This is a genomic window from Acidobacteriota bacterium, assembly GCA_030774055.1.
Classification (GTDB): domain Bacteria; phylum Acidobacteriota; class Terriglobia; order Terriglobales; family Acidobacteriaceae; genus JACPNR01.
This window is the reverse complement of record JALYLW010000001.1, coordinates 1-48968: the sequence shown is the minus strand read 5'-3', so window position 1 is coordinate 48968 and position 48968 is coordinate 1. Positions and strand designations below refer to the sequence as shown.

The window sequence follows — 48968 nt, the reverse complement described above, 5'->3', positions numbered from 1 at the left end:
GACCCGTCGATCAAACTGCCCGGCCAGAAGAGGGCACACCAAAACAAAAGCGCGGGCCGCGGCCCGCGCTTTTGTTTTGGTGTGCCCTCTTCTGGCCGGGCAGTTTGATCGACGGGTCATGCTGAGGCGACCGAGGGGCCCCGGCGTTTTCACCGGCCGGGGTTTCGGTCCCGAAGCATCTCGGTTCTCAGCGGGCGCGCAGGTGAAGCCAACTCTCCACTAGCCACTAATCACTCGCCACTTTAGACTATGGCGTCCATGCTCCAGTTCTTCCACACGCTTCGCCGCGCCATCTGGCGCGGCTTCGAGCACGATTGTTTCGCCATCGCCAAGGGCGCGGCCTACTCCGCCATCCTCACCATCTTCCCGTTCTTTCTCGTCATCGCCTCCGTGCTCGCCCTCTCCCACCGGACGGAGAGCTTCCTCGGCGAACTCTCCGAGGCCGTGGGACAGATCATGCCTCCAGACGTGCGCGCCGCGGCCCAGCACTACTTCGAGGGCGGACAGCACCATCCCACGCGCCTGATCATCTCCGCCTCGCTCATCACGCTGATGGCGGCTTCCGGCGTGATGATCTCCTGGATGGAAGGCTTTCGTAACGCCTACCGCCTGCCGCGCGAGTGGGGAGTGATCAAGGAGCGTGGCGTCGCGCTCTTCCTCGTGCTGCTCTCGTTCGGTCCCATGACGACGGCCACCATCCTGGTAGGTTTCGGCAACGCCATCCAGAACTGGATGCTGCAGCACTCCAACCAAGAGATCGGCCTCGCCATCCTGCTGCTGTGGCAGGCGGGACGCTGGATCATTTCCACGCTCACTTCGATCGCCGTGATCTCGCTGCTCTACCACTGGGGCATTCCGCGGACGCAGCCTTTCAGCCGTGTGCTGCCCGGGGCCGTCCTCGCGACCGTCGCCTGGTTCACCGCCACCCTCGGCTTCGGGTGGTATGTGACGAAATTCGCGAACTACACCGCCATCTACGGCTCGCTCGGAGCAGCCATCGCACTGCTGGTCTGGACCTACATCGTCTCCGTCGTGGTGCTGATCGGCGCGGAATTCAACGCGCTCGTCTATCCGCGTGTCGTGCTGGAAGAGCCCAAGGCCATCCTGAACCGGCGCGGCAATCCGGTCGGGGTGCGTTAGACTGTTACGTTTCCCCGGGGTCACATTCCAGTGTCACGTTCCAGTGTCACGTTCCAGTGTCAGGTTGTAGGGTCACGTTTCCGCGGTCAGATCCCCAGGTCTTGTTTCCCATGCTTGATTCCCCATGGCCAACGTAGAACAGATCGATCAGCCCGAGAGCTGGCGAGACACGGCGGAGCCGCACCATCGGCTGCGTCGCGCCAAGATCGTTTGCACCCTCGGTCCGGCCTCGAATACCGAGGCCATGATGCGCGACCTCATGCGGCTCGGCATGGATGTCGCCCGCCTCAACTTCTCCCACGGCACCCACGAGGAGCACGCCCGCGTCATCGAGCGCTTGCGGCATGTCGCCGCCAAGGAAGGCCATTCCATCTGCATCCTGCAGGACCTGCAAGGTCCGAAGATGCGTACCGGACGACTCAAGCAGCGCAGGCCCGTCATGCTCAAGGCCGGCTCGCGCATCACCCTCACTCCGCGCGACATCCTGGGCGCCGCCAGCGTGATCTCGACCACCGTCGATTCGCTGGCCCGCGACGTTCAGCCCGGCATGCCCATCCTGCTCTCCGACGGACTCATCGAGCTGCGCGTCAAGGCCATCCGCGGTGACGACGTCGAGTGCGAAGTCGTCAACGGCGGCATGCTCGGCGAGCACAAGGGCATCAACATCCCGGGTGCCGCGCTCAGCATGCCTTCCATGACCGAGAAGGACGAGAAAGACCTCGTCTTTGGATTGAAGAATGGCGTGGACGCCGTCGCCATCTCCTTCATCCGCACCGCCGGCGACGTGCTCGCAGTCAAGAAGATCGTGAGCGCGCACCATTCCGACGTGCCCGTGATCGCAAAGCTCGAGAAACCGCAGGCCATCGAACATCTCGAAGAGATCTTCGATGTCGCCGACGGCGTGATGGTCGCGCGCGGTGACCTCGGCGTCGAGATGCCGCCGGAAAAAGTCCCCGTCATCCAGAAACACATCATCCGCCGCGCCCTCGACTGGCGGAAGCCGGTCATCACCGCCACGCAGATGCTCGAGTCCATGATCGAGAATCCGCGCCCCACGCGCGCCGAGGCTTCCGACGTGGCCAACGCCATCTACGATGGTACCGACGCCGTCATGCTCTCCGGCGAGACGGCCAATGGCAAGTATCCCCGCGAAGCCGTCAGCATCATGTCGCGCATCATCATTGAGACCGAAGCGCACATGCACGAAGGTGGGGTCCGGGAGCGCCGCCACGATAGCCGCTCGCTCTCCATCTCCGAGACCATCTGCGAATCCATCGCGCACGCCGCCGAGGACCTCGACATGCGCGCCATCGCCGTCTTCACCGCCACCGGCTCGACTGCGCGCCTGATCTCGAAGTACCGTCCTAAGGCGACGATCTATGCTTTCTCGTCCATCTCCACCGTCTGCAATCGCCTGAACCTGTATTGGGGTGTGACCCCCATGCCGTGCCAGCACGCGCCCCTCACCGAGGACATGGTGCGGATGGCGGAAGATCAACTCATGCGCGTGCGCGCCGTTACTCCCGGAGATGTGATGGGCATCGTCGCCGGCACGCAGCGCTCCTCCGGTTCGACCAACTTCATGCGCCTGCACGTGGTCGGTTCAGCGGATGGCGCCACCCGCCCTGGGGGCAAAGAAAAAGAGCGCCGGCGGGCGCCGCGTTTGCGTCCCACCGGCGCTCGTAAGCGCTAGCGTCTTCTATTCCTGCTCCTAACGCTACTTCGGGGCGTTCATTTGGTCACCCCGACCTTCGACTCCTGCATCGTCGTTAGCGCGTTGAAGCCCTCGCCGCATACGTTGGCGCCGCCGCTCGAAGGGTTCAGCACGTCGCGCGACTTTGCCACCACCACCACCCAACCCGACTTCGCAGCGTAGATGCAGCGCTTCGAATCGCGCGGCTTGATGCGGGAGACCTCTTTGCAGTTCACCCGGTCCACGTACAGCTCTTCCGAGCCGATGTTGGTCACGGTGAAGCGCATGTCGGCGGAGGGATCTTTGTAGCCGGTCGAGACCTCGTCGATGGCCACCAGGTTGGTAGCGTCCGAGCACGCCGGCGAGATGATCTGCCCATGCCCGATCTGCCGTACCACGCTGGTTCCAGGAATAGGCGCCCCTGTGCCCACGCCGGCCCCTGCCGCCGACGATGGTAGCTGCTTGTTCGCCGCCGCCGTTTGCGCCGCCGTCACCGTCGCGTTCGGATCTTTCGCCGCCTGTGCCACTTGCTTTGCCACCGCTGCCTGCGCGTTCGAACTGCTGGCACTTGGCGACTCCGCCGTCGGCGTAGTCGTCGTGGCCTGTGCCTGCGGCTGGCGTCCAGTCAGCGTTGCCAGCGTGTCGTTCACGTTCACCGAGAGATTCTGTCCGCCCACATTCCCGCTGAGCACGGTCCCCGGCGTCGAACCAGCCGGCCGTGATCCGCTCGAAGCGCTGGTTGTTCCTGCCGACGCCGTCATGGTGGGCTTGGTCGCCTCGGCGGAGAAATCCGCATCGTTGATCTGCGGATCGAAATCCATCTTGGTCAGCGCCTCATCCTCGGTCCACGGATTCAGCGTCGAAGTGTTGCGGGTGAAATGGTCGAACGGCACCATGATGCCGCTCACGTTGCGGAAGTCGCTCCATTGCTCGGTCGTGTTCAGGATCACGCCCGGCTGCTTGCGCTGCACCAGGGTGTAATCGGCGGCGCTGATCCATTCGTCATACTGGCCCACGTCGTCGATGGCGAGCATGTGGTACGCCCACTTGCCGTCCACGCGCTCCTTGCCCAGCATGCGCACTCTCTCTGAGGTCGCACTCTTGGAAGGCATGACCAGGCACATCGCGATCACGCTGTCGTGGTAGGGCGTGGGCGGCCGCCGGTTCACCGTGCCGGAGTTGTCCGTCTCGATGCGCAGGGTAGATGTGTTGATCACGATCGCTCCTGTGCCCGCGCCACTTTCCGTGCGGATGCGGTCAGGCTCTTTCGCCTCGCACGCGTCGTGGTAGCTCACCGCTCCCGAGCGCGTGATCTTGCGCGTCACACGGATGGCGTTGAAGCCCTTCAGCTTCTCTTTGCCGTAGTCGCCCAGGCCTTGCGCCTCACGGTGGTTCATCAAGATCTCGCGTGTGCCGTTCGGCGTCTTCCAGCGCCGTGCGCGGTCCGCCGCGCTCGCCGCAAAGCTGCTCGTGACCATGCACACAGGAATAACGACAGCCAACAGGATGTGTAGACGTGTGAGTCTCATAAGGTTTGTGTTCGGGGGCGGAAATATACCACGCCAGCCGCAGCTTGGGGAGAGGGGGCTTGGTTCTCAATCAACACTCAATAATCAACAATCAATTCACCCAGCCGCCGCGGTCCTCGCCGTTGCCCTTCTTGGGCGGTTCGTCCGTCGGCGGGATGTAATTCCCGTGCTCATCGAACTTCACATCGCGATCATGGTCGCGCATGTAGACCTCGAACTTGCGCGCGGCGCGCTTCCGTTTCCAGCGGTAGTAAGCGTTCTTCATCCGCGCGAACGGGCCTTCGCTCTTCATCTTGCCCGGCGGGACATACGCGCGGTCGGATAGGCCGCGCCCGGCAAAGCCACGCGCGGGCGCGCGACTCCTGCCGAGGACGACTGCGAACCACAGATATCCAGCGCCCAAGCCGAGCAGGAGTACCAGGTAGAAGAGAGCGAACCGGTTCAGCAGCAGGTAAGCCGTCTCGATCCCGGCGGAGATGAACACGATGAACCGCACCGGTACGGGAATAGGGATGGGGATAGGGATGATGGTCGCGTCACGGTTGAGCAGGAAGAAAACCATCAGGATCGCGTTCGCGGCGGCTCCCGGACCCAACGCCGGCCCGCTTCCGACCACTCCCGTGAGCGAAAGCGCAAAGCCGAGCATGCCGGCAACGATCAGCGAGCTCAGGTACAACTGCACGAAGCGGCGGCTTCCAATCTGCGCTTCCACCGCTCCGCCCAGGAAATAGACACCCAGCATCGACAACACAAAGTTCAGCGGATCCACGTTCACGAAGCCATAACTAAGGAACTGCCAGACCCACCCTTGCAGCACGGTCTCGCGGCTCAGCGTCCCGAGGGCAACGATGGTGGCCGCCAGCGCGGGCGCAAAGGCGGACAGCAGCAGGATCACAACGTAGATCCCGGCGCTTACCAGGATGATGGAACGCACCGCACCCGTGAACGGCGGGAAGCCTCCCATGCCCATGCCACCGCCACCGCTCGGGTTGTAACGTCGCGTCGTCATGCTCTCTCTTTGATGCTACTTCTTTTCGGACGGTGCGGGCGTTGCTGCGGGTGGCGTCGCTTGACGCATCTTCGGCTGCGGGACGACCGGCAGGCTCCGATGCCCCTGCCTGTCCAGCGCGCGCACTCCGAAGACCACGTTGTCTTTCGAGCGCTTCAGCACCGCCATGCGCACGTCGCCCACCGCCTCCACGTTCTCCCACTCCGGCGCCGTCGTCGGACGCCACACCACTTCGTACGCCGTGGCGCGGCCGTCAGGCGAAGCGTCCCACGTGATGGTGGTGTCGTTCTCCAATTTCTCCGTGACCATGGTCACGTTCACCGGAGACGCCGGCGCACTCGCCAATTGTGCCAGCGTGGCCGCGTTCAATCGCGCCACGTTCGCCACGTAGTCGAAGTCCACGAACTTCACCAGGTCTCCGTATTCGATGCCGTTTTCCGTGCGCACGTCCTGGTGCTGATGCGTGTAATCCTCGCGATATTCCGTGAACCGCACGGCCGCGAAGCCCTGCTCGTTGAAGCTGGTGTGATCGCCGCCACGCAGGTAGCGGTCGCGGCGAAAGACCAGCTTCGGCCCGAAGTCGCCCTTCGCCATGTATTTCTTCGCCGTCTCGCGGACGTAGCGCGCCACCTGCCGCGAGCTGGAATCGCTTTCCCCGCCGATATTCCGCAGCATGCGGAGCTGTTCCTCGGTCGCGCTTACCGGCACGCCCTCGGAGAAGACCCGGACGATGCTCGCATCCTGCCCCGCCGTCTTCACCCCGCCGACAATGTCGTTGTTCAACACGGCATCGAGCTGCCAGCCTTTCTCCTTTGCCATCTTCGCAAAGTGCGCGCTGCCGTAGAGGCCCTGCTCTTCCCCCGCCACTGCCAGGAAGATGATGGTCGCCGGAAATTTGTACTTGCTGAGCACGCGCGCGCACTCCAGGCTCACCGCCGTGCCGCTGGCATCGTCGTTCGCTCCCGGAGCTGCGGACTTCCCATCCGTCGGGCTCGTCGGCATCGAGTCGTAGTGCCCGGTGACGAGATAGATGTGCTTTGCCGCCTCGGCATCGGTGCCGCGCAGGATGGCGTAGACGTTCGCCAGGTCGGTGGGCTGCGGCACGCGGCGTCCCGGCGCCTGCGTGAACTGGTCGTAGCTCACCTCGAGACATCCGCGGCAGGCGGCGGCGTAGCGCTCGAACTCACTCTTGATCCATTCCCGCGCCGCGACGATGCCTTTGCCTTGCTTGGCCAGCTCGGGATCGTTCGCCGAGAGCGTGTTGCGTGTCCCAAAGCTCACCAGCTTCTCCACCGTCGCCTTCACTCGCGCCGGCGAAACATCTTTCAGCGCGCTGACGATGTGCGGATCCAGCGCGGCGTTGGCGGCATTTTTTACCGCCGGCTTCTGAGCAACCATGGCGCCGGGCAGGGCCATCCCAACCGCGAGCCCTATAGCCAATCGAATACGTAGCATTTTGTGGGGATCCTTGCTTGTGTTCGCTGCCGGTGCTTGACGGCGGCTGCCAGAGATTCTAAATATACCGAGGGGGTCGCGCCATTCCCGTTGCACCGCTTCTGGTGCATGGCTCCGGGAGGTCGCGATATCGCCGAAAGGGGTTCCAATGGTCTTGTGTCCGGAGTGTGAAACCGATCTCGACGTCGATCCCGAAGAAGTCGACGAGGGTGAGATCGTCTCGTGTGTCGAGTGCGGCACCGACTTTGAGGTCGTCACCACCAACCCGCTCGAGCTCAAACTCGTGGGCAATGATGACGACGAAGAAGCAGCCAAAGAGGAGAGCGAAGACGGTGATGACTAGGGTCACGGATAGGCTCACGGATAGGGTCACGGATAGGGTCACGGATAATGACACGACGAATGCCTAGCCGCCGCCGCACCCGCCTCCTCGCGCTCGCGCTTCGCGGCGGGCTCTGTACAGCGCTGCTCGCGCTGTTGTTGTTGCCCGCTTCTCCCGCCGCCGCCAAGAATAGGGAAGAACCGTACGCGCTCATCTTTGGGACTGTCTGGACCGCTGACAGCCGTCCCGCCTACGGCGTCAAGGTGAAGATCCGCCGCGCCGACCAGAGCAAGCCAAAGTGGGAGGCCGTGTCCGACCACCATGGCGAGTTCGCCGTCCGTGTGCCCGCCGGCAGCGCCGACTACGTGCTCCAGGCCGATGTGAAAGGCCCAAAAAACACCCCTAAGCCCGAGACTAAGGTCCACGTGATTAATGATGAGCGGGTGGACGTAAGCTTGCATCTAACCGAGTAGAACCCCAAAGTCTCAGGAGCCCGAAGTCCAGGAGGACGTGTGAAGAAGGTGTTTCGTGTGCTCGCGCTGGCAGGCCTGGTCGTGCTCGGTACGGGCGCTCTCTCGGGGCAGATCTTCCCGCGTCCGAAGAAAGAGAACCAGCTGCGTACCCTCGAAGGCCTGATCATGGGGAAGGGCGATGCCCCGCTTCCCGGCGCCGTGGTCTATCTGAAGAACGTGAAGACGCTCGCGGTGAAGAGCCTCTACTCCGGGGACGACGGCAGTTACCGTTTCAACGCCCTCTCGCCCAACAGCGATTACGAAGTCTTCGCCGAGTACAAAGGACAGAAGAGCAGCGTCAAGACGCTCAGCTCCTTCGACTCGCGTCCCGCGGCCCGCATCAACCTCCACATCGACATCGAAAAGTAAGCATCGCATGGCGCGGCCGGCCGCGGCCTCTGACTCAAGCACAAAGCAAAAAGGCCGCCCTTGCGGACGGCCTTTCTACACTCCAAAATCCTAGTTCTGATCGTTGCTCGCGCGCTTCCAGTTGATCAAATCCCCCAGCGTCGTGCTGGCGCCCGAACCCGACGACGATGACGCGCTCTCGCGCTTGGCCGGCTGCTTGTAGGTCTCCACTTCCTGGCGGCTGGCCTCTTCGCCCACCGCGCGGATCGAGAGCCCCACCTTCTTCTCTTCCGGATTCATCTTGATGATCTTGAAGTCGTGCTCCGTGCCCGATTCCAGCTTCAGCGGCGCGCCGTGCGCGTCGGTGGCTTCGGAGTTGTGGCACAGGCCCTCCACGCCCTGCGCGATCTCGACGAACGCGCCGAAGGTGGCCGTACGCATCACTTTGCCGTGCACCACGTCGCCGACTTTGTGCGTCTGGAAGAAGGTCTCCCACACGTCGGGCTGCAGCTGCTTCATGCCCAGCGAAAGGCGCCGCTGCTCCGGCTCGATGCCCAGCACGACCGCCTTCACCTTGTCACCCTTCTTCAGCACTTCCGAAGGATGCTTGATGCGCTTGGTCCAGCTCATGTTCGAGACGTGCACCAATCCGTCGATGCCGTCCTCGATCTCGACGAACGCGCCAAAGTCGGTAAGGTTCCGCACCTTGCCCTCAACGATCGCCCCGGTCGGATACTTCTCGTGCAGCGTCTCCCAGGGATTCGTTTCCAGCTGCTTCATGCCCAGCGAGATGCGCCGGTCGGTGGGATTCACGTTCAGCACCACCGTCTCCGCCTCGTCGCCGGCCTTTACCATCTTCGAGGGATGTTTCATCCGCTTCGACCACGTCATCTCCGAGACGTGTACCAGTCCCTCGATGCCTTGCTCCAGTTCGATGAACGCGCCGTAGTCGGTCACCGAGATCACGCGGCCTTTCACGTGCGCGCCCACCGGATAGCGATGCGCGGCGTCGAGCCACGGGTCGGGGGTGAGCTGTTTGAAGCCGAGCGAGACGCGCTGCTTCTCGGTGTCGTACTTCAGGACTTTCACGTGGATCTCATCGCCTACGTTCACCAGGTCGCGCGGATGCGTGAGCCTTCCCCAGGACATGTCGGTGATGTGCAGCAGGCCGTCGATGCCGCCCAGGTCGACGAACGCGCCGTAGTCGGTCAGGTTCTTCACCGTGCCGGTGAGCACTGCGCCCTCCGCCAGGTCGGCCAGGGTCTTCTCGCGCTTGCCTTTCAGGTCTTCTTCCAGCAACTCCTTGCGCGAGACCACGATGTTGCCGCGCTTCTTGTTCAGCTTGATCACGCGGACTTCGATCTCTTGTCCCTTGAGCGCATCCAGGTTGCGCACCGGCTTCACGTCCACCTGTGAGCCGGGCAGGAACGCCTTCGCGCCCGCCACCTCCACCGAGAGCCCACCCTTCACCCGCTCGACCACGCGGCCTTTGATCGGGGACTTCTCGTTGTACGCCTTCTCGATCTCGTCCCACGCACCAAAGCGCTGCGCCTTCTCGTGCGAGAGCCGGATGCCACCTTCTTCACTCTCGCCTCCCAGGATCATCACCGGGATCTCGTCGCCCACGTTGTAGCGCACCTTGCCTGCATGGTCGGTCACCTCGGCGAGCGGCACCACGCCCTCGCTCTTCTGGCCGATGTCAACCACCACGCTCTTCTCCGTGATCTTGATCACGGTGCCTTTGGTGACGCGGTTTTCGTGGGAGGTCGCAGCGGCTGCTTCCGCTTCGGCTTCGAAGTTTTCAAGTACGGTGGCGAAGTCTTCCATGGTCTCTTTGTCTTTCCGTGCCGGGGCCGCGTGCTGCGGCCGCTCGCCGGAAGTAGGATTCGATTGCGGGCTAACGGGATGCGTTACAGGATTTGTTACGGGATTCTTGGCGGGATCGGTCACGGGATGCTGCTGCGCTTCCGCCGGCGTTGGCTGTTGCTCTTGCTGCTGCTCTTCGGTCCGAAGTGTGGTCTCGTCTGCCAACGTTTTAAACCTTCACCGGCACGCGCCGGTACGGGAAAGTCTGGCCGTCGCGGTTCTCAGGGTCGGGGCCTTCGCTCGAAACTCCCATACGCATCGATCATATTGACGCGCCGGGAAAACCCACGAGGAAAGTCAGAACGAGAGGCTGGAAAACCAGCGGCCGGATCTGCGAAGCTCATCGCTCCGAGACTCTTCGACTATAACAACCACCCTTGGGGGTGTCAAACCGCAGCCGGCATGATTTTTCTGTGCCCGGCCACCGCAGGTGACGATCCTTTCGTGCCCTGGGTGAGGGCTCACATTGTGTCGATCGTGTGACGCTTTTCGTCCCCGCTGCGAAGGATGTTACCCTTTCGCCGATGGACCGCATCTTCACTCCCTGGCGCTACGGCTACGTCTCGCAGGCGGAAAATGCGCCCGGCTGCATCCTTTGTGACCTGTCCCAGGAAAAGGACGACCGCAAGGCGCGCATCGTTCATCGCGGCAAGCATTGTTACATTGTCCTCAACGCCTTCCCTTACACCTCCGGACACGTCATGATCGTCCCCTACGCGCATCTCGACACGCTCGCGCAGCTTCCGCGGCCTGCCGCCGACGAGATGATGGCCCTCACGCAGCGCATGGAGGGTGTTCTGGGCTCGGTCTACCATCCCGAGGGCATGAACGTGGGGATGAACATCGGTAAGGCCGCCGGAGCGGGCATCGCCGGACACATCCACATGCACGTCCTGCCGCGCTGGACCGCCGACTCCAATTTCATGACCACCGTCGGCGAGACGCGCGTCCTCCCCGAAGACCTCGCCGTCACTTGGGACCGCCTGACGAAGGCCTTTGGGTCGGTTTGATTGTCATTCCGAGCGAAGCGAGGAAGCCCTATCGTGCCGATGAACTCCCCTTACGCTTGTTTCTTCTACAATCCACCCAGTGAGCGATCCCACACCAGCCGTTGATGTCGCCGAGGAAGCGCTGCCCTCCCGCAACCGTTTCCTCTCCCGTTTTGCGGGGCTCGCTGCGGCGCTTATTCTGCGTCTCATCGGCATCACGCTGCGCGTCACTATCTCGATCGAGGAAGGCGGTCCACCGAGCTTCTACGTCCCGGCAACCGTCTACAGCTTCTGGCACCGCTGCATCCTGCCCGCGGCCTGGGTCTACCGCGGGCGCGACATCGGGGTGATGACCTCGCAAAGCGAAGACGGCGAATACATCGCGCGCACCATCGAGCGCTTCGACTTCGTTCCCGTCCGCGGCTCGAGTTCGCGCGGCGGCGCGCGCGCGTTGCTCGAGATGCGCCGGCTCGTCGAGGCGGGACACACCGTCGCCTTCACCATCGACGGCCCGCGCGGCCCCAAGTACGTTGCCAAGCCCGGCCCCGTCCTGCTCGCGCGCTCCACGCAGAAGCCCATGCTCGCCTTCCACTTCGCCGTCGATCGCGCCTGGGTGCTCAACACCTGGGACGAGTTCATCATCCCCAAGCCATTCTCCCGCGTGCTGCTGCGCGTGAGCCGCTACATGTGGGTGCCCGCCACCGCAGACGAGCCCGCCATGCAGCGTCACCACCAGGAGTTGCAGGCTGCGCTCGACCGCGTCCGTACCTTCGCGGAAGAAAACTTGCGCGCGCACCCTCGCGCCTGATCATCCCACCGCCGTTTGACAGACGGTTCTCCGCCCGCTAATCTTCTTCCGCTGCCCTGCGCAGCTCGTTCTTTCGCAACTTTCCTTTGGTTCGCGCGCTCGTCCGCCTTGGCGGATGAGCAGGGAAGCGGGTGAGAATCCCGCGCTGCCGCGCAACTGTCAGGAGGACCATCCGTCCGCCACTGTCCCGCACCGCGGGATGGGAAGGCGTGCGGAGGGGCCCATGTTTTCAGAGTAGGTTTCGAAACATGGCCCACGTCCTCGTAAAGCCAGGAGACCGGCGCGAACCGCAATGACCAACCCCTTTCGCGTGCAAAGGAGGAATCATCGTGCGTTCCCGTCGCTTCGTTTTTCTCCCGCTGTTTCTTTTGACGCTGTTCGTTTTGACGCTCTCCGTCTCCGCGTCCTTCGCCGCTTCACTCACCGTAAAAGTCACTGACCCGCAGCAAGCCGCCGTCATCGGCGCGCGCGTTACTATCTACCGCGGCGCAGCGGTCGCTGCCATCCGCCAGACCGCTGCCGACGGCACTGCTACCTTCGCCGGCCTTGCCGATGGCGACTACCGTGCGGAAGTCCTCGCGCCTGGCTTTGCGCCCGCATCCCTCGCCGTCGCACTGCCGCGTGCTAACCCACTCGCCGCGCAGCTCGCCATTGCTGTGCCGGCTGAGACCGTGAACGTCACCGCCACCGGCGTGCCGCTCGCGGCGGAGAACTCCGGCTCCAAGGTCGAGACCCTCAACCCACAGCAGCTCGAGCTGCTGCAGCCCGTTGCCGCGGCCGACGCGCTTCGCTTCCTCCCCGGCGCCGTCGTCAACACCGTGGGACGCCGTGGCGGCCAAGCCTCGCTCTTCGTTCGCGGCGGCGAATCGCGCTACAACAAAGTCATCGTGGACGGCGTCGCGGTCAACGATCCCGGCGGCACCTTCGATTTCGGCGTGCTGCCCATGTACCAGGTCGACCGACTCGAGTTCTTCCGCGGTCCGCAGAGCGTGCTCTACGGCTCCGACGCGATGACCAGCGTCGTCCAGACCTGGAGTGCGGCCGGCTCTACGCACACGCCCGAGCTGCGCTTGGGGGCTGATGGCGGCACCTTCTCCACCGCGCGCGGATACGCCGCGCTTGCCGGCGCCTGGCAACGCCTCGACTACAACCTCTTCGCTGACGAGACGCATAGCGAGGGACAAGGCGTGAACGACGCCTACTCCAACTCCGAGCAGGGCGCGAACGTCGGCTTCAGGCTCAGCCCGCGCGCCATCCTGCGGCTGCGCGCGCGCCACTCCAACAATCGCAGCGGCGTGCAGGGCGCATGGGACTATAACGGCAACCAGCTCGTCGATCCAGACACCGATCAGCGCGCCCGCCAGAATAATTTCCTCGGCTCCGCCGAACTCACCGTGCAGGCGCCCGCGCGCCTCACTCACACCTTCCGCGTCTTCGAGTACTCGCACCACCGCTTCAACGAAGACAGCTTCTTCGATCCCGGCCGCCTCTTCGCCTTCGATTTCCCCTTCCAGGCGTTCGCGAACATCTATCGCGCCGGCTTCGACTACCAGGGCGAGTACCAGCCCAGCGAGAATGCCCGTGCGACCTTCGGCTACCAGTTCGAAGACGAGCATGGCGAGGTCGGCGAACTGCTCAGCAGCTCCGTCAGCCACGGACTTCGCCGTAACCATGCCGTCTACCTCGAGACCGTGTTGCTGTGGAAGCGTCTCAGCCTCGTCCCTGGATTCCGCTACGTGCACAACGAGAGTTTCGGCGACCGCGTCGTCCCGCGCGTCGCGCTCAGCTTGCTCGCGCTGCGTGGCGGCGACACCTTCAGCGGCACGCGCCTGCGCTTCGTTTATTCCGAGGGCATCAAGGCGCCGCGCTTCGAGGAATCTTTCGGACAGGGCGGCGGTTTTCCCATCCTGCCGAATCTTGCGCTCAAGCCCGAAGAGGCCACATCGTTCGAGACCGGCGTCGAGCAAGCGTTCGCCGGCGGAAAATATTCCGCCTCTGCCACCTACTTCCACAATCTCTTCCGCAACAAGATCGATTTCTCGCTCGACCCCTGCTTCTGCCAGGGACAGTACGTCAACGTGAACCGCGAACTCGCGCACGGCGCCGAGTTCGAGTTTCACGCGCGCTTCTCCGCGCACCTCGGCATGACCGCCGGCTACACCTATCTCTCGTCCCAGATCCTCGAAGCGCCCTTTGCCTTCGATCCGTTGCTCGCGCCCGGCCAGCCACTGCTGCGCCGTCCCAAGCACTCCGGCTCGTTGCTGGTCGCGTATTCCGGCAAGCGTTGGGGTGCGGACCTGGCCGGAACCTTCATCGGTCCGCGCCGCGATTCCGATTTCCTCGGCTTCGGCATAGACCACGCTGCCGGTTATGCTCGTTTAGACTTTGGTGGCTGGTACGCCATCGATCGCCACGTCACCGCGTACGCCAACGTGGAGAACGCGACCAACCGGCGCTATCAGGAAGTGGTGGGATATCCCGCGCTCAAGGCGAACTTCCGTGCGGGACTGCGTTTCGTTATCGGCGGTGAGTGATGAGGCGGGCAGAAGCGAGGAAGAGCGCGAAGGCGCTGTAGACCAGGCGTTTCGATTCGCGGAAGGCGTCGCCAAAGCCGCGTAGCGGACGTGCCGGCACGCGGTGGCCGTTGCCGTTGATGTGGCCGTTCTGGTGTCCATTCTTTGCCGGCGCCATCGGCGCCGTCGAAGTCACGCCGGCATACTTCTGGCGCGCCAGCAGCAGCTTCGATACTTCGGCATCGTCGAGCAGTTGCGGCGTGCCCAGCGTCTGGCACACCACGCTGATCTTGGCGAAGTGCTCCACCGTCTCCATCTTCATGTACGCCTTTTCGAGCTCCTCGGCGTACGCGACCACGCCGTGGTTGGCCATGAGGATGGCGTCGTAACCCGGCACCAGCGGCTCGAGCGCCTCCGCCAACTCCGGCGTGCCTGGCGTGGCGTACTTCGCCAGCGGGACGCACCCGAGCGCGACCACGATCTCCGAGACCAGGGGCTGGTCGAGCGCCTGGCCGCAGGCCGCGAATCCCGTCGCCGTTGGCGGGTGCGCGTGCACCACCGCGTGGATGTCCGGACGCAAACGATAGATCAGCAGATGCATCCCGATCTCGCTGGTCACGCCGCGCTTTCCCGAGACTTGGCGGCCATTCGGATCGACCACCGCCATGTCGTCGGCTTCCATCATGCTCTTGCACATGCCCGTGGGCGTCACCAGGATGTTGCCGTCGCTCAGGCGTACCGACAGATTGCCGTCCGTCGCGGCCACGAAGCCGCGCTCGTGCAGCATCTTGCCGAAGCGGCAGATCTCCTCGCGCGTTTGGCGTTCGTTTTTCAGGTGGTCGTCTCCGGACGCTATTCTGCGCCGTCCATCCTACCCCAGCTTCCCCTCGCCGACAATCAACCTTGAGCCGTTTTGCTCAACCGGGAACCGGGTGTGTCATCCTGAGCCGCTGCAGGACGAAAGCATCTCACCGCCTAGGCTCCGCCCGCCTCCCGGCCCAACGCAGCGAACCGCTGCCGCGCCCTATAATCGCCGGGTCCATGCTGGTCCGCGATTTCGACTATCGCCTTCCCGAAGAGCTGATCGCGCAGGCGCCGCTCGCCGACCGCGCCGCTTCGCGCTTGCTCCACCTCGACCGCGTCTCGGGTACCGTTGCCGACCGCATGTTCCGCGAGCTTCCCGCGCTGCTCCGTCCGGACGACCTGCTCGTCTTCAACGACACCCGCGTCTTTCCCGCGCGCCTCTTTGGCAGGCGCTCCGGAACGCGCTCGCAACCGATCTCAACCAGCAATCCCGCCGCGAAGGCTTTTCTGCAAGGGCGCATCGAGGTTCTCCTCACCAAGCCGGTCGCGGACGCCTCGAGAAATGAGGAACCAGAGACTGGAAACCTGATCTGGCAAGCACTGGTCCGCCCCGGCCGCAAGATCGGCGTTGGCGAAAGGCTCTCCTTCGGGAGTACGTATAAAGACGGTACGTATAAAGACGGCACGCATAAAGACGGTACGCATAAAGACGACCTTCACGCCGAAGTCATCGCGCGCGGCGACTTCGGCGAACGCACCTTGCGCTTCGATCCCGTGCCTGACTTCTTCGCTGCCCTCGAGCGCATCGGACACATCCCGCTGCCGCCCTACATCGCGCGCGCCGACTCCGCCGCCGATCGCGAGCGCTACCAGACCGTCTACGCCAAAATAGAAGACCGCGGCTCCGTCGCCGCCCCCACCGCCGGCCTGCACTTTACGCCCCAGATCCTCGACCAGCTCCGCGTGGACGGCATCGAGACTGCGAACGTCACGCTGCACGTCGGCCTGGGGACGTTCCAGCCCATCCACGCCGAGCGCGTCGAAGACCACAAACTGCACACCGAGTCGTATTCCATCTCGCCCGCGGCCGCCGACCGCATCAACGCCGCGCTCGCCGTCAAACGCCGCATCGTCGCCGTTGGCACCACCACCGTGCGCACGCTCGAATCCGTTGCCGCTCAAAACGTCGCCGCAGCGAAAGATGGCAAGATTGTTTCCGGCTCGGGCGAAGCGGACATCTTTATCTATCCCGGGTACTCCCGCATCCGAAGCCCCGAGTTCCGCGTCGTCGGCGCGCTGCTCACCAACTTCCATCTCCCGCAGTCCACGCTGCTCATGCTCGTCGCCGCCTTCGCCGGACGTGAGCACACCCTCGCCGCTTATCAGCACGCCGTCCGCGAAAAATATCGCTTCTACTCCTACGGCGACTGCATGTTGATCGAATAGGAATATTGCGGAGTCGTCATCCTTCGCGCGCGGGTCTTGCGCGCGGAGGATCTATGCATTCCGCTTGCGCAACCACTCCGTCACGCTAGGCAATTGCACCGCGCTCCGTTACTGTGTTCCGTCCATGCCCGCATCGCGTCCACGCAGCCACTGGCACGCCGTCACCGCCGGCTTCCTCGGCTGGACGCTCGACGCCTTCGATTTCTTCGTCGTCGTCTTCCTCGTAGACACCCTCGCGCGCGAGTTCAGCGTCACCAAATCCGCCATCATCGCCACCATCGGCGCCACGCTGGTGATGCGTCCCGTCGGCGCGCTGCTCTTCGGGCTCCTCGCCGACCGTTATGGACGCCGTGCTCCCCTCATGGGCAACGTCATCCTGTTCTCGCTGCTCGCGCTGCTCTGCGGCTTCTCCACCAACTACACGACGTTCCTCGTGCTGCGCTCGCTCTATGGCATCGCCATGGGCGGCGAGTGGGGCGTAGGCGCGTCGCTCGCCATGGAAGCCGCACCGCCACGCTGGCGCGGAGTGTTGAGCGGCATCCTCCAATCCGGCTACTCCATCGGATACCTTCTCGCCGCCGTCGCCGCGCGCCTCATCCTGCCGAACTTTTCCGCAGACAGCGGCTGGCGCTGGATGTTCTGGATCGGCGGTATCCCCGCGTTGCTCGCGCTTTACATCCGCATGAAGGTCCCCGAGTCCGAAGCGTGGAAGCAGCATAAGCAGCCCAGCTTCGTCGCTGTGCTGCAGACCGCAGCGCGCCACTGGAAGCTCTTCGCGTACCTCTGCCTGCTCATGACGCTCTTCATGTTCCTCTCTCACGGCACGCAGGATCTGTATCCCGACTTCCTGCGCAGCGTCATGAGTGTGCGCCCGGCCACGGTCGCGTACCTCGCCATCTTCTATAACGTGGGCGCGGTCCTCGGCGCCATCGCCTTCGGCCAGCTCTCGGAAAGTTTTGGACGCCGCTATTCCATCGTCAGCGCGCTCTCACTCTCCCTCGCCGTAGTGCCACTGTGGGCGTTTGGCGACACGCTACTCAAGGTCGCGCTCGGTTCGTTCCTGATGCAGGTCGGCGTGCAGGGCGCGTGGGGCATCATCCCCGCGCACTTGAATGAGCTCGCGCCGGACTCGGTTCGCGGACTCGTCCCCGGCCTCGCCTACCAGATGGGCATCCTCTTTGCTGCGGGCACCAACTCCATCGAGTACGCGCTGCGCGACCGCATCGGATACCGCTGGGCCCTCGCCGCCTTCGAGCTCACCACCATCATCCTGCTCGGCATCGTCGTCCTGCTCGGCCGCGAGGCAAAAGGGAAGAGCTTCCTGCGCGAACCCGCCGCGGACCTTGTTATTCCCGCGCCTTAGCCGGAGTAGCGCCGGCGTCCCGCCGACTGTGGCGGCGGCATCCTGCCGCCACTTGCCAAGCGAACTTGGTACTTTCCTGTCTGCGTCCATCCGCGTTCATCTGCGGCGAAACCTCCTGTTATTCTTGAAGCAATGCCCAACACCCGCATCTCGCGACAGAAGCGCGCCGAACGCGAGAAGGCCAGCGCTGCCCCCGCCGTACTCGCGAACGCCCAGCCGCCCCTGCCGCCCGAAATCCATCCGTCCGAAGCGAAGACGAAGTCCGCCGCCTCACCCGCCAGCGGTAAGCCGCCGAAACCAACAGGCAAGGGCCGCGTCTTCCTCATTGACGCGATGTCGTTCATCTTTCGCGCCTATCACGCGATGTCGCGCCAGCGGCCCATGTCCACTCGCACCGGAGTGCCCACCGCCGCTACCTACGTCTTCGTCAACATGCTGCGCAAGCTGCGCGCCGACTTCAGTCCCGAGCACATCGCCGCGGTCTTCGATATGGCTGCGCCCACGTTTCGCGACGAGCAAGCCAAGCAGATCACCAGCGTCCGCAAGTACGACGCCAAGACGCAGACCTACCAGGCCCACGCTTACGGCGGCTACAAAGCCAACCGTGCCGAGATGCCGCAGGACCTTGCCCAGCAGCTGCCGTATATCCGGCGCGCGCTCGAGGCCTATCGCATCCCCATCCTCGAACATTCCGGCTTCGAGGCGGACGACGTGATCGGCACCCTCGCGGTCAAGGCCGCGCGCGAGTCGTATCCCGTCTACGTCGTGTCGAGCGACAAGGACATGCTGCAACTCGTCAACGACCAGGTCTGCGTGCTGAATCCACCGAAAGACAATCTCATCTGCGATGCCGACAAGGTGGAAGAGATCCTCGGCGTCCGCCCCGAGCAAGTCGTGGACGTCATGGCGCTGCGCGGCGATTCCATCGACAACATCCCCGGCGCGCCCGGTATCGGCGATAAAGGTTCGGTCGAGCTCATCAAGCGTTTTGGCTCAGTCGACAACCTGCTCGCCCACACCGATGAGGTCGAGAAGAAGAGTTATCGCGAATCGTTGCAGCACAATCGCGATGTCGTGCTCGCCAGCCGCGAGCTCGCCCGCATCGACACCAAAGTTGAGATCGACTTCGATCCCGCTTCTATGACCGCCGGCGAGCCTGACGTCGAAGCCCTCCGCCAGCTTTTCACCGAACTCGAGTTCACTACGCTGCTCAAGGAGTTGGTGGGCGAGGTCAAGCTCACCGAGGGAGACTACCGCGAGGCAAATTCAAAGTTCGCTGCCGACGTTGCCGCCGTGTTGAAGCACGTAACGGCGAAACAGCCGCTCGCCTTCGCGCTGGAAGATGCCGCCGTCGGCGCCGCCGGCATGAGTAAAGAGGAAGAAGAGGAGGTCGAGAACGAGTCGGGGTCATCGATGCTACCGCTCGTGCCCGTCTCGCTCGCCGCGGTTCCCGGGGTTGAGAGGAACGGTCCCAGTCGCAGGGCCGCGATCTCTGCCCAACCCGGCGTCGTCCTCTCCCTCTCACTCGATGAGGACGCCGCCGCGTCCACGCTCAAGCAAGCCCTTGCTGACCCGAAACTTCCGAAAGCCATCCACGACTACAAAGCTGCGATGCGGCAGCTCGAGCCGCGCGGCGTTGCGCTCGCCGGCGTCGAACACGATCCCATGCTCTATTCGTATCTCCTCGATCCCACCTACACCGCGCACGGCCTCAAAGAGATCGCTATCCGCCGCTTCAACTTGAATGTTGCCGGCACCGTCGCCGAGGCCGCCGACCTCACCGCGCGCTTCACCGCAGCGCTGCGCGAGGAAGTCGAGAAAGAAGACCTCACCAAGGTTTACGACCAGATCGATCTGCCGCTCGTTCCCGTGCTGGCGCGCATGGAGGGGGCAGGAGTCAAGATCGATTGCGACGTCCTGGCGAAGATGTCCACGCGTCTCGAGCGCGAGGCCGAAGCGAAAGCCGGCGAGGTCTACGCCGCTGCCGGCGGCGGCGTGTTCAACATCAACTCGCCCAAGCAGCTTGGCGACGTCCTGTTCAACAAGATGGCGCTGCCCAAGCCGGTGAAGTACGGCAAGGGCAAGACCATCTCGACCGCGCAAGACGTGATGGAAGCGCTCGCCGAAGAACATCCCATCGCGCGCATGGTGCTCGACTACCGCCAGCTCACCAAGCTCAAGTCCACCTACGTGGACGCCCTGCCGCTGCTCTGCCACGCCGTTACGGGACGCCTGCACACCACTTTCAATCAGGCCGCCACCGCCACCGGCCGCCTCTCGTCCACCAATCCGAACCTGCAAAACATCCCTATCCGCTCGGAACTCGGCCGCGAGATCCGTGCCGCCTTCACCGCCGAGCGCGGTCACGTCCTGCTCGCCGCCGACTACTCCCAGATCGAGTTGCGCCTGCTCGCGCACTTGTCGGAAGACCCGCTGCTGACGAAAGCATTTCTCGCTGGCGGCGACATTCACAAGTCCACCGCCGCGGAGCTTTTTGGCGTTCTGCCCGAACTGGTGACCGACGAACAGCGGGCTGCGGCCAAGACCGTGAACTTCGCCACTCTTTACGGACAGCGCGAGTTCAGTCTCGGCCAGCAACTCGGCATCCCCACATCGGAAGCGAAGCGATTCATAGCCGATTACTTCGAGAGGTACGCAGCCGTGCGACTCTTCATCGACCGCACCCTGGACGCCGCTCGCCGCGAGCAGAAAGTCCGCACCCTCTTCGGGCGTGTGCGTCCCATCCCGGACATCAACAGCAAGAATTTCAGCGCCCGCGGCTTCGCCGAGCGTACTGCCGTGAATACTCCGCTGCAGGGCACCGCCGCCGACTTGATCAAGCTTGCCATGATCCGTATCGACGCCGAGCTGCGCCAACAGAAGCTCAAGTCGCGCATGACGCTCCAGGTGCACGACGAGCTTGTCTTCGAGGTCCCGCAGGAAGAAGTGGAGACCATGCGCGCGCTGGTGAAAGACAAGATGGAAAACGTCCATCCGCTGCGCGTGCCGTTGGATGTGGACTTGGGCGTGGGACCCAATTGGCGCGACCTGGAGTAAAAGGGAGGGGCGCTGAGAAGCGCCCCTCTGTCTAGTGGATCCCCGTTATTGGGGTTGAGCGAAGTTCAGAGCTAACTTGCCGTCCTTGTTGCCGACGAACGTGAGTTCCTCACTCGTGTAACAAGCAAGACCGCCACCAAGTTCCAGGTTTCCTGCATACGTCGCTTCAACTCTGCCCGACTGTGCATCGGCGACCATAAGCAATGGCTTCTTGGAGTCAGCGAATTGGATCGCTAGGCGTCCCTTCGAAAGAAACATCGACCGGGGCACCATCTCTCGGTTGTGTGGGTCGATAGTGAGTTTTCGCACTATTACCCCTCCGGGAGAGACGACGTACACGATGGCTGGCGAGGTCCACCGCATGACGTAGACGTTTCCATCGTCTCCGCTCAGCGTCTCCCCCAGGGTGACCGCTCGGTTCGTGTTGGGGTTCCCCGAGGGCACATAGCGACGGTCGCCCTCCGCCGACCCCTTCGCAAACTGCTTGTCTTCCTCAAAAGAGATCTCTTTCAGTAATTTCCCGCTGTCGTCAAAGATTGCGGTGAACGGGATCGTTCCGAGGTTCGGAGAGTTGTCGGTCGGCGCCTCCGTTCCCGCGATTAGCAGTTGTCCACTCTTGAACAAGGCGAGAAGGAAGGGCTTGAATCGATTTTCGAGCTGGAACTTCGACTTCATCTTGCCCTCTTTGTCGAACCGGACGACGATGTATCCATCGGGGGTTTCGGCGAGCATCGCGATCTGTCCGTCACTATCGACGGCATAATCGACCCCGGAATACTGGTCCCCCAAGTCCGCATTCTTCAACGCGAACTGGGTATCGACTTCCGCCTTGCGCGAAATCCGCGTCACGGCCTTGGTATCCTCCGCAGGTGCCATCGGGTCGCCCATGAATTGGAGGTATAGCTTGCCGTCCTGATCGCACTTGATCGGTAGTAGCATCGACTCGCTTGGCACCGAACTCGACTGAACCGTAGATGTCTTCACCAGCTTCCGGGGCAAGTCACGTGCCTCCTGCGATAAGCAAGCAGCCGCCAAACCCAAGAAAGTAACAGTCACTATGCAATCTCTCTTATAGCGCATGGGCTACCAATCCTTTCTCCGGCAACAGGAAGGCATACGTGCCGCGGCAGGCATTTGCAATCAGTAGCCTCTCCCTTATCTTAGGACCGATCGGCTTAGCAGAACATTGCAGAGGGCACTGCCCGCAAAGGCTTGCCGTCGTGTATTCCGTGCTGCAGCACAGTCCAAACCCGAGGGTGAAGCATCGCTGGCATCCGTGGAATCCCTGACAGAAACTTTTCACCTGCGTGCCGCAGAATTGGTGGGCGTCGTCGTAACAGTTGAACTGCCTTTCCGTGTAATCGGTGCACGTGCAGCCCTGCGCCGAAGCCGCTCCACAGAACAGCAGGACGACTCCGACGAGAAGGAAAAGTTTGTACATGGCTCTCCTTATCAAATCGGCCAGATCCTAACAGCTCGATCGCGATGGAGGGCGGGAATCGCATTCTTGTTCTGAATTCGGAACAAGATGACCTGGATGCTCGTAGGTAATGGTAAATGCAGGTGTTACGGGGCAATCCTAGTGCTGGCGGCACAGGCATTGTTCATAATTCCCGACTCTTACCGCCTCCGCGCCGCCTCTTCCATCTCCCGCCGATCGCGCGCGTGGCGCATCCGCAGGACGCGCCAATAGCGCCGCAGGAACACGCTCCATACGAACCAGAGCAGCACCATCGCCACGCCGGCCGCCATCGCCAGCTCGATCAGCCCAATGACGTCGTTCACCCGAGCGGCGCTCACCCGAGCGCTCTGGTCACCGCCGCCGCGATCGCATCCGCGTGCTGCTTCATCAGCGCTTCCGATTCCGCCTCCACCATCACCCGGCACAGCGCTTCCGTCCCGGAGTAGCGCACGACCACCCGTCCATTCCCCGCAAGCGCCTTTTCCGCCGCGCTGATCGCATGCGCTACATCCGACACCTGCTCCAGCGGCTTCTTCTCGCGCACGCGCACGTTCTTGATCGTCTGCGGAAAGACTTTCAGATCGCCCACCAGCTCGTGCAGCGGCTTCCCGCTGCGCGCCACGCTCGCGAGCACCATCAGCGCCGTCAGCAAGCCATCGCCCGTGGTCGCCTGGTCGAGGAAGACGATGTGCCCACTCTGCTCGCCGCCCAGATTTGCGCCCGCCTTCTGCATCGCTTCGAGCACGTATTTATCGCCCACCGGCGCGCGCAGCATCGTGAGGCCCTCGCGCGCGAGCGCCGCCTCCAGTCCCATGTTCGACATCGTGGTTGCGACCACCGTGTTGTTCTTCAGCTTGCCGCGCTGTTTCAAGTCGCGCGCCATCAGCAGCAGGATGCCATCGCCGTTCACCACCTTGCCGTTGGCGTCGGCGAGCAGGCAGCGGTCGGCGTCGCCATCGAACGAGATGCCGAGGCTCGCCTTGTGCTGCACCACTTCTTTCGCCACGATCTCCGGAAACAGCGCGCCGCACTTCTCGTTGATGTTCTTCCCGCTGGGATGATTGTGGCTCAGGTTGTGTTTTACGCCGGCGCGCCGCAGCGCCTCGCCCGCGACAGCCGTAGCCGCGCCGTTGGCGCAGTCGGCCATCACGTGCAGCCCGCTCAGGTCTTGCCCCGCCACCGCGGACACCAGCCACTCCACGTATGCCTCGTGCAGCGTCCCATCGCCGGGAAGTGTCGCCTTCGCCGGCGCCCCGCCCGCAGCCTGCTCTTTTCCGGCTGCCAGCTCGGCGAATATCTCGCGTTCGATCTCGAGCTCCACCGCGTCGGCAAGCTTGTAGCCGTCGCCGCCAAACACTTTGATCCCATTGTCGGTCCACGGATTGTGCGACGCAGAGACGACCACGCCCGCGGTGAACCCTCGCGTATGGGCGAGATGCGCTACGCCCGGCGTAGGGATCACGCCCGCGGACTCCACTTCCACCCCTGCGCCTGCCAGTGCAGCGCTCAGCGCGTCCGCGATCCACGCGCTCGATGCGCGCGTGTCCTGTCCCAGGATGACGCTGGGTTTCGCTTGTCGCGCAGATAAGCGCCGGCCCAGCGCGCGTCCGATCGAGCGCACGGTCGCGTCGTCAAGCGGGAACTCGCCCGCGACACCGCGGATGCCGTCGGTGCCAAAGAGCCGGCGCATCAGCGGTGCACCGCCCAATAGATGGCGATGGCCAGCGCCAGCGACAGCAGCTTGAGCCACAGGTTGTGGGTGAAGAATCGCGTGAGTCCGCTCGTCATCGCTGCTCCATCTCCGCCAGTGGATCGTCGCCGCCCGGTTCTGCCGTGATGGTGGGCAGCGCGGATGGCGGCAGATACAGATGCAACAACGCACTCAAGCGCTCGCGCAGATAGTCGGCCGAGATGTCGCGCTCGATCGTCCCCGCCACCGCTAGCGTGATCGCGCCTGTCTCCTCGGAAACGATCACCGCGATCGCATCCGTCTCTTCCGTGATGCCGATGGCGGCGCGATGCCGCGTGCCCAGTTGGGTCGAGAGTCTCGGATTCATCGAGAGTGGCAGAAAGCACGCCGCCGCAGCCACGCGGTCGCGTCGCACGATGACGGCGCCATCATGCAGCGGCGCCGCCGGCTGAAAGATGCTTGCCAGCAGGTCATAGCTCAACCTGGCGTCGAGCGGCACGCCACTCTCGATGTAGGTGCGCAATCCGATCTCGCGCTCGATCACCATCAGCGCGCCGGTCCGATTGTGCGAGAACAGGTTTGCCGCCAGCACGATGTCGTCATACGACTCGCCCGCCGCTGACTGCGCCAGCCGCGAACGCGTGAAATTCCTTCCCAGCCGCGCCAGCACCAGCCGGATCTCCGCCGAGAACACGATGATCAGCGCGATCCCGATGTAAGGCAGGAAGCGGTCCACCAGCCAGCTCACCGTCGCCAGCTTTGCCAGCCGCGCCACCGCCATCGCCATGCCGAGGATGAACACGCCCATCAGCATGTGCAGCGCGCGCGTGCCGCGCACCAGCGAGAGCACCTGGTAGATCAGCACCGCGAGCACCAGGATGTCGATCACCGTAGTGAAAGATGGGGGCACGAACTCGGCGGCTTGGACGCTGGGGTACATGCTGGGATACATGCTGGAGTACATGGTATGGCCCATGTTTTCAGGGGGACAGTGGGCTACACAAAAACGCGCTACGCAAAAACGGCGCTACACAAAAACGGCGCTACACAAAAACGCGCTACGCAAGAAAGGCCCGCCAACAGCGCCATTGTACTGGACGCAAGTCAGGCCTGAGAGGCTGTATCTACAGATGGTCATGCTGAGGAGCCCGCCGCGACGAAGCATCTCAGGGCCTTCTGTTATCCGCAAGTCCGGCCTAGCCAGCGACCAGCGACTAGCGACTCTTCTTCACCACCGCCCGGATCTCACCCCGCGCCAGCCGCGCGCGAATCTCATCGCCCGCGGCAACCTGCGTGGCGTCTTTCACCACATTGCCGGCCGCATCGAAGATCAGCGCATATCCGCGCTCCAGCACTTTCAGCGGAGAGAGCTCGTCGAGACGCCCGCTCAACCGCTCCAACGCGCCGCGCCGTTCCAGCAAGATGCGCTGCCCGCTCCCACCCAACGCCCGCTGCTTCGCTTCCAGTTCGCGCCGCATCCCGGCAAGCACCATCCGCACGTCGTAGTGGCGGATGCGCGTGGCCGCCACGTCCACGCGCCGCCGTGCGCTCGCCAGCAGGTGGCGATAGTGCGAGACGAGTCCGAAAGCCAGCTCATCCACCCGCTGCTGCCGCTGCGCGAGCATTGCCCGGATGCGCGCGAACGCTCCATGCTGCGCCAGTTCCGTCAGTGTCTGCCGGCCGATGAGCAGGCGATAGCGCGCGCCGCGCGCCAGCCGCTGTTGCAGCGCTTCCACCTGATGTTCCATCTGGTGCCGCGACTCGATCACCAGCTCCGCCGCCGCGCTCGGTGTAGGCGCGCGCAGGTCAGCAACAAAGTCCGCGATGGTGAAATCGGTCTCGTGTCCGATGGCAGATAGCACCGGGATCTCGCTCGCCGCGATCGCTCGCGCCAGTCCTTCATGGTTGAATGCCGCCAGGTCCTCCGCCGAGCCGCCACCGCGCGCGATAATGATCACGTCGACTTCCGCAGCCGCGCCCGCCCGGTTGAAATACTTCAGGCCCGCCATAATCTCCGCCGGCGCATCTGCCCCTTGCACCTGCGCCGGATATATAAGGATAGGCACGCTCTCATGCCGCCGCCTGAGGATGTTCAGGATGTCCTGCAGCGCGGCCCCGCGCGGCGACGTCACGATGCCGATGCGCCGCGGCAGCGCCGGCAGCGGCTTCTTGCGCGCCTGCTCGAACAGTCCCTCGGCCGCCAGCTTCGCCTTCAATTGCTCGAACGCCACTTGCAGCGCGCCCGCGCCTTTCGGCTCCAGATACTCCGCCGCCAACTGCATATCGCCGCGCGTTTCATAGATGGTGATGCGTCCACGCGCCACGATCAGCATGCCGTTCTCCGGCTTGAAGCGTAACAGGCGTGCCTGCGTGCGAAACATCACCAGCCGCAACTGCGCGTCGCCGTCTTTGAGCGTGAAGTAAAGATGCCCGGATTCGACCGGGCGAAAGTTCGAGATCTCGCCTTCCACCCACACGTCGGTGTACTCGCGCTCGAGCGAAGTCCGCACCGCGGACATCAGCTCGCGTACTGCCCATACCCGCCGCTGCGCCGCCATCGCCTGGAATGTGAGGTCGAGCTGCCCGTCCATGGCGCTAGTGTAACGCCTCATGTAAGAGTGTCATGCTGAGGAGCGTCGCGAGCGCGTGTTTTCCCCAGCGCGCGAGCAGCGACGAAGCATCTTGGGTCTTCCGCGTGCCCGTGCTGTGACGACTGCCAGTGTCGTGAGGCCGCCATCCTGGTTTTATTCCAAGCTTTTCCTCAGTGCACCTCTGTGTCTCTGTGGTGGGTTTTTGTTTTTCGCCATTCCGCGGGACAATAGGCCCGTGCGCACCATTTTCCATGTCGATATGGACGCCTTCTTCGTCTCCGTGGAAGAGCTTTACGATCCCACGCTAAAGGGCAAGGCCGTCGTCGTGGGCGGGAAGGCGAACGAGCGCGGCGTCTGCGCGGCGGCGTCTTATGAAGCGCGCAAGTTCGGCGTGCACTCGGCCATGCCGCTGCGGACAGCGGCCAAACTCTGCCCGCGCGCAATTTTTCTCGAGGGACACCCCGAGCGCTACCGCGAGTACTCCGAGAAAGTCCGCATCGTGCTCGACCGCTTCTCGCCGCAGGTCGAGATGGCCTCCATCGACGAGGCGTACCTCGACATGACCGGCACTGGGAAACTTCACGGCCCGCCGTTCCAAGCCGCGCACGCGCTCCACGCCGACATCAAGCGCTCCACCGGCCTGAACTCGTCCATCGGCATTGGCAGCTCGCGGCTCATCGCCAAGATCTCCAGCGAACAGGCCAAGCCGAACGGCGCGCTCTACGTGCTGCCCGGATGCGAGCGCGAATTCCTCGCGCCGCTCGACGTCCGCAAGGTTCCCGGCGTTGGCAAGGTCACCGAACAGCGCCTGCACGAGCTTGGCATCCGCACCATCGCCGACTTGCAAAAGCTCGACGACGATTTCCTCGAAGAACACTTTGGCGCCTGGGGACTCGCGCTGGCAGGGAAGTCGCGCGGCGAAGACGCCGGCGGCTGGTTTTCTAAAGCAGTGCCCGATTCGGAAGTGGGCGCTGCCGACGATCCCAAGTCCATCAGCCACGAGCACACATACTCCGTCGATATTGCTGACGCCGACCAGCTCGAGTCCACCCTCGCACGGCTCTCGGAGATGGTCGCGCGCCGCTTGCGCGAGCACAAACTCCACGCCCGTACCATCGGACTCAAGCTGCGCTACTCCGACTTCACCACCATCACGCGCGCGCACACGCTCGACCAGCCCACGCAGCTCGATCCCGAGATCTATGGCGTCGCACGCCGCCTCTTTCACGATAACTGGAAGCCGGGAAGCGCCATCCGCCTGCTCGGCGTCCGCGCGGCCGGATTCGAGCACAGCGAAGGGCAGCTCGACCTGCTCGCGCAGAACCAGCAGGAGAAGTGGAAGCACGCGCTGAGTGCCGTGGACCGCGTTCGCGATAAGTTTGGCGAAGGCGCCGTTTCGCTCGCCCGCGGCATGAAGTCCACCTTCAGGGAGCGTACCCACGAGGCGCTTCCCGAGAAACCCAGACCCGACAAGCCGAAGCCGCCCGACGTCAAGAAGCCCTGAGCCCGGTCGCCTCTGTGACACGGCCGCCCAATGATCCCTGCAACTTTCCCGGCTAACTTTCCGTATCCCTAACCGTCTGAGCCACAGTGAGAGCAAGGGTGAGGCCGGAGCGAGCGGGCCGCGAGCGGAGAAGCGTTGCGGCGACCCGGGAAGAAGTGAGAGGTGTCGTTATGGCGCAAGTAGGCCAGTCCTTACGCAGCCGGCTGAGTTGGCTTTTCCTCGCCGTCGCCGCTGTCCTCCTGTTCACCAGCAACCTGCGGGCACAGGATTCCGATGTCCGTATCCAGAGCGACCATTTCTCATGGCAGCAGAAGCTTGCTCCCGACCAGGTCATCGACGTTCGCGGACTCTCCGGCGATGTCCGCGCCGCCGGCTACGACGGCGCCGAGGTCGAGGTCACCGCGGAAAAGAGCGGCGCCGACGCCGGCAGCGTCCAGATCCAGATCATCCCCAACGCCGAGGGCGTGATCATTTGCGCCGTCTATCCCGGCATGAGCAACGACTGCAGCACGCGCAGCAATCGTCGCGAACGCCGCAGCACGCGCGCGCGCGTCGACTTCACCGTGAAAGTGCCGCGGGACATCCGTTTCGTGGGTTCGACCGTGAACGGTAGCGTGGACGCCACCGGGCTCGCCCGCCGCGGCAAGGTTTCGAGCGTCAACGGGTCGGTGCGCGTCCAGACGGCAGAGTGGGCGGAAGCCACCACGGTGAATGGCTCGGTGATCGCGCGCTTCGGCAAGGCTGACTGGCCCGGCACGCTGCATCTCTCGACCGTCAACGGACGCATCGAGCTCGAGATCGCCGGCGACCTCAACGCCGAGGTCAGCACCAGTTCGGTCAACGGTTCGGTGCAGACGGATTTCCCCATCACGGTCGCAGGCCGCATGCGCCGCGGCAACCTGCACGGCGTGATCGGCAAAGGCGGCCGCGAACTCGAACTCACCACCGTCAACGGCGACATGGAACTCAGGAAGCCGACGCTCTAGCGCGCCGGCAAACGATCATGTGGCGCGGCCGCCCCTGGGCTGCGGGCTGCGATTGATTTGTTGTAGCCGGCTTAGCCTGCCAAGATCGAAAACGCCGCCGTCGATCATCTTCCGCCGTCTATCATCCCCCGCCGTTTATCATCGTTGCCATGATGCATCCCGCCGCACCCGCCGTCGACCTCGACCGCCTCCGCGATTTCGTGGCGCACATCCCACTATTCCGCACCTTGCACTACCGGCTCCTCGAGCTCAAGCCCGGCGAAGCAGCCATCACCGCGCCGTACACGGCCGACCACGACGGCATCTTCCACTCCTTCCACGGCGGCCTGCTCATGACCTTGGCGGACACCACCGCTTGCGCCGCCATCCTCTCGCTCGCTGGGCCCGAGCAGGTCATGACGACCACGGACATGAACATCCGCTTCCTTGCGCCGTGCAACTCAGACGCCACCGCTCGCGCCCGCGTCATCAAGTTTGGACGCACCATCGTCCCCACCCACGTCGATCTCTACGATGCCGCCGGCAAACACGTTGCCCTCGCCCAGGTCACCTACATGCGCCTGGAAAAAATGCCGAAGCGGTAGTGGTGGAGGCCCGGCCGCGGTTTTCTCCGTGCCTCAGTGCCTCCGTGGTGAAGGTTTTTTACTTACCCCAGCGGCTGAGCGCAGTGCGCGCACCGCTTGGCCGCGATCGGCACCTCGCTCAGGCATTCCCCGCACTGTTTCGTCACCGCATCCGCCGGCGTCAGCCCGCGCGCCCGCCGCGCTTCCCAGGCATTCATCGGCGCGATGAGGAAGAAGTAGATCGCCGCCGCGACCAGCAGGAAGGCGATCAGCGCGTTGAGGAACTTGCCATACGCGACCGCCGTTCCGTTCACATAGAAGACCATCGCCGAGAAATCCGGTTTGCCAAACGCCGCCGCGACCAGCGGCATCAGGATGTCCGCGACGAACGAAGCGACCACCGCGCCGAACGCCGCCCCGATCACCACCGCCACCGCCAGATCGACCACGTTGCCGCGCAGAATGAATTGCCTGAATCCCTTCAGCATCTTCGCTCTCCTTACTCGTCCGCTTACTACGATGCTCCCCGGGCTTCAACCGTCAACCGTCTCTTTATCCGCGTCCATCTGCGTTCATCTGCGGCGAAAGGTTCCTGCCCGCGACCGCGCAGCACACCATCCCCGCCACGCCGATCAGCACGGACAGCATGAACGTGTGGCATCCATGCTGGTTCGGATCGAGCACCTGCCAGCATCGCGGATCGTTGAGGATGCGCGGCCCCGCGATCGCGATCCACACCACCAGCGTGCCCCACACGCCATACCATGCACCTTGTCGTATCGGGAACAAAGCCAGCAGCACGCCCGCCACCAACAGCACGCCCGTCAGCACGATCGCCGTGGTCGAAGCGGGCCCCGCGGCTGGTCCAGAAGCCTGGGACATCGCTCCGGAACCAGGCTGCCCAGCGTGCTCCGCCATATCGTGCAGATGCTCACGCGCAGCCGCTTCCGGAGACTGGCGCGCCTCGCGCCACGCCCCGATCACGCCGTGGACGTTCATCCCATACGCCCACAGCAGCAGCACCATCCCGATGATCCGCAGCGTCGGCAGGTTTTGCATGGTTTGCGGACTTTGACCTTTCCAGCCTTCGTGTTCCTTCGTGACCTTCGTGGTTAAAGTCTTTTAGCGGAAGCGCTTGACCGCCACCACCGTCAGCGCGACGAACCCGACCAGCACCACGCCCTGCGTCACCCCGAATATCACATTGAAGCCCGGTGGCTCGTTGCCTACTTGACCAGCGCCCGCGAGCGCCCTCAGCGCCAGTATCTTCTGAAACATCTGGACGACGAGCACGAAGCAATTCAGGTAGAGCGCGATCGCCGCCGTCACCACATAGGCGGCGCGCCATTTGCCGGCGAGCCGCATGGCATAGCGAGCGACGAGCGCCACCGCCAGCACGACCAGCGAGATGACGCCCACCTTCACCGCCGGCGAGCCCGGCGGCAAGGGGACGAACCCGAATCCCGTCACCGACGTTGCCACGGTGAAGCCGAGGAAGATGGCGGTGAATCCGTCCATGCGCTTGCTGGGCCGGCTGACCATTCCGAACATCACGACCAGCCCGGCCGCGATCCCCACCAGGCTGATGACCACGTGGACCACGGTGTATAGGTGCAGCGGTATCCCGAATATGGCCGTCTCCGAGCCCATTTGGGCGCCTCCGTGCTTGGCTTCCGGATGTTACGACGGGATGTTACGACCGCGCCGGGAAGATTGCTACCCTCGGTCTGGGGATGCGGGGGTACCCCCCTCCCCCCGGATTTCGAGCGAAATCCCCGAAAATCAAGGCTTGAGGAGCGGAATCCCGGTGCAAATCCCGGAAAAATGGGGTTTCGTGATTTCAAAGAGCGTCTCGCCTGCGATTGAGGCAGGCTAGGCAGGTTTTCTGTCCACTGGACACCAGCCACTAGCCACTGATTTCCAGATACACCCGGCCTTACTACAAGTATGAACTGCGGGAGGGGGTAAACCGGACATTTTTCTGCGAACTATATCGTCCACCGATGCAGCAACTTAGCGGGAAAACGGCGGAAAGAGGGGCTTGACAAGATTTTTCGCCGCAGACGAACACGCAGGTCAAAAACCAAACCCACCACAGAGACACAGAGCCACGGAGGGCAAGACTCCAGGCCCGGAGGGCCGGAAAGCTCGCTCGCCTCGGACGAGCAATAGCCCAGGGCGGAAGCCCTGGGTAGACAGAAAGAAGAGGCCCTTCCACGCTGCCGCAGGCTTGCGCGCAGGCCCGGCCGAAGCGCGTTTACTTCACATGTCGATAAGTCACGACGAAACCCGCGGCGAAGATCGCGCCGAGCGCGAGACACATCCACAACGGCATGGCGACGGGGTCGAACCCTATGGCCACGTCTGAAGCAGGCGGGAGCTCACGGCTGAACAACCAGATCGCGACGCCGGCGTAAAGGACAAGCGCCGTGAACGCGGCAGCGAGCCCGAAAGCAGCGGCGATCAGGGTGCGGGACACGCGTGGATTCTACCTGCTGGCGCCTTGTTCCAGAGTCAGAACAAAACGGAGATTTCTGATTTTCGTCGCGTAGGAGGCCGTAGAATCCGTCAAGAAGAGGAGGTGTTCCATGACTAAGCTGCCGAAGTTCACGTTGGAATATAACAAACGAAAGGACAAGTGGGTCCTTGAGCAAGACAAGACCGGCCGGACAGTGAAGGAATTCAGCACCAAGGCACAGGCGACAAAGGGCGGCACTCTGGAGCGCGCAGTCGGCGTCCATGGTGGTTCAGTCAAGATTCAAGAAAAGAACGGGCGATACCAGGAGGAGCGCACCTATCCGCGCAGCCGGGACCCTCGTCGCTCGAAGGGCTAGGCAATTCCTGCTTGTCATCCCGAGGGGTTTCTTTCGACCTTCAACCCGACGGCGTTCAAGAGCCTTCCACGCTGCCGCAGGCCCGCGCGCAGGCGCCGCCGAAGCGCGTTTACTTCACGCGTCGATAAGTCACGACGAAAGCCGTGGCGAAGATCGCGCCGAGCGCCACATCCCCAACCGCATGGACGTGAACATGGACACCGGGTCAAACCCAATGGCCAACTCGGAGTCGGCCGGGAGTTCGCGGCTGAACAACCAGATCGCAACGCCGGCGTAAAGGACGAGCGCCGCGACCACGGCACCAAGCCCGAAAGCAGCGGCGATCAAGATGCGGGTCACGAGACGACTCTAGTCTGTTCTTCTTGTTCCAGATTCAGAACATAAACCCATGTGGGTTTGCCGAGGTATGGATTGCTGAGTATCCTTCGAAGCCCAAGGTCAAAGACATGCCGGACCTCAAAGCTGTCGACCTCTTGAAGCGTGGCTACTTCCACGACCGTGTCATTCCGCCCCTCGGATCCGATTCGATCTCGCCCGCAATCGCCGACCTTTACGCCCACATTCGAGGCGGATCGGGGGGTAAACCGCCTCGTACGCGCTGCGTCAATCACTCTGTGCCCAAGCGTAAGCACCTCCGCCGTCTGCTATCAATCCCCAATCCGTATCACCAGATTCCATTGTCCTTCGAAGTGGAGAAACACTGGAAGAAACTCTCGGCGTTCTGTCGCCAATCCCGAATCGCCCTGAGCACCCCGACCTTGAGCGATACTCGAGCGCTCGGTACCCGACGTGCGCTGGCCGATCAGCCCGTCTACCGCGCGGAGCAGTCTGTCGGAAAGCGATACCTCTTGAAGACAGACCTAGCGCGCTTCTACCCGTCCATCTATACCCACAGCATTGGCTGGGCGCTTCACGGGAAAAAGATAGCTCGCGAAAACAGAGAGCTTTTCGGAAACAAACTAGATGAGCGAGTTAGGAATACGCAGGACAAGCAAACCGGCGGGATACCAATTGGCCCTGACACTTCGTTTCTAATAGGTGAAGTTATCGGAGCTGCGCTTGATGTGAGATTACAGGCCCAAATAAAAAAGCTACGGGGCACGCGCTTCATCGACGATTACTTTCTATACTTCGAGACCTCTTCGGAGGCGGAACGTGCCTTGGCAACCCTGCATCAGGCGGCCAAAGAGTTTGAACTCGAAGTCAACGATCCGAAGACCGAGATAATCGCCCTTCCGGAATCTTTCGAGCCCGCCTGGAAAGCGGAGTTGCGGGCTATGGAGATTCGTTCCAAGGGGGCCCCACAGATTACAGACTTGATGGCTCTCTTCAACCGGGCCTTCGAATTGGTCCCGGAGTTCCCCGCTGACAGCGTACTAACATACGCCGCCAAGCAGGTACTCAGTAGTGAGATCGATCCCGATAACTGGGGAGTATGCGAATCACTGCTACTCCGGTCGGTAACCGCCGAGCCGACGATGATGCCGGCACTCATCGAGATAGTTCGAAAAAACGGTGACGCGATAAAGGACAAGAAGGCGCTAGCGACAACCGTGGTCAGCTTATGCGACTATCACGGTCCGTTGCAGCAGGGGTATGAAGTTGCTTGGGCTCTCTGGCTCGCCAAGGAACTGGAGGTCAAAGTTCCACTTAGAGCTGCACGAGCCGTAGTGGAACTCGATGATGACATCGTAGCGCTAGTCGCCCTGGACCTGCTGGACTCTGGCTTATTTCCCACGGTGGAGATGAGTCTCTGGCGCAGTCACATGAATGGTAAAGCGCTGTACTCCGAGCATTGGTTGCTGGCCTATGAGGCTTACGAGCACGGATGGCTGCACGGAAGGCGTGGCGATTACGTAGACGCTGACTCTTTTTTCCAAATACTTCGAAAGCATCAAGTGCGGTTCTATCGCTCGCAGGCAACAACCTTACCGGAGCCGAGCCCGTATCTCGAGTAACTGCAGGGGCCATTCATTTGCGCAGCGCGCAGCGGTTTTGCGGAGCAAAAAGGGTGGGACTAACCTTTAGGCCCGAAAGATACGTTCGTTGTGCCACCTCAGCGCGTCTTCGGATGGACGGAGCTGATGTAGCCTCGGCAGATTAATCTCGCTGCCGTGCATTGCGTAGTAGTCGTCCCCGTTGTTGAACTCTTGTCTGATGCGCTTGCTTACTTCGACCTTGTAGTCGGGCGTCACTGTGATGTAGCCCTTGTCGAAAAGGGTATGAATATCCTGTCGTAGCAGCAGCCCGTTGGTCGGAGAGTGCGAACCGCCCCCGGCATATGGTCGGATATGCGACGCCTCGAGGATGTGAAGGATGTGCGAAGACGACAGCGCACACGCACGGCTGTAACTGTCGGCGACGATGATCCGAAACGCGCCTTGGCCTAGCCGCGGAAGCTGTATCTGCGGTTTGCCGAAGCGCTGCGCTTCGACGGCGACGGACTCATCCAGCACGGGAGCAGGATTAGCTAGCCGGTGTTGAACCTCGGCCCAAATCTCTGCGCCTCGCCCGTCCGCGGCGTCGTACGTCTTTCCGCGGACTATCGCTTGCGCCCAATCGGACACGGGGATCCAATCGGGCTCGGCGAAGAAGAACGGTTGCTGGAGAAGGATGCAGCCGATCACCTCCTCCGATTCGCTCGGTTGCTCGCCATGGCGGTAGCGCCACACCCGTTCGCGCATCTCCGCAAACGAGTGCGCGCCGTTGTTCGTTCCGAACGCTTCCCATGCAAGGCCTAACGGCGCAAGGGTGAAGTGGCTGAAGAAGCCACCGCCGACGATGTAGTTGCGAGGTGCGTGGAGCTTGAGCAATAGTGGCTCGCCGGGTTGGATCGCGCGAAACTGATTTCTTCCTGAAGGCTGCCAGAAGTTGACCTCGTCCGGCTTTTGCGCGGAGAGGTGCGTGAACCAGTCGAAGTCGGTGATGGCAACGTAGAAGTGCACAGGGGTGGCGGGGACAATCTACTGCGCGCAGGGCAATCCGTAAACAAGGTTTCTGTCTGTTCTGGAATCAGAACACGCGCTCCGGTCGTCGGACGACGCCCTCCGCGCGGGCCGCAGGCGCGTGGAAGGAACCCTTCTTCGCGGCGCAATGATTGTGGGTCACTGATTCCATTCAGGATCACTGAAAGGAGGAGGGAGGGGGGAGGGGGTACCCTGGAATCCCCGGATTTGATCCATGCGCTCCGGCCGTCTCGCCGCCGATGAACGCAGATGAACGCGGATAAACCAAAACCTCACCACGGAGACACAGAGGCACGGAGAGAACGGTAGGAACCGGGAAGGCGTGAACCCGAGATGCTTCGTCGCTGCTCGGCCGCTGGAGAAAACACGGCCTCGCCCACGCTCCTCAGCATGACCCATCAATGGGGTGAGCTGAGAGCTGATAGCTGATAGCTAGAAGCTGAGAGCTAGTCCTGCACGCTGACCACCTGCAACACTTCTTCAACGTTGGTCAGTCCCTGACGGATGAGCCACGCGGAGTACATCTTCAGGTCGAGCATGCCGTCTTCGATCGCGGCGGCATGGATGTCTTCAGTGAGCGCGGCTTTGGCGACCATCTGGCGCAGGCGCGGGTTCATCTTCATGACCTCGTAGATGCCCACGCGTCCTTTCACGCCCTTGCCGCCACATGCGTCGCAGCCTTTGCCTTTGAAGACGGTCTCGCCCGGCGTCATGCCGAGGTAGTTGGCAGTGACTTCGTCGAGCTTGGTCTCTTCCTTGCAATTCTGGCAAAGGCGGCGCGCGAGGCGCTGCGCCATCACGCCCACGGTCGAAGCAGAGATGAGGAACGGTTCCACGTCCATCTCGCCGAGACGGGTAAAGGCGCCGGCGGCCGAGTTGGTGTGCAGCGTGGTGAAGACCATGTGACCGGTGAGCGCGGCTTCCACGGCGATGTGCGCCGTCTCTTTATCGCGCGTCTCGCCCACCAGGATGACGTCGGGATCCTGACGCAGGAAAGCACGCAGGATTCGCGCGAAGTCCAGACCGATATCTTTGTTGGCCTGGATCTGGTTCACGCCGGCGAGGTCATATTCGATCGGGTCCTCGGCGGTGGAGATGTTGACCTCGGGATCGTTGATCTCGGCGAGCGCGGAGTAGAGCGTGGTCGTCTTGCCGGAGCCGGTCGGCCCGGTGACGTACATGATGCCGTAGGGCTGTCCCACTAATTCGCGGATTTTCGCGAGGACCTCGGGATGCGCCACCACTTTGTCGAGTCCCAAAGTCGTGTTTGATTTATCCAGGATACGCATGCAGATCTTCTCGCCCCACTTGGCGGGCACGGTGGAGACGCGGAAGTCGATGGGCTTGCCTTCCATGTTCACCGAGATGCGTCCGTCTTGCGGCAGGCGCTTTTCCGAGATGTCGAGCTTTGACAGGATCTTGCAGCGCGAGATCAGGCCGAGCTGCACTTTCTTCGGCAGGTTCTGCACCACCTGCAGCATGCCATCCTGACGGAAGCGGACGATCACGTCCTTCTCCATCGGCTCGATGTGGATGTCGCTCGCGCCTTTCTTGATGGCCAGTCCGAGGATCGAGTTCACCAGGCGGATGATGGGCGCGTCTTCCGAGGCGTTCATCAGGTCTTGCTTGTTCTCGGAGGTGACTTGCAGGTTCGCGTCTTCGGTCATCTGCAGGTCGCGGATGATGTCGGATTGCAGCAGGTCGACGGTGACTTCGGCTCGGCGCTCGGCGACCAGCTCGACCGGCTTGCCGGCCTGGGTGGAGGTCGTCGTGACCTGCGCCTTTTCTTCTTCTTTGCGCGTGAGCTGCTGATAAGTGGAGTTCATGAACTTGCGGAAGTCATCTTCCGTCATGACCACCGGCTCGATCATCACGCCCTTGATGATGCGGCGGATGTCGTCGAGCGCGAGGATGTTCGAAGGGTTCGTCATCGCCAGCGTCAGGCGGTTGTTGGCAAACGCGACTGGGATGACCTTGTGCTGGAGCATCATGGTCTGCGGCAGCAGTTGCAGCACGCGGACGTCGAAGTTCAGCTTCGACAACGCGATGAACTCGATGCCCACCTGTTGCGACGCGGCTTCCACCCGCTCAGCCAGGATGGTGGTGAGCGCGATGCCGATCTTCGGGTAGGACATCAGCAGTTCCTGGAAGTCCTTCTGCTCGAGCACGGCGACGGTGGTGGGCTGCACGGCGGTCACGGTCGCGGTGCGCGGCTTGCCGGTGAGCAGCGACATCTCGCCGAAGTTCTGTCCCGGTCCCATCTCGGTGAGCAGGAAGTCGATGCCGGTGACGGAGTCCTTCTTGCGCACCTCGACCTGGCCAGAGGTGATGAAGAACATCGAGTTGCCGGGCGAACCCTCGCGCACGATGATCTGGTTGGGCGGGAAATCGCGACGCTTCATCCGCTTCACCACTTCGGAGCACTCCAATATGGAGAGGCCGCTGAACAACTTGATGCGCTGCAGGAAATGCTGCGGCTCCGGCGCCGGCGCCGGCGCGGCGGCGGCAGGCTCGGGGGCTGCGGCAGTGGCAGCGGCGGAGCCGGTTGCAGAAGCGGCGGTGAGCGAAGCAGTGGTCGAGGGGCTGGCCATTAGGGTGTCTCCCGGGAAACGGATGGATCTCGTATCACACACGGCACGCACCACAACGAAGCGTGCGTTATCGCATAGAACGTTGTCGCCTAGAACGTTGTCGTCAAGAGCGTTGTCGCCTAGAGCGTTGTCGCCTAGAACAAGGGGGAATGGGGCGGGATTATACCTCAGTTAGCAGGGCGGCAGCGGCACTAGTTCCGCCGGGTATGCGCATTACGCAAGCGCCCGAGAGCCGATCTTGAGCAGGAGGCCTAGGCAGAAGGGCGAGGCACCGCCCGCACCGCCCGCGGCGCGCGGGCTTTGCCGTTCGTGCGACGAGCCGACCCATTGGACTTGCCAGCGGTCGAGGCGCGGCCGTTCCCACCGTTGCCGCGGACGGCAACGCCGTTGCCATCTCCATCGTGGTGGACACCATCGCCATCGAGTTGCGCGCTGGTCGGCATGGAGCGCACCCAGGCATCGAGTTCTGCGGGCAGCGCGACGACCACGCCTTCAGACTTTGCGTTTGGCCGGTGCACGGGCAGACCGATCTCGCGCTCCCAGCGCTGCACCGTGCGGACGCTGCGTCCCACGTATAAAGCGATCTCTTTCCATGACGACAGGATGTTAGACATCGGTTGCTCTCCCTTTGATCGCGGGCTTCGCTGGTTGCCCATGGCGGGTGACCGGCGGACGGGCGGAGTAGCGCTTGTTGTTCTGGCTCTTCTTGTTACCGAGAGCGATATCGCCGAGTTCGATGGCCCGGCCATGGCGCTCAAGCAGCAGCCTATGACGTGATTTGTCGCCGGTCTGTTCGCTGGATGACGCATACCGGCGATTCTTGGCTGCGTACGGCGGCGAACATTTTTTGGTAGAAATGTTCGCCAGCGAACAAAAGGGGCGCATATAACGGCAGCAAGTAGTTGGATCCGTCGTGACCCCTGAGCACACCAAGTTGTCCGGCACCAGGTACGCCACGGGAGAGGCTGCGCCCGCCACCGGCGTCTATCGCGTCAGCCACAGCGACCATCGCCTGCCGGAAGAGATCACGGTGCTGCTGGGACAGAGTTTCCCGCGCTGTGCCCAGTGCGCCGGCGCGGTCAAGTTTGAGCTGGTCCGGCCCATGCAATGCGCGCTGCCGCCGGGAACCATGACGCTCAACGAGCTGCCCGTGCTCGAAGCCGACGACGACGGCAACGAATCGGCCGTCGCCAGCTGAGCATCGCTCAGCTCAACCACCGCACCAGACAATCCACGCACCAGATAATCCCAAGGTTAGTGACTTGCAGGTGATCGCCCGTGCCCGTGGCGCTTACGCGACCTTGGCTGCCGCGCGCGGCAGCGGATGGCTGTTACGCATGAGTGCATAGCATTCGCAGGCCGCGGCCTCGAGGCCGGGGCGGTTCACCACGCGGATGTGCCCGCGGCTATGCTGGATGAGCCCGGCTCTTTGCAGGATGCCGGAAGCGATGGTGACGGTGGAGCGGCGTGTGCCCAGCATATTCCCGAGGAACTCGTGCGTCATAGTGAGCAGCCGGGTGGGATTGCGATCATCCATGAGCAGAAGCCAGCGGGCGAGGCGTTCCTCCGCCTCATGCAGGCGGTTGCAGGCGGCGGTCTGCGCGGTCTCCAGCGAGACGCGATAGGCGGCCTGCAGTAGCAGGTGATTGAGTTCGCCATCTTCCTGCATGACGCGCCGCAGCGCGCCGTTGCCGAGGCGGTATCCGAAGCCCGCCCCCTGAACCACCACACGGTAAGGCGACTTCTTGGCGTTGAAGAGTGCCGGGATGCCGGCCACACCCTCAGCACCCACGAGCGCCACCTCGATGCTGGCTCCATTCTTCAGCACCACCAGGATGGAAGCGATGCCTTCTTCGATGAAGATCACGCCCTCGACCACGTCGCCCGCCTCGCTCATGACCTGCCCAAAGGGCAGTTCCACGCGTTTCAGGAAGGGCCGCAGCCGCGCAAGATCAGCGGCGGGCAAGTGCTTGAGCAGGTGGTTCTTAGGTGCGAAGATGGCGGTCAATGGCATTTTGTCGCTGCTTCCCGGATGGTCCATCGGGTACGCAAGGACAGGGCGAGAGAGCCACAGGCCATGGTTGCGGACGAGGGCGGTTAAGTAACGCCGCCTCTAAGTCGAGCGTACGCCTTTGGCTCCTCTTCTTATGTGCGAAAACGCTCACGGCCGCTCGTCAGGGCGGGGAACACGGGGTAGAGGAATGTGTGCGATAGCACTCCGTCTGGTAGCGAACCGACACTCCTCTTACCAGCCTGTAGCCTGAGTCCACACTACTCAGAAAGACGCGCCGCGGGCGCGCTCAAGGACATGGACGCCAAGAGAAGGCGCAAGCGAATGCTGCCCACGAACGGCCGGAATGGCCGGAACGGCCAGAATGGCGAGAACCGTCTGCTCGACAGCCTGCGCGCGGAGAGCTTTGCGCGGCTCAATCCCAAGCTCAGCGAAGTCATGCTGAAGCAGGGCCAGGAGCTGTACCACGCCGACGAGCGCCAGGATTGGATCTACTTTCCCGCCAAGGGCACCCTCATCTCGCTGCTGGCGGTGAGTGACGACGGCGCCAGTGTGGAAGTGGCCATCACCGGGCGCGAGGGCATGCTGGGGATCGCCGGGGTGCTGGGCGCCGACCGCAGCAACCACGAGAGCCTGGTGCAGAATTCCGGCGCCGCCTGGCGAGTGCGTTCCGAGTACGTGCGCGACCTGATGCAGCGCGATGCGAATTTCCGCGACGCGCTGCAACGTTACATCCACGTGGTCTTCGCGCACGTGGCGCAGACGGCGCTCTGCAACCGGCTGCACTCCGTCGAAGAGCGGATGGCGCGCTGGATGCTCTCCACCCAGGACCGGGTGGAGGCGGCGGACTTCCACATGACGCATGAGCTGCTGGCGAAGATGCTGGGCACGCGGCGCACCAGCGTGAGCCTGACCGCTGCCACGCTGCAAAAAGCCGGCATGCTGCGCTACAAACGCGGGCACATGATCATCCTCGACCGCCAGAACCTGGAAAACACCGCGTGTGGCTGCTACGGGGTGATGCGCGCCGAGATGCAGGCGCTCCACTACGGCAAGCGCCGCGGCTAGCGTTCTTCCCCCCCGCAAGGCAAAGGGGCTTCTTCCAAATACGACACCTTCCGGCCTTGTGGAATTGTTGATATAGTTAGCCGCCATCCATCCCCCCTGGATCAGCGTTTTCGCGTCCCGTATTTCGCGTCCCGATGAGCGCCTCAGCCACGACCACGACCGCGACCATGACCGCGCCTGGAGTGCGGCCGCTGCCGTTCGTCGTCTATTTCGCCGAAGACGAGCTGGGCAAGACGGCGATGCTGGGAGTGAAGAAGTACCGCCGCATCCCGTTCGAAGGCTTGAACGGCCAGCCCGCGGATGTGGAGCGCATCCTGTTCGTCTCGCAAGAACGCCTGCTGGACGACAACTACAACGCGGCGCGATCGCCCAATGTGCGCGTGATCGCGCTCTCCGCGAACCGCTTCAAGGACCCGCGGCTCGATGGCATCATCTATTGCTACCTGCCGCCAGACACGCCCACCGCGCTGGTGGAACGCATGGTGGACAACGCCATCGACCACATCCACCTGATCGTCTCGCGGCGCGAGTTGGGCGAGAAGTTGACTGGCGCGACGCATGAGATCCATGAGCTGAACCAGATCGGCGCGGCGCTCTCCGCCGAGCACGATACCGAGAAGCTGCTGGAGCTGATCCTCACCAAGTCGCGCGAGATCACCCTTGCCGACGCCGGCTCGCTCTACCTGGTGGAGAACGCGGTGGAGGACGCCGGGGACGAGACGGCGAAAAGGATGGCATCCGGCGTCCACACCATGCTGAGTGATAAGGACGGCAACGTCGCGGCGATGGACACGCAGAAGCTCGCCGCCATCCACGCCGAAACCAGCGCGCTGGCCGTGGCCGGCACGGAGACCGGCAAGCTCGCCGCCAAAGAAGAGCCGGTGAAGAAACAATTGCGTTTCAAGCTGGCGCAGAACGATTCCGTGCAGATCCCCTTCCGCGAACACACCATGGAGATCTCGGCGCGCTCCATCGCCGGCTACGTGGCGCAGACCGGCGAAGTGGTGAACATCCCCGACGCGTACCACATGCCCGACGACGTGCCCTATTCCATCAACCGCAAGTTCGACGAAGACTCCGGGTACCGGACGAAATCGATCCTGGCGGTGCCGATGCGCAACCAGAAGGACGAGATCGTGGGCGTGGTGCAGCTCATCAACGCCAAGCGCCGGTGGGATGCCAAGTTGCTCAAGATCGCCGACGTGGTCTCGAACGTGATGCCCTTCGCCTCGCGGCAACAGGAGATCATCCAGTCGCTGGCCAGCCAGGCGGCGGTGGCGCTCGAGAATTCACGGCTCTATGAAGCCATCCAGCGCTTGTTCGAGGGTTTTGTGCGCGCGTCCGTCATCGCCATCGAGTCGCGCGACCCGACCACCAGCGGCCATAGCTTCCGCGTGGCGAACCTCACGGTGGCGCTCGCCGAAGCGGTCGACCGCGTGGACTCCGGTCCGTATGCCGGCATCAAGTTCACGCGCACCGAGATGAAGGAGATCCGCTACGCCTCGTTGCTGCACGATTTCGGCAAGGTCGGCGTGCGCGAAGAGGTACTGATCAAGGCGAAGAAACTCTATCCCGCGCAGCTCGAGCTGGTGAGCCAGCGCTTCCACTTCGTGAAGCGCACGATGGAGAACATGTCGCTGCAAGGCAAGCTCGACTACGTCCTCGCAAAAGGGCGGGAGGAGTATTTGAAAGAGCAGGGCAGGTTCGATGGCGAACTGGCCCAGCAGATGGAAGAGGCCGACACCTACTTCAAGACCATCCTGCAATCGAACGAGCCGACCGTGCTGCCGGAAGGGAACTTCGACAAGCTGCTCGACATCGCGGCGCGCCATTACACCGACTACGACGGCGAGGAGAAGGCGCTGCTCACGCCCGACGAGGTGCGGCTGCTCTCCATCCGCAAAGGATCGCTGGATGACGATGAGCGCAAGCAGATCGAGTCGCACGTGGTGCACACGGTGAATTTCCTGCAGCAGATCCCGTGGACCAAAGAGATCAAGAACATCCCGGCGATCGCGCGCGGACATCACGAGAAGCTGAATGGGCTGGGTTATCCGTACAAGCTGGCGGCGGCGGAGATCCCGGTGCAGACGCGGATGATGACCATCTCCGACATTTTCGACGCGCTCTCGGCGTCGGACCGTCCCTACAAGAAAGCCATCTCGATGGAGCGGGCGCTCGAGATCCTTGGGTTCGCGGTGAAAGACGGCGAGCTCGATGGCTCGCTCTTCGAGATCTTCAAGACGGCGCGCGTCTTCGAGCGCTGGAAGATCGAACCCTATCCTTATTAGGCGTTCGAATCCGGCAGGCCCCGCCGTTCCATGACCCGTTCTCCCATGGCCCGCCTTTCAATGAGAAGACTGAGACTTATCCCCACTCTCTTCATCGTGCTGCTGCTGGCGCTCGCTTTCGGCTGCCCGGCACGGGCGCAGAAGACGGGGGGGTCGAGTCGACCGGTGACCCCGGTGACGACGCTGGTGGCGATCGACGAGCTCAACCGCGATGCGCTGAGCGGGCAGGAGCCGGTGCTGACCCTCGGTTCCAGGGGCAGCGCGCGACGTGGCGTGGCTACACCATGCTGGTGCATCACGCCCAGGGGCTGCAACGGGTGACGATGGATGCGACCGGCGCTCCGGCGGGCGCGCCCGCTGCCGAGGCGCTCGCGTGCGCGGTCGAGCGGGTGGAACACGGTCTCGATGCCCAGCGTCCGGTGGCGCGCGAGTGCGCGGGGCGGTAGCTGCCGCTGCCCTTGAAAAACCAGCTTTGTACCAACAAGTACTTGACAACCCTCGTCGGCGGACGTACTCCTTAGAGCGATGGCAGAGGGGCATCCAAGGCGCGCGGCGGGACGGAAGCTGATCCCGCCGGAGGTAATGCCGGCGAGCGATAGCGCCGGCGGCGACAAGCCAGACGAAATCCGTCTCGGCGATGTCCGCTTAGACGACCTGCGCTTCATCCGGCAGACCATGGCCAGCGCCGGCTCGTTCACCGCCGTCAGCGGACGCGGCCAGATTCTGGTCGGAGTGACCGCGCTCGTGGCTGCCGCGGTCTCGAAGCACATGTTCCTCGGCTCCGGCTGGATGGAGATATGGCTGGCCGAGGCTGCGGTCGCGATCGCCATCTCGGTGCTGAGCTCGGAGCGCAAAGCGAAGCGCATGGGCGTGCCGCTATGGAGCGCGGTGGCGCGAAAGTTCGTCCTCGCACTGGTGCCGCCGCTGGTCGCGGGCGGCGCGTTGATGGTAGCGCTATGGTTCACGGGTGAGCGCCACATGGTGCCCGGCGTCTGGCTGCTGCTCTATGGCACCGCCGTCGTCACGGGCGGAAGTTTCTCGGTGCGTGTGGTGCCGATCATGGGTTACTGCTTCATGGCCCTCGGCTGCCTGGCGCTCGCGCTGCCGTTGGGCTGGGCGTGGCTGCTGCTGGCGACCGGTTTTGGCGGATTACACATCGTGTTTGGATACCTGATCGCGAGGAAATATGGCGGGTAGGCGGGTAGCAGGACAAGGCCGGGAGATGGCGGGCGGGGTCGCCCGTCCCCACCGCAGCAAGCGCAAGACACTTCCTGGTTCCCGGCAGTCCGGTTCACGGCAGGCGCCGGCGGCGGCGCCGGGGCTTGACCAGCTTATCCATGAGCGGATGCGGCTGGGCATCGTGAGCTCGCTCGCCGTCAATGACAGCCTCAGCTTCAACGAGTTGAAAGCGCTGCTCGCGACCACGGATGGCAACCTGAGCGTCCATGCGCGCAAACTCGAAGACGGTGGCTACATCGCGTGCAGCAAATACTTCGAGGGACGGACGCCGCGGACGGATTTCCGGCTGACGGCGGCGGGCAGGCGTGCGCTGGAAAAATATCTGGACGAGATGGAAGGGCTGATCAAAGCGACGCGAGCCTGAAGCTTTCATTGGCATTTGGGATCCGCGATTGTGGCGACGGGTGATCGCCCTAGCGCGATGAGCGAAGCGCAACGAGGCGATCGCAGGGCGGCCGCGGCCGCCTTTTAAAAGGGCTGGCGACTTTATGATGCAAAGTGATAACCGGGGAGGCAGCGGCCTGCACGCGGCGCTGGTGATGGATGGCAACGGGCGCTGGGCGGTGGCGCGCGGGCTGCCGCGCGTTTGCGGGCACCAGGCGGGCGCGGAGGCGGCGCGGGCGGTGATCCGCGCGGGGCCGGAGTGCGGCATCGGGACGATGACGATGTATGGATTCTCGTCAGACAACTGGAAGCGTCCGGCGGAAGAGGTGGCGCTGCTGATGGCGCTGCTGCGGCAGTATCTGCTGGCGGAAAAAGGTCCGTGCCTCGCCAGCGGCGTGCGCATGGCGGTGATCGGGCGGCGCGACCGGTTGGCGCCCGAGCTGTGCTCGGCCATCGAACAGGCCGAGCGCGAGACCGCGCACGGCTCGCGCTTGCTGCTGCGGCTGGCAGTGGACTACTCGGCGCGCGATGCCATTGTCCAAGCCGCGAACGTCCGCGCGGCGGGCGTGCCAGCAGCGGGCATGCACGCGGCTGCGCTGTGCCCCGCGGGCGACGGCGGTCCCGCCGCCGACCGCGAGAGCTTCCGGCGCGAGCTGGCGCGCGCGCAGAATTGCGAGTCCGCGCCCGATGTCGACCTGCTGATCCGCACCGGCGGCGAGCAAAGACTTAGCGACTTCCTGCTGTGGGAGTGCGCCTACGCGGAATTGTTTTTCTTGCCGCAGATGTGGCCGGATTTCTCTCCCGCCGATCTCCGGGCCGTGGTCGCGCAGTTCCACGCCCGCGACCGCAGATACGGGATGATCAAGACGGAACCCACGCCCGCAGTCCGGCAGCGGGTCGCAGAATAACCCCCCGCTTCGCGCTCGCCCGCACGAGAAAGCCGCGAGTACAATGGCGCGCATGAGACGCGCATCTTTCCTATCTCTGTTCTCTCTTTTCTCCACGCTCATTCTTGCGACCGCCGGGGCGACCTGGGCGCAGCAAGCGGCGGTGCCTGTGGTGCCGCTCGACCAGGAGCCGCTGCACCACCTCTTCATCGCCAACGACACGGTGCGCGTGTTCAAGGTCGAGGTGCCGGTGGGTGCGCGGACACTCATGCACCAGCACGACCGCGACTACCTGTTCGTCACGCTCGGGGACTCCGACGTGATCAATGCGCGGCAGAACGAGCCGGCACGCGAGTTGAAGTTGAAAGACGGCGACACCGCTTTTACCAAGGGCGGGTTCGCCCACGTGGCCATCAACCACGCGAAGACTCCCTTCCGCAACGTCACTGTCGAGATCGCGAAAGCGAAGCCCGACACGGAACCGGAACCCTCGCAGACGCTCGCCGGCGCCGGCATGAGCGTCACCTTCATGGTGGACAACGAACGCGCGTTCGCCGAGCTCATCGAGCTCGAGCCGGGTGCGACCATGCCGTGGCATGAGCACAAGCGTCCGCATCTCGCCGTGCCACTCGTCGATGCGACCCTGGAGACCGACGTCCTCGCCAAAGGCAAGGGCAAAGGCGTGATCACGCAGAAGGCAGGCGAGCCACGCTGGGTCGAGGGCGGTTACTCGCACACGCTGCGGAACACTGGCACCACGCGGGCGCGCTGGGTGCAGATCGAGGTGAAGTGATGGCGGCGGATGCGGTGGAGAAGATGGTCGCCGACTACGCAGCGCGCGCGGTCGCTGCGGCACACGCGGCGAAGGTGGAGCTCGACTTCTCGGAAGCCAGCGTCGCGCAGTTGGAGCAGTTGTTGACCGCGGCGCCGCAGGCGGATGTGGACCAGGCCTGCAAGATGTGGGGCGCGTACTTCGGCGAAGTGGTGCGGCGGCGCTGGGGCGGCGAGTGGTCGTTCGAGACGTATCCGGGCGCGCAGTTCGCGACTTTGACGCTGACGGTGGCGGGCTCGAAGCTGTTTCCCTCGATGAAGATCTATCGGCGGCTCACGCAGGGCGCGAGCGAGGATTTGCGGACGTTCTATCAAAGCGTGAAGGAGCGGCTGGCGAAGGCGCCGGCGTCGCGAGTGAATTGAAAGCGGTTTCACCACGGAGACACGGAGCACACGGAGAAGAGAAGTAGAGTACGCGAGTCAAGCGAAGAAACATTCGGCGCAGGGCTTGCGCGAATCGGGTTTAGCTGCGATACTCGTTCTCGGCTTAAGGGAAACACGTGGCAAAGGCCGCTGGCGCGGCCGGATAAGTCAGAAGTAAGCCAGGTAGCTCAGAGTTAAGCAGGGAATAGGCAGCAGCAAAGCCTGAATCCTTGCATGAGCCCCGGGCATCTGATACTCTTAGCGGGTAAGAAATTGTCCCGGCCACGGGACAGTAAATCCTGAGACAGGTCGCCAAGGCGACTCAGCACTTGGGATGGGTTAGGCGAAGCAAGTCGCAAAACCTCCCTTACTAGGATCTTTAACCAATTTGAGTGACTCTCTTTGCGCGTGTGCGCTGGTTATATGAAGCTGCGCCGCGGAGAGGGAGTCCGGATGTATCGCGTGTCATGAGCGAAGAGTGCTCCCGCTGAAGGGTTGAGCACCGGCTGTGCCAAAGCTGTCAACATCCTGTGGATAACACAGGGGTTATGGCGATTGACTGGGCCCTAGGGCTCGCGATATTTTTCCAAGGTTCGTCTCTATACGGTCCGGAAGGGCGGTATGGAGGCGCCACAAGTTTCGAGGACGCCGATCCCGCTTTGCGGGATCGGACTTCGACTGAAACGCACCCCTCAGGGGGAGAGCGGTTCGGTCTTTGACAACAGGTTGAACGTGCCAGTCGTGAAGAGTCGCTCGGGTTCTGCTCGAGTGATTCTCACAAAATAGGTAAGTATGGCGTTCAGGGTTCCGCCGTGACACACCTGTGAAGGTGGGGTCGTGGTTTTACCTGGACGTCGCGTTCCCCGACTACCCGTCAGGGAACGGAACAGGTTTCAAACGAGAGTTTGATCCTGGCTCAGAATCAACGCTGGCGGCGTGCCTAACACATGCAAGTCGAACGAGAAAGTCCCCGCAAGGGGATGAGTAAAGTGGCGAACGGGTGAGTAACACGTGACTAACCTACCCTCGAGTGGGGGATAACCTCGGGAAACCGGGGCTAATACCGCATAACATCACCAGGGGAAGCTCCTGGTGATCAAATGCGCAAGCAACTTGAGGAGGGGGTCGCGGCTGATTAGCTAGTTGGCGGGGTAACGGCCCACCAAGGCAATGATCAGTAGCCGGCCTGAGAGGGCGCACGGCCACACTGGAACTGAAACACGGTCCAGACTCCTACGGGAGGCAGCAGTGGGGAATTTTGCGCAATGGGGGAAACCCTGACGCAGCAACGCCGCGTGGAGGATGAAGTCCCTTGGGACGTAAACTCCTTTCGATCGGGACGATAATGACGGTACCGGAAGAAGAAGCCCCGGCTAACTTCGTGCCAGCAGCCGCGGTAATACGAGGGGGGCAAGCGTTGTTCGGAATTATTGGGCGTAAAGGGCGCGTAGGCGGTGCGGTAAGTCTTCTGTGAAATCTCCGGGCTCAACTCGGAGCCTGCAGGGGAAACTGCCGTGCTGGAGTGTGGGAGAGGAGAGTGGAATTCCCGGTGTAGCGGTGAAATGCGTAGATATCGGGAGGAACACCCGTGGCGAAAGCGGCTCTCTGGACCACTACTGACGCTGAGGCGCGAAAGCTAGGGGAGCAAACAGGATTAGATACCCTGGTAGTCCTAGCCCTAAACGATGGATGTTTGGTGTGGCGGGTACCCAATCCCGCCGTGCCGGAGCTAACGCGTTAAACATCCCGCCTGGGGAGTACGGTCGCAAGGCTGAAACTCAAAGGAATTGACGGGGGCCCGCACAAGCGGTGGAGCATGTGGTTCAATTCGACGCAACGCGAAGAACCTTACC

At 63.1% G+C, this 48968-nt stretch carries 44 protein-coding genes, 1 rRNA gene and 1 riboswitch; of the genes, 26 read left to right on the top strand and 19 right to left on the bottom strand.

Features of this window, described 5'->3' with window-relative positions:
• Positions 1-249 precede the first annotated feature (249 nt).
• Both M3P27_00225 and pyk read left to right on the top strand, forming a co-directional pair.
• Complete coding sequence (locus M3P27_00225) at positions 250-1140, top strand: YihY/virulence factor BrkB family protein (GenBank protein ID MDP9266734.1); 891 nt, start codon at positions 250-252, stop codon at positions 1138-1140.
• Positions 1141-1264: 124 nt separating this feature from the next.
• The gene (gene pyk / locus M3P27_00220; GenBank protein MDP9266733.1) at positions 1265-2833 is read left to right on the top strand and encodes a pyruvate kinase; all 1569 of its coding nucleotides are present in this window, start codon (positions 1265-1267) and stop codon (positions 2831-2833) included.
• A gap of 38 nt (positions 2834-2871) precedes the next feature.
• On the opposite strand, the gene M3P27_00215 is transcribed toward pyk, so the two are convergent.
• The 3 genes from M3P27_00215 to M3P27_00205 form a co-directional block, all read right to left on the bottom strand.
• Positions 2872-4311, bottom strand: a complete 1440-nt coding sequence (locus tag M3P27_00215) for a hypothetical protein (GenBank protein MDP9266732.1) — start codon at positions 4309-4311, stop codon at positions 2872-2874.
• Positions 4312-4453: 142 nt separating this feature from the next.
• The gene (locus tag M3P27_00210; protein MDP9266731.1) at positions 4454-5371 is read right to left on the bottom strand and encodes a rhomboid family intramembrane serine protease; all 918 of its coding nucleotides are present in this window, start codon (positions 5369-5371) and stop codon (positions 4454-4456) included.
• A gap of 15 nt (positions 5372-5386) precedes the next feature.
• Positions 5387-6811 carry a M28 family metallopeptidase gene (locus M3P27_00205; protein MDP9266730.1) on the bottom strand — a complete coding sequence of 475 codons (1425 nt, stop codon included), beginning with the start codon at positions 6809-6811 and terminating at the stop codon, positions 5387-5389.
• A gap of 163 nt (positions 6812-6974) precedes the next feature.
• Here M3P27_00205 and M3P27_00200 point away from each other — a divergent pair, with 163 nt between their 5' ends.
• Genes M3P27_00200 through M3P27_00190 form a run of 3 tightly spaced genes read left to right on the top strand, consistent with a single transcriptional unit; the run spans position 6975 to position 8029 of the window.
• Positions 6975-7169 (top strand): hypothetical protein, encoded by a 195-nt coding sequence (locus tag M3P27_00200; GenBank protein ID MDP9266729.1) that lies wholly within the window; start codon positions 6975-6977, stop codon positions 7167-7169.
• A gap of 59 nt (positions 7170-7228) precedes the next feature.
• On the top strand, positions 7229-7621 hold the full coding sequence (locus M3P27_00195; protein ID MDP9266728.1) for a hypothetical protein: 393 nt from the start codon (positions 7229-7231) through the stop codon (positions 7619-7621).
• A 39-nt stretch (positions 7622-7660) separates the two neighbouring features.
• On the top strand, positions 7661-8029 hold the full coding sequence (locus M3P27_00190; protein MDP9266727.1) for a carboxypeptidase-like regulatory domain-containing protein: 369 nt from the start codon (positions 7661-7663) through the stop codon (positions 8027-8029).
• Between the two features lie 90 nt (positions 8030-8119).
• Here M3P27_00190 and M3P27_00185 read toward each other — a convergent pair whose 3' ends face one another.
• Entirely contained in the window at positions 8120-9835 is a 1716-nt protein-coding gene (locus M3P27_00185) for a 30S ribosomal protein S1 (protein MDP9266726.1), read from the bottom strand.
• Between the two features lie 563 nt (positions 9836-10398).
• Between M3P27_00185 and M3P27_00180 the strand changes: the two genes are divergently transcribed.
• The 3 genes from M3P27_00180 to M3P27_00170 all read left to right on the top strand — a co-directional run bounded on the left by M3P27_00180 (position 10399) and on the right by M3P27_00170 (position 14205).
• Positions 10399-10884: an HIT domain-containing protein gene (locus M3P27_00180; GenBank protein ID MDP9266725.1), complete on the top strand. Its 486-nt coding sequence runs from the start codon at positions 10399-10401 to the stop codon at positions 10882-10884.
• Between the two features lie 79 nt (positions 10885-10963).
• On the top strand, positions 10964-11671 hold the full coding sequence (locus tag M3P27_00175) for a lysophospholipid acyltransferase family protein (GenBank protein ID MDP9266724.1): 708 nt from the start codon (positions 10964-10966) through the stop codon (positions 11669-11671).
• A gap of 76 nt (positions 11672-11747) precedes the next feature.
• Positions 11748-11972, top strand: a riboswitch (cobalamin riboswitch).
• A 28-nt stretch (positions 11973-12000) separates the two neighbouring features.
• Positions 12001-14205 (top strand): TonB-dependent receptor, encoded by a 2205-nt coding sequence (locus M3P27_00170; protein ID MDP9266723.1) that lies wholly within the window; start codon positions 12001-12003, stop codon positions 14203-14205.
• Here the strand turns inward: M3P27_00170 and M3P27_00165 are convergent.
• Positions 14189-14971: a class II aldolase/adducin family protein gene (locus M3P27_00165; protein ID MDP9266722.1), complete on the bottom strand. Its 783-nt coding sequence runs from the start codon at positions 14969-14971 to the stop codon at positions 14189-14191. The genes M3P27_00170 and M3P27_00165 overlap by 17 nt on opposite strands.
• Before the next feature lie 254 nt (positions 14972-15225).
• Between M3P27_00165 and queA the strand changes: the two genes are divergently transcribed.
• From queA to polA, 3 genes are all read left to right on the top strand, one after another.
• Positions 15226-16434: a tRNA preQ1(34) S-adenosylmethionine ribosyltransferase-isomerase QueA gene (gene queA, locus M3P27_00160; protein ID MDP9266721.1), complete on the top strand. Its 1209-nt coding sequence runs from the start codon at positions 15226-15228 to the stop codon at positions 16432-16434.
• Between the two features lie 124 nt (positions 16435-16558).
• Positions 16559-17797, top strand: a complete 1239-nt coding sequence (locus M3P27_00155) for an MFS transporter (protein MDP9266720.1) — start codon at positions 16559-16561, stop codon at positions 17795-17797.
• Positions 17798-17929: 132 nt separating this feature from the next.
• Entirely contained in the window at positions 17930-20854 is a 2925-nt protein-coding gene (gene polA / locus M3P27_00150; GenBank protein ID MDP9266719.1) for a DNA polymerase I, read from the top strand.
• A 45-nt stretch (positions 20855-20899) separates the two neighbouring features.
• Here the strand turns inward: polA and M3P27_00145 are convergent, their stop codons facing one another.
• The 5 genes from M3P27_00145 to xseA all read right to left on the bottom strand — a co-directional run bounded on the left by M3P27_00145 (position 20900) and on the right by xseA (position 26597).
• Positions 20900-21853, bottom strand: coding sequence for a hypothetical protein (locus M3P27_00145; protein MDP9266718.1), 954 nt, complete (start codon positions 21851-21853; stop codon positions 20900-20902).
• A 621-nt stretch (positions 21854-22474) separates the two neighbouring features.
• Positions 22475-22654, bottom strand: coding sequence for a hypothetical protein (locus M3P27_00140; protein ID MDP9266717.1), 180 nt, complete (start codon positions 22652-22654; stop codon positions 22475-22477).
• Positions 22651-24006 carry a phosphoglucosamine mutase gene (gene glmM, locus M3P27_00135; protein MDP9266716.1) on the bottom strand — a complete coding sequence of 452 codons (1356 nt, stop codon included), beginning with the start codon at positions 24004-24006 and terminating at the stop codon, positions 22651-22653. Before glmM ends, M3P27_00140 begins: the two co-directional genes overlap by 4 nt.
• Before the next feature lie 94 nt (positions 24007-24100).
• On the bottom strand, positions 24101-24982 hold the full coding sequence (cdaA, locus tag M3P27_00130) for a diadenylate cyclase CdaA (protein ID MDP9266715.1): 882 nt from the start codon (positions 24980-24982) through the stop codon (positions 24101-24103).
• 238 nt (positions 24983-25220) lie between these two features.
• Complete coding sequence (gene xseA, locus M3P27_00125) at positions 25221-26597, bottom strand: exodeoxyribonuclease VII large subunit (GenBank protein MDP9266714.1); 1377 nt, start codon at positions 26595-26597, stop codon at positions 25221-25223.
• A gap of 235 nt (positions 26598-26832) precedes the next feature.
• On the opposite strand from xseA, the gene dinB reads away from it, so the two are divergent.
• The 3 genes from dinB to M3P27_00110 all read left to right on the top strand — a co-directional run bounded on the left by dinB (position 26833) and on the right by M3P27_00110 (position 29671).
• Positions 26833-28101 (top strand): DNA polymerase IV, encoded by a 1269-nt coding sequence (gene dinB / locus M3P27_00120; protein MDP9266713.1) that lies wholly within the window; start codon positions 26833-26835, stop codon positions 28099-28101.
• A 170-nt stretch (positions 28102-28271) separates the two neighbouring features.
• The gene (locus tag M3P27_00115) at positions 28272-29087 is read left to right on the top strand and encodes a DUF4097 family beta strand repeat-containing protein (GenBank protein ID MDP9266712.1); all 816 of its coding nucleotides are present in this window, start codon (positions 28272-28274) and stop codon (positions 29085-29087) included.
• A 149-nt stretch (positions 29088-29236) separates the two neighbouring features.
• Complete coding sequence (locus M3P27_00110) at positions 29237-29671, top strand: PaaI family thioesterase (GenBank protein MDP9266711.1); 435 nt, start codon at positions 29237-29239, stop codon at positions 29669-29671.
• Between the two features lie 62 nt (positions 29672-29733).
• Here M3P27_00110 and mscL read toward each other — a convergent pair whose 3' ends face one another.
• The 4 genes from mscL to M3P27_00090 form a co-directional block, all read right to left on the bottom strand.
• Positions 29734-30138 carry a large conductance mechanosensitive channel protein MscL gene (gene mscL, locus M3P27_00105; GenBank protein ID MDP9266710.1) on the bottom strand — a complete coding sequence of 135 codons (405 nt, stop codon included), beginning with the start codon at positions 30136-30138 and terminating at the stop codon, positions 29734-29736.
• A 64-nt stretch (positions 30139-30202) separates the two neighbouring features.
• The gene (locus M3P27_00100) at positions 30203-30709 is read right to left on the bottom strand and encodes a hypothetical protein (GenBank protein MDP9266709.1); all 507 of its coding nucleotides are present in this window, start codon (positions 30707-30709) and stop codon (positions 30203-30205) included.
• Positions 30710-30772: 63 nt separating this feature from the next.
• Positions 30773-31300, bottom strand: coding sequence for a hypothetical protein (locus M3P27_00095; protein ID MDP9266708.1), 528 nt, complete (start codon positions 31298-31300; stop codon positions 30773-30775).
• Between the two features lie 607 nt (positions 31301-31907).
• Positions 31908-32129, bottom strand: a complete 222-nt coding sequence (locus M3P27_00090; protein MDP9266707.1) for a hypothetical protein — start codon at positions 32127-32129, stop codon at positions 31908-31910.
• 109 nt (positions 32130-32238) lie between these two features.
• Between M3P27_00090 and M3P27_00085 the strand changes: the two genes are divergently transcribed.
• The gene (locus M3P27_00085) at positions 32239-32484 is read left to right on the top strand and encodes a DUF2188 domain-containing protein (GenBank protein MDP9266706.1); all 246 of its coding nucleotides are present in this window, start codon (positions 32239-32241) and stop codon (positions 32482-32484) included.
• Between the two features lie 129 nt (positions 32485-32613).
• Here M3P27_00085 and M3P27_00080 read toward each other — a convergent pair whose 3' ends face one another.
• Positions 32614-32823: a hypothetical protein gene (locus tag M3P27_00080; GenBank protein ID MDP9266705.1), complete on the bottom strand. Its 210-nt coding sequence runs from the start codon at positions 32821-32823 to the stop codon at positions 32614-32616.
• A 338-nt stretch (positions 32824-33161) separates the two neighbouring features.
• On the opposite strand from M3P27_00080, the gene M3P27_00075 reads away from it, so the two are divergent.
• Positions 33162-34442 carry an RNA-directed DNA polymerase gene (locus M3P27_00075; GenBank protein MDP9266704.1) on the top strand — a complete coding sequence of 427 codons (1281 nt, stop codon included), beginning with the start codon at positions 33162-33164 and terminating at the stop codon, positions 34440-34442.
• A gap of 66 nt (positions 34443-34508) precedes the next feature.
• On the opposite strand, the gene M3P27_00070 is transcribed toward M3P27_00075, so the two are convergent.
• The 3 genes from M3P27_00070 to M3P27_00060 all read right to left on the bottom strand — a co-directional run bounded on the left by M3P27_00070 (position 34509) and on the right by M3P27_00060 (position 38655).
• Complete coding sequence (locus M3P27_00070) at positions 34509-35429, bottom strand: HNH endonuclease (protein MDP9266703.1); 921 nt, start codon at positions 35427-35429, stop codon at positions 34509-34511.
• A gap of 467 nt (positions 35430-35896) precedes the next feature.
• Positions 35897-38041, bottom strand: a complete 2145-nt coding sequence (gene tadA / locus M3P27_00065) for a Flp pilus assembly complex ATPase component TadA (protein ID MDP9266702.1) — start codon at positions 38039-38041, stop codon at positions 35897-35899.
• A gap of 251 nt (positions 38042-38292) precedes the next feature.
• Positions 38293-38655 (bottom strand): hypothetical protein, encoded by a 363-nt coding sequence (locus M3P27_00060; GenBank protein ID MDP9266701.1) that lies wholly within the window; start codon positions 38653-38655, stop codon positions 38293-38295.
• A gap of 299 nt (positions 38656-38954) precedes the next feature.
• On the opposite strand from M3P27_00060, the gene M3P27_00055 reads away from it, so the two are divergent.
• Positions 38955-39239, top strand: coding sequence for a hypothetical protein (locus M3P27_00055; GenBank protein ID MDP9266700.1), 285 nt, complete (start codon positions 38955-38957; stop codon positions 39237-39239).
• 93 nt (positions 39240-39332) lie between these two features.
• Here M3P27_00055 and M3P27_00050 read toward each other — a convergent pair whose 3' ends face one another.
• Positions 39333-40055, bottom strand: a complete 723-nt coding sequence (locus M3P27_00050) for a Crp/Fnr family transcriptional regulator (protein ID MDP9266699.1) — start codon at positions 40053-40055, stop codon at positions 39333-39335.
• A gap of 321 nt (positions 40056-40376) precedes the next feature.
• Here M3P27_00050 and M3P27_00045 point away from each other — a divergent pair, with 321 nt between their 5' ends.
• The 9 genes from M3P27_00045 to M3P27_00005 form a co-directional block, all read left to right on the top strand.
• A complete protein-coding gene (locus tag M3P27_00045) occupies positions 40377-41120 on the top strand; it encodes a Crp/Fnr family transcriptional regulator (GenBank protein MDP9266698.1) in 744 nt (247 codons plus the stop codon).
• 134 nt (positions 41121-41254) lie between these two features.
• Entirely contained in the window at positions 41255-43411 is a 2157-nt protein-coding gene (locus tag M3P27_00040) for a GAF domain-containing protein (GenBank protein MDP9266697.1), read from the top strand.
• A 60-nt stretch (positions 43412-43471) separates the two neighbouring features.
• Positions 43472-43732, top strand: a complete 261-nt coding sequence (locus M3P27_00035) for a hypothetical protein (protein ID MDP9266696.1) — start codon at positions 43472-43474, stop codon at positions 43730-43732.
• A gap of 261 nt (positions 43733-43993) precedes the next feature.
• Positions 43994-44608: a hypothetical protein gene (locus M3P27_00030; GenBank protein MDP9266695.1), complete on the top strand. Its 615-nt coding sequence runs from the start codon at positions 43994-43996 to the stop codon at positions 44606-44608.
• Positions 44609-44756: 148 nt separating this feature from the next.
• Positions 44757-45014 carry a transcriptional regulator gene (locus tag M3P27_00025; protein MDP9266694.1) on the top strand — a complete coding sequence of 86 codons (258 nt, stop codon included), beginning with the start codon at positions 44757-44759 and terminating at the stop codon, positions 45012-45014.
• 127 nt (positions 45015-45141) lie between these two features.
• On the top strand, positions 45142-45942 hold the full coding sequence (gene uppS / locus M3P27_00020) for a polyprenyl diphosphate synthase (protein MDP9266693.1): 801 nt from the start codon (positions 45142-45144) through the stop codon (positions 45940-45942).
• 52 nt (positions 45943-45994) lie between these two features.
• Positions 45995-46714 (top strand): hypothetical protein, encoded by a 720-nt coding sequence (locus M3P27_00015; GenBank protein ID MDP9266692.1) that lies wholly within the window; start codon positions 45995-45997, stop codon positions 46712-46714.
• Positions 46714-47115, top strand: a complete 402-nt coding sequence (locus M3P27_00010; GenBank protein MDP9266691.1) for a hypothetical protein — start codon at positions 46714-46716, stop codon at positions 47113-47115. The genes M3P27_00015 and M3P27_00010 overlap by 1 nt, the downstream gene beginning before the upstream one ends.
• A gap of 893 nt (positions 47116-48008) precedes the next feature.
• Positions 48009-48968, top strand: a 16S ribosomal RNA gene (locus tag M3P27_00005); the annotation flags it as partial.

What these genes read in the sequence shown, in the direction of transcription:
- M3P27_00115 (MDP9266712.1), top strand. Translation starts at nt 28,272, where the DNA reads ATGGCGCAAGTAGGCCAGTCCTTACGCAGCCGGCTGAGTTGGCTTTTC.
- M3P27_00045 (MDP9266698.1), top strand. Translation starts at nt 40,377, where the DNA reads ATGCTGCCCACGAACGGCCGGAATGGCCGGAACGGCCAGAATGGCGAG.
- pyk (MDP9266733.1), top strand. Translation starts at nt 1,265, where the DNA reads ATGGCCAACGTAGAACAGATCGATCAGCCCGAGAGCTGGCGAGACACG.
- polA (MDP9266719.1), top strand. Translation starts at nt 17,930, where the DNA reads ATGCCCAACACCCGCATCTCGCGACAGAAGCGCGCCGAACGCGAGAAG.
- M3P27_00165 (MDP9266722.1), bottom strand. Translation starts at nt 14,971, where the DNA reads ATGCTGCACGAGCGCGGCTTCGTGGCCGCGACGGACGGCAATCTGTCG.
- tadA (MDP9266702.1), bottom strand. Translation starts at nt 38,041, where the DNA reads ATGGCCAGCCCCTCGACCACTGCTTCGCTCACCGCCGCTTCTGCAACC.
- M3P27_00100 (MDP9266709.1), bottom strand. Translation starts at nt 30,709, where the DNA reads ATGCAAAACCTGCCGACGCTGCGGATCATCGGGATGGTGCTGCTGCTG.
- queA (MDP9266721.1), top strand. Translation starts at nt 15,226, where the DNA reads ATGCTGGTCCGCGATTTCGACTATCGCCTTCCCGAAGAGCTGATCGCG.
- M3P27_00195 (MDP9266728.1), top strand. Translation starts at nt 7,229, where the DNA reads ATGCCTAGCCGCCGCCGCACCCGCCTCCTCGCGCTCGCGCTTCGCGGC.
- M3P27_00185 (MDP9266726.1), bottom strand. Translation starts at nt 9,835, where the DNA reads ATGGAAGACTTCGCCACCGTACTTGAAAACTTCGAAGCCGAAGCGGAA.
- M3P27_00155 (MDP9266720.1), top strand. Translation starts at nt 16,559, where the DNA reads ATGCCCGCATCGCGTCCACGCAGCCACTGGCACGCCGTCACCGCCGGC.
- mscL (MDP9266710.1), bottom strand. Translation starts at nt 30,138, where the DNA reads ATGCTGAAGGGATTCAGGCAATTCATTCTGCGCGGCAACGTGGTCGAT.
- M3P27_00095 (MDP9266708.1), bottom strand. Translation starts at nt 31,300, where the DNA reads ATGGGCTCGGAGACGGCCATATTCGGGATACCGCTGCACCTATACACC.
- M3P27_00025 (MDP9266694.1), top strand. Translation starts at nt 44,757, where the DNA reads ATGCGGCTGGGCATCGTGAGCTCGCTCGCCGTCAATGACAGCCTCAGC.
- M3P27_00035 (MDP9266696.1), top strand. Translation starts at nt 43,472, where the DNA reads ATGAGAAGACTGAGACTTATCCCCACTCTCTTCATCGTGCTGCTGCTG.
- uppS (MDP9266693.1), top strand. Translation starts at nt 45,142, where the DNA reads ATGCAAAGTGATAACCGGGGAGGCAGCGGCCTGCACGCGGCGCTGGTG.
- M3P27_00060 (MDP9266701.1), bottom strand. Translation starts at nt 38,655, where the DNA reads ATGTCTAACATCCTGTCGTCATGGAAAGAGATCGCTTTATACGTGGGA.
- M3P27_00215 (MDP9266732.1), bottom strand. Translation starts at nt 4,311, where the DNA reads ATGGTCACGAGCAGCTTTGCGGCGAGCGCGGCGGACCGCGCACGGCGC.
- M3P27_00210 (MDP9266731.1), bottom strand. Translation starts at nt 5,371, where the DNA reads ATGACGACGCGACGTTACAACCCGAGCGGTGGCGGTGGCATGGGCATG.
- glmM (MDP9266716.1), bottom strand. Translation starts at nt 24,006, where the DNA reads ATGCGCCGGCTCTTTGGCACCGACGGCATCCGCGGTGTCGCGGGCGAG.
- M3P27_00015 (MDP9266692.1), top strand. Translation starts at nt 45,995, where the DNA reads ATGAGACGCGCATCTTTCCTATCTCTGTTCTCTCTTTTCTCCACGCTC.
- M3P27_00110 (MDP9266711.1), top strand. Translation starts at nt 29,237, where the DNA reads ATGATGCATCCCGCCGCACCCGCCGTCGACCTCGACCGCCTCCGCGAT.
- M3P27_00030 (MDP9266695.1), top strand. Translation starts at nt 43,994, where the DNA reads ATGCCGGCGAGCGATAGCGCCGGCGGCGACAAGCCAGACGAAATCCGT.
- M3P27_00040 (MDP9266697.1), top strand. Translation starts at nt 41,255, where the DNA reads ATGAGCGCCTCAGCCACGACCACGACCGCGACCATGACCGCGCCTGGA.
- cdaA (MDP9266715.1), bottom strand. Translation starts at nt 24,982, where the DNA reads ATGGGCCATACCATGTACTCCAGCATGTATCCCAGCATGTACCCCAGC.
- M3P27_00010 (MDP9266691.1), top strand. Translation starts at nt 46,714, where the DNA reads ATGGCGGCGGATGCGGTGGAGAAGATGGTCGCCGACTACGCAGCGCGC.
- M3P27_00050 (MDP9266699.1), bottom strand. Translation starts at nt 40,055, where the DNA reads ATGCCATTGACCGCCATCTTCGCACCTAAGAACCACCTGCTCAAGCAC.
- M3P27_00225 (MDP9266734.1), top strand. Translation starts at nt 250, where the DNA reads ATGGCGTCCATGCTCCAGTTCTTCCACACGCTTCGCCGCGCCATCTGG.
- xseA (MDP9266714.1), bottom strand. Translation starts at nt 26,597, where the DNA reads ATGGACGGGCAGCTCGACCTCACATTCCAGGCGATGGCGGCGCAGCGG.
- M3P27_00085 (MDP9266706.1), top strand. Translation starts at nt 32,239, where the DNA reads ATGACTAAGCTGCCGAAGTTCACGTTGGAATATAACAAACGAAAGGAC.
- M3P27_00180 (MDP9266725.1), top strand. Translation starts at nt 10,399, where the DNA reads ATGGACCGCATCTTCACTCCCTGGCGCTACGGCTACGTCTCGCAGGCG.
- M3P27_00200 (MDP9266729.1), top strand. Translation starts at nt 6,975, where the DNA reads ATGGTCTTGTGTCCGGAGTGTGAAACCGATCTCGACGTCGATCCCGAA.